Source organism: Bradyrhizobium tropiciagri, assembly GCF_018130545.1.
Lineage (GTDB): Bacteria > Pseudomonadota > Alphaproteobacteria > Rhizobiales > Xanthobacteraceae > Bradyrhizobium > Bradyrhizobium tropiciagri_A.
Genome location: NZ_JAFCKF010000001.1, coordinates 839425 through 897095 on the forward strand (window position 1 = coordinate 839425; position 57671 = coordinate 897095).

The following is a 57671-nucleotide window of genomic DNA, read 5'->3' on the forward strand; positions in this document are numbered from 1 at the left end:
ACCGAGCGACACATCGCCAACGCGCCGAAGCTGCCGCGCGAGCCGCATCTCGGCAACCGCGATGGCCGCAAACTTGCCGTTGGCATCGACCCGTGGGGCCGCGTGCATTTCGGCAAGGACAATGTCGGCGGCGATCACGCCGTCGCGGTGCTCGGCGAGCAGGTCCCGGATAGCCATCTCGCCGAGCTGCGCGAGGACGGCGCGTCCTACATCTTCGCCGGCTCCAAGGGCGACGACCTGCCAAGCGCGGTGGCGCAGCTGGCCGCACTGTTCGGCGCCAAGACGCTGCTGCTCGAAGGCGGCGGCGGCATCAATGGCGCCTTCCTGAAGCACGGGCTGATCGACGAATTCAGCACACTGATCCATCCCGCAGTCGACGGCGTCGCGGGATCGCAGTGCATCGTCGACTATCACGGCCCTGAGGGTGACCGGCCCGGCGCCGGGCAGTCGTTGCGGCTGACGCATTGCGAGACGCTGGAAGGCGGCATGGTCTGGTTGCGTCACGCCGTGGAGCGCGCGCCGGGCTGAATGCGCCCCGGTGAGCGACGCAAAGCGCGACCAACCAGACTCGCCATGCGCGGCTTGATGCCGGGCATGACGGGACGGCGCGTTGCTCCAGTGTCAGAACTTGCCGGTGTCAGAACTTATAGCTCAACGCGGCGCGGGCAACGCTGAACGTGTTCTCGCGGCTGGCGTTGTAGCGGATCTGGCTCTGCACTGGATCGGTGCCCTGGAAGGTAGCAGTGGCGCCGCTTGTGCCGAGATCGACGTAGAGATATTCGCCGCGCAGCGTCCAGTTGTTGGTGAAGGCATATTCGACGCCGCCGCCGGCGGTCCAACCGACGCGGACGTCGGAATTGTCGCCAAGCCACAGCCGCGACAGGCCGGTGGAAAACGCGGACGAATCGGCGATGTTGGTCTTCACCTCGCCATAGGCCAGACCGCCGGTCGCATAGATCAGCAGGCGCTCGGTCGGCACAAAGCCGATGCGGCCTCGCACGGTGCCGAACCAGTCGACCTTGCTGGTGTTCTGAAGATTGAAGCTTCCCGTCACGCCGCCCGGGAAAGCAGCGGTGGTGCTGCCATTCCTGGAAGACCTCAGGTCGACATAGTTGAAATCGGCTTCGACGCCGAGGACGACCCTGTCGACCTGGTAATTGTATCCGACCAATCCGCCCGCGGTGACACCGGCCTGGTTGCTGTTCGAAACGGGCACACGGACGATATTGGCCGGCGGGATGATCGACGCGACATTGCTGCTCGTCGTGATATTCCCGCCGTCATACCAGGCGCCGCCGGCATTGACGCCGGCGTAGAAGCCGGACCAGTTGAACGCAGGGGCCATCAATGGCGGAGCCTTGGTCCAGCTGCGCTCCGACAGGTCAGCGGCTGATACCGCGCTTGCAAATCCCACAAATGAAATCAGGCCAGCCCCAACGATTGCAAATCTACGCATTCCCATTTCCATTCCATTGCACCCGGCGAAACCGCCTAACTTAAGGTTGTGTCACGAACGGAAGGCATGCGACAGCATGCCTCATTCGAATTTGATTCTTTTCTGAGTTCTGTGGCCAAGTTGCAACGGCCCGTGCGCGCAACTCATCGCGCGAACTTACTGGAGCAACCGGATCAATCGGTGCCGAAGCGGTATCCGGCTCTGCACCCGGCGACGAAGAACGCGACGCCGCGTGCCACATGCGCGTCGATCTCAGGATCGAGCGCCGTCAGGTCGACTTCGTACAGAGCCCGCATCAGCATCGGCACCGCGATGATGTCGAGGAACAGGCGCGCCGTGATCGGCAGTTGCTCCGGCGCGAAGGCCGGCAATTTGCCGAGCTCGTCGGATTGCGTCAGGTCGCGCAGCAGGTGAATGCCGAGCTCGGTGGCGAGTGCGCGCGCCCTGCGGTTGACGGTGGCGGCGAGATCCGGAAAGCGGTGCGCCTCCGCGATAGCAAGCCGCATCAGGCCGATCCGGTCGGCGTCGAGGCCCCAATGCAGCAGGGTCGAGGCAACGCTGGTGAGGCGCTCCTCCACCGTTGCACCGAGCGGCGCGTCCGCCTTGAACTCCGCGATCCGCGCCAGGATGTCCCGCGTCACCACCTCGGTGAACAGCGCCCGCTTGTCCTGGAAGCGCGCATATATCGTGCGCTTGCCGGAGCGCGCGACGTCCGCGATCTCGTCGATGCTGGCGCCCTCGAACCCACGCTGCAGAAAGACCTTGCGCGCCGCATCGAGGATGCGGGCGTCGACCTCGCCGGCGAGCTCCTTCGGCGGCCGGCCGGCACGGACCTCGATCGGCCTGGTCACCGTCCTGGTCTTGGCCGCGCGCGGCGTCTTCAGGGTGCTGGTGGTCATCGTCTTGACCCGGGTTCCATGGGCCGGTCGGGCCGGTAACACCAAGCAATATAGGCCTATCACATCTAGTTGTAAATAGAACGGTACAGTTCCGTTCCTATTGACGCTGCACTGCAACGAGACTAAGTGTCGCACAGAACGGAACGGTATCGTTCCCTTCTGCGAAGGCCGTGCAGACCTCGCTCAACTGCGGGAGCAGCCAATGTTCGAAGACACTGTTTTGGAGCGCGACCAACCAGGGCACGAGCGTATCGAGGGCTCGCCCTCGCACGAGCTCGACAGCCCGGAGTTCACCGCGAAGGCTCCTGCGCAGGAGCGCCCGGTGGCCAAGGAGCCCGCCCCGCCAGCAACGATCCCGCCGGAGGCCACGCCGAAGAAGCGCGGCTTCCTGCGCCGCCGTCCGATCGTCTCCGCTGTTGGCGCCGTGCTGCTCGCCGCCACGCTCGGCGGCGGCTATCTCTACATGGACTACACCGAGCATTTCGAATCCACCGACGACGCCTTCATCGCGGCGCGGCAGTCCGCGCTGGCGCCGAAGGTGTCCGGCTACATCACGGCCGTGCCGGTCACCGACAACCAGCATGTCGCGGCCGGCGACGTGATCGCCCGGCTCGACGACCGCGACTATCGCGTCGCGCTGGCGCAGGCCGAGGCGCAGGTCGCCGCTGCACAGGCCAGCATCGAGAATGTCGACGCGCAGCTCGACGTGCAGCAGGCGCAGATCGCGGCCAACCAGGCCCAGGTCGACCAGGCCCAGGCGGCGCTGACCTTCGCCCAGCAGCAGGCGACGCGCTACCAGCATCTGGAGCAGACCGGCTACGGCACGGTGCAGAATTCCGAGCAGTACACCTCGCAACTGCATCAGCAGCAGGCGTCGCTCTTGAGCGCGCAGGCAACGCTGAACCTCGCGCAGCGCCAGGTGGAATCGCTGAAGGCGCAGCGCAAGAGCGCGGTCGCCAACCTCGCCCAGGCCGAGGCGCAGCGCGACCAAGCCAAGCTCAATCTGTCCTACACCACGGTCACCGCCGCGCAGCCGGGCCGCGTCGTCAATCTGTCGGCGGCCGTCGGCCAGTTCGCGCAGGCCGGCACCAACCTCACGATGTTCGTGCCCGACCAGACCTGGGTCACCGCGAACTTCAAGGAGATCCAGCTCGACAAGATGCGCCCGGGCGAGAAGGTGACGCTGAAGATCGATGCCTATCCGGGCCGCACCATACAGGGCCATGTCGAGAGCGTGCAGCCCGGCTCCGGCACCGCGTTCTCGCTGCTGCCGGCGCAGAACGCCACCGGCAACTACGTCAAGATCGTGCAGCGCGTGCCGGTGAAGGTCGTGATGGACAATCCGCCGACCGATGTCGCGCTCGGACCGGGCATGTCCGTGGTGCCGACGGTGCGGATCAATCCTGCGCCGTCACTGCTCGAGCGGCTTGGAAAGCTCTGATTCCGGGAGGCTGTCATGAGTGCAGCAGCAATCGATGCCAAAAGCCTCCCTGTTCCGAACGTTGCCGTCAATCCCTGGCTGATCGCCATCGTGGTCGCGCTCGCGAGCTTCATGGAGGTGCTCGACACCACCATCGCCAACGTCGCGCTGCCCTATATCGCCGGCGGCATGGGCGTCAGCGAGGACGAAGCCTCCTGGGTGGTCACCTCCTATCTGGTGTCCAACGCCATCATCCTGACCGCCTCGAGCTTTCTCGCCAAGATGCTGGGACGGAAGACGTTCTTCCTGATCTGCCTCGGCATCTTCACCGTCAGCTCGATCCTGTGCGGCTTCGCGCCCAATCTGAACGCGCTGCTGCTGTTTCGTATCTTGCAGGGTCTCGGTGGCGGCGGCATGGTGCCGGTGGCACAGTCGATCCTGGCGGATGCGTTCCCGCCGGCCAAGCGCGGGCAGGCGTTTGCGGTGTTCGGCATCGCCGTGGTGGTGGCGCCGGTGGTCGGCCCGACGCTCGGCGGCTGGCTCTCCGACAATCTGTCCTGGCACTGGTGCTTCCTGATCAACGCGCCGGTCGGCCTGTTCGCGACTGTCGCGATCGCCACCGTGCTGCGCGAGCCGGCGAAGGCCGAAGACCAGAACAGGGACCAGAAGCAGAACAACTCGTTCGACGTCATCGGCTTCGCGCTGGTGGCGACCTTCCTCGGCGCGCTCGAGGTGACGCTTGACCGCGGCCTCGAGGACGACTGGTTCGGATCGTCCTTCATCATCATCTCAGCGGCGATCTGCGCGATCGCATTCGTGCTGATGATCCCGTGGGAGATGACCCGTCGCAATCCGATGATCGATTTGCGGATGGTTGCGACCCGGCAGTTCGGTGCGAGTTTCCTCGTGATGCTGGCGACCGGCGCCATCCTGCTCGCGACCACCCAGTTCCTGCCGCAGCTGGTGCAGCAGGATTTCGGCTATACCGCGACCTGGGCTGGCCTCGTGCTGTCACCCGGCGGCGTGGTCACCATGCTGATGATGTTCGTGGTCGGCCGGCTCGCCGCCAAGGTGCAGCCGAAATATCTGATCATCGTCGGCGCGCTGGTGATCGCGGCCTCGATGTTCAGCATGACCAACGTGTACGGCGATCTCGGCTTCTGGTACATGGCGCGCTCGCGCATGCTGATCGGCGTCGGCCTGCCGCTGATCTTCATTCCGATCATGACGGCGTCCTATGATGGTATTCCCGCAGGAAAGACCGACCAGGCCTCGGCACTGATCAACGCCGCGCGCAACACCGGCGGCTCAATCGGCGTCTCGCTGGTCTCCAACGTGCTGACGCACCGTGAGCAGTTCCATCAGAGCCGGCTGGTCGAGCAGGTGACGCCGTCGAGCCCGCAATACCAGGACACGCTGCACCAGGTCACCGACTACTTCGTCGCCCAGGGCAATGCGCTGGCGCAGGCGCACCAACAGGCGATCCAGTGGATCGGTCAGCAGGTGCAGATCCAGGCCTCGTTCCTGTCCTACATGGATGCGTTCTGGGTACTGATGCTGATCGCGCTCTCGGCGATCCCGCTGGCACTGACCCTGCGCAAGGTCAAGCTCGGCGGCCCCGCTCCTGTCGGGCATTGACGACTTATAGAGATCAACTGCACTACGCCCACGCCGGAGATCGAGCGTGGGCGTATCGCTTTGGATCGTCTCGATAGAGTTCAAATGCCGCTGGTCGCGGCAATGATCGTCTCGCGCAGCCAGCGGTGCGCCGGCAGATCGTCGAAGCGGCGGTGCCAGCTCATCACGCATTGCAGCTTCGATGCGTCGAACGGCAGGTCCCGCATCTCGATCGGATAGGCACGGCGGAATTCGAGCGCGAGCTTGCGCCCGAGGATCGCAACCATGTTCGATTGCACCAGGACGGCGCCGGCGGACAGATACGGCACGTCGGAGGCGATGGTGCGCTCGGCCTTGCGCGCCCGCAGCCAGGCGTCGATGAAATCCAGATCCTCGCCGCTGGAGGTGATCGCAAGATGCGGCAACTCGACCAGCGTCTCGCCGGTCAGCTTTTTGCGCAGGGCCGGATGACCGGCGCGGAGCACCGCGACGAAGCGGTCCTCGATCAACCGACGGGATGCGAAGCGCTCGCCGTCCAGTGCGCGCGCCGAGATCGCAAGATCGAGCTCGCTGCGGTCGAGCCGGTCGGCGAGATTGAGCGTCCCGCTCGGCACCAGCGTCAGCCGCACCTTGGGCGCCTGCGCGCGCACCGCCGCGATGATCGAGCCGGCCACCACCACCGCGGCGTAATTGTTGACCGCAATGCTGAAGCGCCGTTCTGCCTGCGCCGGATCGAACCGATCACCCTCGACCGCGAGTTGCAGCTCGCTGAGCGCCTTGCGGACCGGCAGCGCCAGCGCTTCCGCCCGCGGCGTCGGCAGCATGCCGGACGGCGTGCGGACGAACAGCTGGTCTTTCAGCGCGTGACGCAGCCGGTTCAGCGCGTGGCTCACGGCCGGCTGGCTGATCGCGAGCGTGCCGGCCGCGCGCACCACGCTGCGCTCTCGCATGACGGCGTCGAACACCAGCAGCAGATTGAGGTCGAGATTGCGCATCCGCATGCTCGCACCATGCACGATATGAATTGACGGATAAAGACAATTCATTTGAATAATATCGGGCCTGGGCCCAGCTTCCGGGCATGCCTGAGAGCCCGCACAGCGCCATCGCAACGCCGCCCCTCCGCGCCGCCACAGGCGTGTTGGTCGGCGTCCTCGTCGCCCCCGATGCCGCCGACATCGCCATGCCGGAAGCCTTTGCACGCTGGCGGCGGCTCACGCCGCTCGCGACGTGGCAGCCGATCGCGCTTCACGAAACTAGCTACGCTGACATCCTGAACGGCGTTGCGAGGGCGCTCGATCGCACCGGCATGGCCCCGCGGCAGCTCGTCCTGCTCGGCGAAGGACCGGTCGCGCGGCGCATGCTCGAGCTGGCGCTGCGCGGCGAATTGCCCTGCGGCGGCATTGTCGCAATCGACGTCGGCTCCGACGCACTGCCGTTTCCCGTGGTGCCGACCGTGACCGCCATCCGGCTCATCGTTCATCGCAACGACAATGCGCCGCAAGGCAGCCTGATCGGCGCGTTGCGCGCCGCCGATCTCGACGCGCGCATCATCAATCTCGACCTGACAGCGGGCCGCGGAGCTGAAGCGGCCGCGGCGAGCGCAACTGAAACCTTTGTCCTGGAGCTGGTTGCAACGATCGGTCGCCGGACAACAGATGGAGCTGGTGAGCCATGACATCGAAGCCTTTCAAGATCGCATGCGCGGGCCTGGTGGCCGCCGCCGCAATCGGCGCCGGCGCCTATGCCGTGTATCGGCCGGACGGCGCGACGCATGCGGCTCCGCAGGTGGCCGAGGCGAAGACCACCCCGTCCGCCGTGCCGGTGACGGCGGCGAAGGTCCTGCAACATGATGTGCCGATCGTGCTCGAAGGCCTCGGCACAGTGACGCCGATCAATACAGCCACCATCCGCACCCAGGTGCAGGGCACGCTCGACAGCGTCGATTTCGTCGAGGGCAAGCAGGTGAAGCGCGGCGATGTGCTCGCCAGGATTGATCCGCGGGTCTACGAGGCCCAGGTCGATCAGGCCGAGGCCGCGCTGGCGCGCGACGAAGCGAGCCTGAAGAACGCCAGGACCAATCTGGCGCGAACCCAGCCGCTGGCCAATCGCGGTTTCGCCACCCAGCAATTGCTCGATACCCAGGATTCGCAGGTCGCGCAGAGCGAGGGCACCGTCGCGCTCGACAAGGCGGCATTGGAAGCGGCACAGACCCAGCTGAGCTACGCCACGGTCACGGCGCCATTCGACGGCGTCACCGGCATCCGCCGCGTCGATCCCGGCAACATCGTGCACCCGGCCGACATCAACGGACTCGTGGTCCTTACCCAGCTGCAACCGATCGCGGTGATCTTCACGCTGCCGTCCGGCGAGATCCCCGGCGTGCGGCAGGCGCTGGCATCCGGCGACGCATCGGTCGACGTCTACGACGCCCAGAACAAGCGCAAGCTCGACCACGGCAGCCTGATGCTGATCAACAACCAGGTCGATAGCTCGACGGGCACCGTGCAGTTGAAGGCGTCGTTTCCCAATGCCGGCGACACGCTGTGGCCCGGCACCTTCGTCAACGTCCATCTGACGATCGCGGTTCGCCACAACGCGCTCACGGTGCCGCTGACTGCGGTGCGCCAGGGTCCTGACGGGGCGTTCGCCTATACGATCGGCCCCAACAATGTCGTCAGCATCCGCAATGTCACCACCGGGCAATCGCGCAACGGGCAGGTCCTGATCGAGCAAGGCCTCGCGGCCAACGAGACCGTCGTCACCGCGGGGCAGTACCGGCTCAATCCGGGGACCACGGTCGAGATCGTGCCCGACGACAAGAAAGACCAGGTCCAGGACGCAACCACCGCAAGCGCAGGTATGCTGCCATGAACGTCTCCGCAGGTTTCATCCGCAAGCCCGTCGCTACCGCATTCCTGGCCGTCGCCATCGTGCTGGTCGGCATGATCGCCTTCGTGCGGCTGCCGGTCTCGGCGCTGCCGACGGTGGATACCCCGACCATCCAGGTCACCGCGCAATTGCCCGGCGCCGACCCACAGACCATGGCATCATCGGTCGCGACCCCGCTGGAGCGGCAATTCGGGCAGCTCGCGGGCCTGACCGGCATGAGCTCGAGCAGCGGACTGGGCAACACCCAGATCACGCTGCAATTTGCGCTGAACCGCAGCGTCGATGCGGCGGCGCAGGACGTGCAGACCGCGATCGATGCGGCATCGGGGCAATTGCCCAAGACCATGCCGTCGCCGCCGACCTTCCACAAGGTCAATCCGGCCGACGTGCCGGTGCTGCTGATCGCGCTGATGTCGGACACCGAGCCGCTGACCAAGGTCGACGACTATGCCGACAGCATCCTGGCGCAGAAATTGTCTCAGGTGCCGGGCGTCTCGCTCGTCACCATCGGCGGCATGCAGAAGCCGTCGATCCGGGTGCAGGTCAATCCGGTCAAGCTCGCCGCCGCAGGGATCGATCTCGAGCAATTGCGCACCACGCTCGGCAACATCACGGTGAACCAGCCCAAGGGCGTGCTGTACGGCAGCCAGCAGGCCTATACGCTCGCCACCAACGACCAGGTGCTGACCGCGAGCAAGTATGACGATCTGATCATCGCTTATCGCAACGGCGCGCCGGTGCGCCTGCGCGACATCGGGCATGCCATCGTCGCGGCCGAGGACGTCACGCTGCATGGCTGGTACAACGACAAACCCGCCGTCATCCTCGCGATCCAGCGCCAGCCCGGCGCCAACGTGATCAGCACGGTCGACGGCATCAAGAAGCTGCTGCCGCAGCTGGTGTCGAGCCTGCCGTCCGACATCAAGGTTCAGATCGCCTCCGACCGCACGCAGACCATCCGCGCCAGCGTCGCCGACGTTCAGCTCACTTTGGTGCTGACCATCGCGCTGGTGGTCGGGGTGATCTTCTTGTTCCTTCGGAATCTGTGGGCGACCATCATCCCCGCGGTGTCGGTCCCGATCTCACTGATCGGCACCTTCGGCGTGATGTACCTGCTCAACTACAGCCTCGACAATCTGTCGCTGATGGGCCTGTCGATCGCGGTCGGCTTCGTCGTCGACGATGCCATCGTGATGATCGAGAACATCTCTCGGCATATCGAGGAAGGCCTCTCTCCGATGCAGGCCGCGCTGAAGGGCGCGGGCGAGATCGGTTTCACGATCATTTCGATCTCGGTCTCGCTGATCGCGGTGTTCATTCCGCTGCTGCTGATGGGCGGAGTGATCGGCCGCATGTTCCAGGAATTCGCCGTCACGGTGTGCGTTTCCATCGTGGTGTCGGTGATCGTCTCGGTGACGTTGACGCCGATGATGTGCGCCTATCTGCTGTCGCCACACCAGGGCGCTGAGGCCGGGATCATCTCGCGCACGCTCGAGCGCGGCTTCGTCGCGATTCAGACCGCCTACGAGGCCGTACTCGCCGTAGCGTTACGCTACAAGGCGATGACCCTGTCGATCATGCTGGCAAGCGTCGCGGTGACCGGCCTGCTGTTCGTGGGCATTCCCAAGGGCTTCTTCCCGCAGCAGGACACCGGCATGATCACCGGCATCACGGAAGCCTCGGCCGACATCTCACCGGCGCAGATGGCGACCCTGCAACGCAGCGTCATCGATATCATCGCCAAGAACCCAGCCGTCGCCAATGCGACCGGCTATATCGGACCGGGCGGCCCGACCGTGACCGAGAACAACGGCCGCCTGTTCGTGCTGTTGAAGCCGCGCAACGAGCGCAACGCGTCGGCCGATCAGGTGATCCGCCAGCTCGACACCGCGCTGCAGAAGATCAAGGGCATGTCGGTGTTCATGCAGGCGACGCAAGACATCAATCTCGCCAGCCGCCTGTCCAAGACGCAGTACCAGTTCACCCTCACCGACGTGAACCAGGACGAACTCAATCTGTGGGCCGGCAAGCTGTATCAGAAGCTGAAGACATTGCCGGAACTGGCCGACGTCGCGACCGACCAGGCCAATGCCGCGCGTCAGCTCAAGCTGCAGATCGACCGCGACGCGGCCTCCCGCCTCGGCATCGATCCGGCCGCGGTTGACAACACGCTCTATGACTCATTCGGCCAGCGTCATGTCGCTCAGCTGTTCACGACGCTCAACACCTATTACGTGATCCTGGAGGTCGACCCGTCGTTCCAGCTCGGCCCCTACGCGCTCAACCGCATCTATGTCCGCTCGTCCGCGGGAACGATGGTGCCCTTGAGCCAGATCGCGAGCATCGACTACGGCACGGCGCCGCTCTCCGTGAACCACCAGAGCCAGTTTCCGTCAGTGACGCTGAGCTTCAACCTGGCGCCGGGCACGGCGGTCGGGACCGCGGTCGCGGCGGTCCAGAAGGCGACCGCCGATCTGTACGTGCCTTCGACCGTGGTCACCAGCTTCCAGGGCAACGCTCAAGCGTTCCAGGCCGCGCTCGCGTCGACGCCGATCCTGATCCTGGCCGCGGTGGTAGCCGTCTATCTGATCCTCGGCATGCTCTATGAGAGCACGGTCCATCCGGTCACGATCCTCTCGACCCTGCCGTCCGCCGGGCTCGGCGCACTGCTCGCGCTGTGGGCGTTCGGCTTCGGGCTCGACGTGATCGGGCTGATCGGCATCATCCTGCTGATCGGCATCGTGCAGAAGAACGGCATCATGCTGATCGATTTCGCGCTGCAGGCCGAGCGCCACCAGCATCTCTCCGCAGAGCAGTCGATCTATCAGGCCTGTCGCGCCCGCTTCCGCCCGATCCTGATGACGACGATGTGCGCGATGCTCGGCGGCGTTCCGCTGATGATCGGCACCGGCACCGGCTCGGAATTGCGCCAGCCGCTCGGCTTCGCGATTGTCGGCGGACTGATCGTCTCGCAGCTGATGACGCTGTTCACGACGCCGGTCGTCTACATCTATCTCGACAGGATCAGCCGGTCGTTGGCTAATTTGCGCAGAGGTGCGCGGAAGGGCACGCCACACGAAGCCGAGGCGGCCTCGTGACCCACTCCTGTGCCGCAAACTCGTCTCAACCCGCCCAGCGCCGCTGGCCGCGCCACCACAGACCAAACGCGATCGTGACCGCGGCAGCCAGCGAGAACCAGGTGATGGCGTATTGCATGTGGTCGTCCTTGAGCCGCACCTTGAGCGGGCCAGGTTTGGGCGTGCCGCTGTCCGGCACCGGCGCCTCGAGGTCGATATAGAACGGCGCGACCTCGCCCCAGCCGAGCGCCTGCGCCATCGCGCGATGATCGCGCACGAACCACAACCGCTTCGCCGAATCTTCCTTCGGCGTCAGCCGGCCTGGCGGCTCGGGGAAGCGGATATAGCCGGTCAGCTCAACCGGCGCGCCGGTGACGAGACGCCCAGTGACGCGATCCTCGAAGGCGCGGTCCTGCATCGTGTTCTGCACGAAGCCGGTGTTGACCACGACGGTCTCGCCGCTGGCAAGCTTCGCCGGCAGGAACGCCCAGGTGCCGGGGCCACTGACGTCGTCGCGCACCGCGGAGCCGGAGCTGAACACCATCGCGTCGGGCAGCTTCGCATAGGTCGCGGTCAGGCTGACGCGGCGGAATTCGTCCCTCGCCGAGGTCAGCGTCGGCCATGCCGAGGGCGACGGCAGTGCCTCGGTCGGCGCGGCGAGCCGGGTGTCGAGTGCGGCGATCAGCGCATGTTTCTCGACCCGGCGCTGCAATTGCCAGACGCCGAGCGCGATGAACACCGCGATCAGGATCAGCGTGAAAAGGCCGAAGCCGGCCGCGCTCGGCCGATTAGAAGCCTTTGACGCGTTTTCTTGGCGCGAACCGGTGCCAACTTCGCTGGAAAACGCTTTGTTCGTCGTGTCGTTCATTTCGGGTCGCGCTCGATCAATTGGCCTTCTGCGGCCTTGTGGTGGAATTGCAGCGCGATCAGCAGCGCCTTCATCGAACGCAGCGGCAGGATCGTGGTCACCAGGATCAACGGCAGCCACAGCGCGGCGTGGACCCAGAACGGCGGCTGGTACTTCACCTCGACGATCAGCGCCGCCGCGACCACGATGGCGCCGGCCAGCATGATGATGAAGATCGCCGGGCCGTCGCCGGCATCGATGAAGGCGAAGTCGAGGCCGCAGGCCTGGCAGCGCGGCGCCAGGGTCAGGAAGCCGGAATAGAGCTTGCCCTTGCCGCAGCGCGGACACCGACAGGCGATGCCGCGGAGCGCGCTCTCGGTCACGGTGGGCGGGGTATCGGTCATCGGCTCTCAATCAAAAGCAAAGGGGCGGCCATCAGGCCGCCCCTTCTTAGCACGTCAGCGAAGTTAGTGTGCGCCGTGCGCCATCGACTCGGCGCCGTGGCCCCAGACGTAGATGCAGATGAACAGGAACAGCCAGACCACGTCGACGAAGTGCCAGTACCAAGCGGCGAATTCGAAGCCGAGATGCTGCTTCGGCGTGAAGTGGCCGGCATAGGCGCGGATCAGGCAGACCAGCAGGAAGATGGTGCCGACCAGCACGTGGAATCCGTGGAACCCGGTCGCCATGAAGAAGGTCGCGCCATAGACGTTGCCGCCGAACGAGAACGTCGCATGGGCGTACTCATAGGCCTGCACGCAGGTGAAGCAGGCGCCGAGGATCACGGTGAGGATCAGGCCCTGCTTGAGGCCCTGGCGATCATTCTCCAGCAGCGCGTGGTGAGCCCAGGTAACGGTGGTGCCCGAGGTCAGGAGCAGCAGCGTGTTGAGCAGCGGCAGATGCCAGGGATCGAAGGTCTCGATGCCGTGCGGCGGCCAGGTGCCGGGGACGGAGCAGGCGCCCATCGCGGTGCCGGCACCGCAGCCGAACACCGCATCGCGCGTGGCGTGCACCGCATCGGCCGGGAACAGCGCGGAGTTGAAGAAGGCCCAGAACCAGGCGACGAAGAACATCACCTCGGAGGCGATGAACAGGATCATGCCGTAGCGGTGGCTGATCTGCACCACGCGGGTGTGGTCGCCCTTGTACTGGGCTTCCTTGATCACGTCGCCCCACCAGCTGGCCATGGTGTAGAGCACGCCGATGGTGCCGATGCCGAACACGATCGGCGCGGCGGAGTACATGTGGTGCATCCAGCCGATCGCGCCGAACGCCATGATGAAGGCCGAGATCGAGCCGACCACCGGCCACGGGCTCGGGTCGACGAGATGATAGTCGTGATGCTTGACTTGCGCCTCAGCCATTGCCGTCTCTCCATTCGCGTGCCGCAAGGCACGTCTTAATCTTTAATTCCAATCTCATCGCATGATCTTCTCGGAAAACCGGTCTCGACTTTTCCGGATCATGCGCTAGCCGCCCTTGCGCTGCTCCGCCTCGCCGGCCGCCACGGGCTTCGGCGTCGCGTCGCGCACTGGGAAGAAGGTGTAGGACAAAGTGATCGTCTTCAGCGTGTCGTTCTCGCTGTCCTTGGCCAGCGCCGGATCGACATAGAACACCACGGCCATCTCGCGCTTTTCGCCCGGGGCCATGGTCTGCTCGGTGAAGCAGAAGCAGTTGATCTTCTGGAAATAGGAGCCGACCGTCAGCGGCGCGACGTTATAGGCGGCCTGACCGGTGGTGGTGCGCGCCGACTGGTTGGTCACGGTGTAATAGACCGTGACGACCTGGCCGATCTTGACGTCGATCGTGGTCTGCTCGGCCTCGAACTTCCAGGGCAGCCCCGGCGCGACGTTGGAATCGAAGCTGACCGCGATGGTGCGCTCGAGTGGCGCATCCGAAGGCAGCGAAGTCGCGACTTGGGTGGTGCCGTTGAAGCCGGTGGTGCGGCAGAACCAGTTGTAGAACGGCACGGCGGCGTAGGACGCGCCGAGCATCAGCACCACGACGAAGCCGCAGATCGAGGCGACCATGGCGTCGCGGGTCAGCGTGCGGCGCGCGACCTTGGCGCCCTCACTTTGCTGCGGTCCCTGGTTCGCCATCTCGCTCACAGCGGCCGCACCAGCACGGCTGGCCCCTTGACGAGGGTGACGGCGAAGAACAGCACGACCATGACGCCGAGCGCGAGCGCAATGGCGATCGAGCGCTGGCGGCGGCTCTTGAGCTGCGCCTCAGTGAGGACGATGCCTTCTGGTTCGTTCTTGTCGTCCATTGGTATCCCGTGCGCCCCCATCTCGCCCCCCGGCGTCCCTACCCGATGAAGACGGGCAGGATCGCGCGGACCACGACCTCCGCGAGGAGGACGGCGAACAGCGCGAACAGATAAAGGATCGAGAAGGCGAACAGCCGGCGCGTGGCGCGGTTGGCCGCAACGCCTTCACGGCGGCGATAGACTTCAATGGCGAGCCACAGCATGCCGGCGCCGAGCACCAGCGAGGTGACGCCGTAGATCGCATCGAAATACCCCAGCGGCCACGGCGCCAGCGCAATTGCGACCAGCACGATGGTGTAGAGCAGGATCTGCAGCCGGGTCGCGTCGGGACCGGCGACCACCGGCAGCATCGGAATGCCGGCGCGCGCATAGTCGTCGCTGCGGAACAGCGCCAGCGCCCAGAAATGCGGCGGGGTCCAGAAGAAGATGATGAGGAACAGCAGGATCGGCTCGACCGAGAGCGAGCCGGTCGCAGCGGCCCACGCCACCACCGGCGGCAGCGCGCCGGCGGCGCCGCCGATCACGATGTTCTGCGCGGTCCAGCGCTTCAGCAGCATCGTGTAGATCACGGCGTAGAAGAAGATGGTGAAGGCGAGCAGCGCGCCCGCCACCCAGTTGACCAGGATACCGAGCGTCATCACCGAGAAGAAGGCGAGCGTCAGGCCGAAGGCAGCCGCCTCGGCCTGGGTGATGCGGCCGCGCGGGATCGGGCGGTTCGCGGTCCGCGACATCAACGCATCGACATCGCTCTCATAGGCCATGTTGAGCGCGCCGGAGGCGCCGGCGCCGACCGCGATGCACAGGATCGAGGTGAAGGCCAGCACCGGATGCACATGCACCGGCGCGATCATCAGCCCGACCAGCGCGGTGAAGATCACCAGCGACATCACGCGCGGCTTCAACAGCGCGATGTAGTCGCCCACTTCGGCCTCGGAGATCCGGGGCAGCTCAATGGCGTTGTGATCGACAACCGACAAGATCAGGTCTCACTTCTCTTAAAAGGCGCGGCGCACCCAGGGTGCGCCGCGTTATCTTGGACTTACTGCACGCGGGGCAGCACTTCGAACTGGTGGAACGGCGGCGGCGAGGTCAGCGTCCACTCCAGCGTGGTCGCACCGGCACCCCACGGATTGTTCGCGGCCTGCTCCTTGCGGACGAAGGCATCGATCACGCCGTAGATGAAGATCAGCACGCCGAAGCCGGAGATGTAGGAACCGTACGAAGAAATCAGGTTCCAGCCGGCGAACGCATCCGGATAGTCGACGTAGCGGCGCGGCATACCCGACAGGCCGAGGAAATGCTGCGGGAAGAACACCAGGTTGACGCCGACGAAGGTGAACCAGAAGTGCGCCTTGGCGATCTTCTCCGAGTACATGTAGCCGAACATCTTCGGGAACCAGTAGTACCAGCCGGCGAAGATGCCGAACACGGCGCCAAGCGACAGCACGTAGTGGAAGTGCGCCACCACGTAGTAGGTATCCTGCAGCACGCGGTCGACGCCGGCATTGGCCAGCACGACGCCGGTGACGCCGCCGACGGTGAACAGGAAGATGAAGCCGACGGCCCAGATCATCGGCGCCTTGAACTCGATCGAGCCGCCCCACATCGTGGCGATCCACGAGAAGATCTTCACGCCGGTCGGCACCGCGATCACCATCGTGGCGGCGACGAAATAGGCCTGCGTCGCCGACGACATGCCGACGGTGTACATGTGGTGCGCCCACACCACGAAGCCGATGCCGCCGATCGCGACCATGGCGTAGGCCATGCCGAGATAGCCGAACACCGGCTTGCGCGAGAAGGTGGAGACGATCTGGCTGACCATGCCGAACGCGGGCAGGATCAGGATGTACACTTCGGGGTGACCGAAGAACCAGAACAGATGCTGGAACAGCACCGGGTCGCCACCGCCGTCAGCCGCAAAGAAGGTGGTACCGAAATTGCGGTCGGTCAGCAGCATGGTGATCGCACCGGCGAGCACCGGCAGCGACAGCAGCAGCAGGAACACCGTCACCAGGATCGACCACACGAACAGCGGCATCTTGTGCAGGGTCATGCCCGGCGCGCGCATGTTGAAGATCGTGGTGATGAAGTTGATGGCACCGAGGATCGACGACGCACCGGCGAGATGCAGCGACAGGATCGCGAAATCGACCGCGGGGCCCGGATGGCCCGAGGTCGACAGCGGCGCGTACATCGTCCAGCCCGCACCGACGCCGTTGGCGCCCGGCTCACCCTCGACGAAGGTGGAGAGCAGCAGCAGCGCAAACGAGGCCGGCAGCAGCCAGAACGAGATGTTGTTCATGCGCGGGAACGCCATGTCGGGCGCACCGATCATCAACGGCACCATCCAGTTGCCGAACCCGCCGATCATCGCCGGCATGACCATGAAGAAGATCATGATCAGACCGTGCGAGGTCACGAACACGTTATAAGTGTGCGTCTCGTGGAATATCTGGACGCCCGGGTACATCAACTCGGCACGGATCGCGATCGACATCGCCGCGCCGATGATGCCCGCGATCACCGCAAAGATAAGGTACATCGTACCGATATCCTTGTGGTTCGTGGAGTAGAGATAGCGCCGCCATCCGGTCGGATGGTGGGCGTGATCATCATGGGCGTGATCGTCGTGTGTCGCTGCGCCTGTCGCCATGTTCAAAATCCTGCCTTGCAGTCCCTCTCGGACCTTGCGGTCCCATCGCCCTTATCCATCCGCGCCGTAAGCGGCGAGGCTTATTGCGCCGCCTGACCAGCCGAGGCGTAGGAATTCGCCGGGTTGGTCGCAAACTTCTTCTTCGCCCCTTCAACCCAGGTCGCGAATTCCTGGTCGCTGACGACCCGGACCGCGATCGGCATGAAGGCGTGGTCCTTGCCGCACAGTTCCGAGCACTGGCCATAGAATACGCCGGTCTTGGTAGCCTTGAACCAGCTCTCGTTGAGGCGGCCGGGGATCGAGTCGATCTTGACGCCGAAGGCCGGCACCGCGAACGAGTGGATCACGTCGGCGCCGGTGGTCTGGATCCGGACCACCTTGTTGACCGGGACCACCATCTCGTTGTCGACGCCGAGCAGACGGGGCTGCTTGTCCTTGTCGAGCAGCGAATCGAACTCGAACTTGCCGTTATCCGGGTAGGCGTAGGACCAGTACCACTGCTTGCCGGTGACCTTCACGGTGAGGTCCGGCTTCGGCACGTCGAGCTCCAGGAACAACAGACGGAACGAGGGCACCGCGATGCCGACCAGGATCAGGACCGGGATCAGCGTCCAGGCCACCTCGATCAGGGTGTTGTGGGTGGTCTTGGAGGGGACCGGGTTGGCCTTGGCGTTGAACTTCACCACCACGATGATGAGCAGCGCCAGCACGAACAAGGTGATGACGGTGATCAGCACCAGCAGGAAATTGTGGAACCAGATGATGTTTTCCATCACCGGGGTCGCGCCTTCCTGCAGCGTGTGCTCCCAGGGGGCCGGCTGCCCCATTTCGGCGAAGGCCGATCCCGCGGCGACCGACGCCACACCCGCTACCGCCAACCCCAGCAATTGCCTGCCCAACCGGCCAATCGACATCTTCATGCCGCTCGCGCTCCCTTGCATTATTCCCCAAAGCACCTCCGGCATGTGGCCGGAAATGCAGCACGATCCGCCCTGACAAACGGCCTTCCGGACATACCCGTCTCTGAGTCAAGGTGGGTACGGGAGCCAGATCGCTAGAACGCGTCGAAATCCAGCCTCTCAAACCATAATTCTCAGGCGCTCGCAATGCAGTAGTAGGGCCGAAAGCCATGCGCCTGCGATGAACCTGCCGATTGCGATTTTTCCCGCAAAATCAAGCGAAAGCCCTTGGACCAATTGTCCACCCTGCTTGACAGGGAGATTGCCGGATGTACCCACAGGCGGGTGCTCCACAGGAACCTGATTCGCTGCGGGCTGCCGCAATCCGGCGCGGGAATGGCTTCAAGATCGCCTTCAAGGCGCCGTCATTGCGGTATCAGTCGGCTCACGAGCATGATCCGGAACAGGGACCGCCGGCTTTGCGAAAAGATCATGCTCAAACAAAGAGATGAGATCACGATGCGATATTTGCAGGCGCATCCTGATCGGGCGTGCTAGCGGCGGCCGGGCGGACGGCCGGACCGACCGAACATCAAAGGATCGACCCGGATGGGCGCTTCGAACATTCAGGCCAGACATTTGCGGGCAAGAGATTTGCGTTTGACGGTGGCCGGCTGGCTCGGCGGCCTCATGATTCTGGCCTGTTCTCTCGGCCTGACCCAGACCGCGCACGCCCAGGGCGCGGTGCGCTCGGTCCATGGCGACTGGCAGATCCGCTGCGACACCCCGCCGGGCGCTCAGGCCGAGCAATGCGCCCTGATCCAGAGCGTGGTCGCCGAAGACCGCTCCAATGCCGGCCTGACCGTGATCGTGCTGAAGACCGCCGACCAGAAGAGCCGCCTGATGCGCGTGGTCGCCCCGCTCGGCGTGCTCTTGCCCTCCGGCCTCGGCCTGAAACTCGACAATCAGGACGTCGGCCGCGCCGGTTTTGTCAGATGCCTGCCCAATGGCTGCGTCGCCGAGGTCGTGATGGACGACAAGCTGCTCGGCCAGTTGAAGAACGCCAAGACCGCGACGTTCATCATCTTCGAGACGCCGGAAGAAGGTATCGGCTTTCCGCTCAGCCTGAATGGCTTGGCGGAGGGCTATGACAAATTGCCCTAGGCAAACTAGAGCAGTACGCCCATCACCAAGAGGTCGCCATAGACGCCATCGACGCAAACATCGTCGCGCAGGCGGCCTTCGAACTCAAAGCCGACCTTCCGGTACAGCGCGACCGCATTGGCGTTCTCGACCCGCACCGTCAATTCCACGCGGTGAAATCCGAACTGCCTAGACGCGGCGAGGGCCTGCTGGATCAACCTTAGCCCAAGCCCCTGCCCCCGGAAGGCCAACAGCAGGCCCATCCCGAGAATGCCGACATGGGCATGGATCGGCCTGGCCTTGGGCCTGACGTCGCACCAGCCGACCACCTCGTTGTCCCTGAGCGCAACGAACTGCGGAAAGCCATGGTCGATGTTGTCGCGAATGAACGCCCGCGTCGCTTCGGCCGGCGGCGCCTCAAGAAACGACAGATAGCGCCGTTCCCGCGCAACGGTGTCGAGGGCGCGGTGAAAACCCTCGGCATGCTCTTCGCGGATCGGAACGATTTCGACCGTGTTCATGGTCTTGCCAGCGTATTGGACCGTATGACGCGGAGCAAATCCGGCTCACCGCCCACCCCCTGCATAATAGTCAAACAGCCCGCTCGCCTCCGCGGACAGCCAGTCCGCCTCACCTGTCATGTAGCCCTCGACCTGACCGGTGATACCGATCAGGAATGAGATCGGCATGCCGTAGAGCGCGAATGGCGTGTCGACTTCGGCGGCGTCGACGCGGGAGACGAGTCCGCCGGGATCGTAGCCGATCGTGAGGCGACGGAGCTTGAGCGCTTTGACGTAAGGCGGCACCAGCGCGCGGTTGCGATCGGTGCTAATCGAGACGACGGCGAGGTCGCTGCGGCCGCTGGAGGCGAGGCGGTCGAGCATCGGCAGCTCGGTGCGGCACGCCGCGCACCAGGTGGCCCAGAAGTTCACCAGCACCAGTTTGCCCTTGAACGCGGTGAGATCGAGCGCGCCGCCGGCGAGCGCGGGGATCGCAACCGGCGGCACCGGGCGAGCGCCTTCGACTTGCGTGAACTGGTGGCGGATGGTGCCGAATTGCGGCGGTCCCGATGCGGCGCGCACCGGTGTTGCCGGCATCGCGAGCGAGGCGCCGGCGCCGAGCATGCCGGCAACAACGGCGCGGCGCGTGGGCGCGCGAACAGAAGTCATGTCGGGTTCTCCCCTTGTACGATCCGCATCGCTCACGACCGGATGTAGGACCAGCCAGCTTCCTGCAATTCGATGATGTGTCCGGGCCCGTTCGGCACCAGATCGACATTATCGAGCAGCACCAGCGGATGTCCCTCGACGCGTTCCATGCCGAGCTTGGTGGCTTCGCAGACCACGAAGCGGATGTCGGGCGTCAGCCCGCGCACCACCCGCAACATGTCCTTCACCGGCGAGGTATCGACGCGCAGCATGTGAACGCCTGCATTGTAGGCGACGACCTCGATCTCGAACGGCTCGTTGCGCTCCCGATAATATTTCGGGAGGTTGAGCGCGGTCGAGATCAGCGCCCGCATCACGGTCGGATCGTCCGAGTTGATCGGCAGCACCACATGATGCACCCGCGGCTCGGGCTTCTTCGGTTCGGGCTTGGAGACCGCCGCGACCGAACCGGTGAGCAGCAAGGTCACGGCGAACGGGACCGCGAAGGCCAGCACCAGCCCCGCGGTCAGCGTCAGGATGCGGCGAGAGATGCGCATCGCGGCCACCTCACGGCGCGCTCGCAAGCAGGGCGAACTGGCTGCGCTTGGCGTAGGCGACGATCGCGCTCAAGGCCAGCAGCACCAGCGCCGGCACCGGCGAGCCGCCGATCACGAACAGATGGCTCATGGTGGCGCCGACCATGATGCAGCTCAGCAGCACGCCGCCGAAGGCTGCGACCGGGGGCAGCAGGATCAGGATCGCGCCGATGATCTCCAGCGATCCGGTGAAATAGCGGAACCACTGGCCGAGCCCGATATGCTCGAATTCCTCGACCAGCGTCGGCACGCCGTAGAACTTGGCGGCGCCCGCGGCGGCAAAGGCCAGAGCGAGCAATCCCCTGACGACCCAGAGGCTGACGGATTTCCAGCGCGCCGGCGCAGCGGCAACAGCAACTGACATTGATGACTCCCCAATTGTTCGCATCGGCCGCGCGGCCACCCGCCCCTTCGGCGGCTGGCCCGCGGCTTCCGGTGCACTAAATTCGGGAGTAAGATGAAAAGAACAAGTAGGATGCTTTTTGTGAGGTAGTATGAAAAAACTGACTATTGAGCCTGCCGAGCCTCCGGCGGCGTCCGAGCCGTGCAATGGCGACCTGTCGGCGCAATTTCACCGCGCGCTGTCGGTGCTGGCCGGGAAATGGAAGGGCGACATCCTGTGGCAACTGGTCGACCGCAAGCGCCGGTTCGGCGAGCTGCGGCAGTCGATCCCCGGCGTGACCCAGCACATGCTGACCACGCAATTGCGCGATCTCGAGGCCAACGGCCTGGTCAAACGCACGGTCTATCCCGAGGTGCCGCCGCGGGTGGAATACGAGATGACGCCGTCGGCCAAGGCGCTCAAACCGGTGTTCGACGAGCTCTACCGGTGGGCGCAGGAGCACGGCTTCCCGACCTCGACGGGCAGCACCGCGCAGCCGGCGCCATCGAGCGATGCGGCCGAGCCGGAAGATCCGCCGCGCAAAGCGGGGCGGCAGGCCAGGTGATGACGACAAGGTGAGGATGGCGCGGGGCTGCCGTGACCGCCGTCATGGCCGCAGGCCCTCCCGATTTGCCACCCCAAGCACTATGTTGAGCCATAGCCCTCCGGGCCTGAAAGAGGACCGGCGCAGGTTTCCGGGTTGTAAGATGAGTTTTCCGCTCGTCTCTGCTTCAATCGGCCGGAAATCCCTGCGTCCGGGTTCCCCACTGGCAATCAGTTGCGCTTCAGGCAAGGATGACACGGAACGCCCAAGGAATCGCATTGCGTCGGAGTGACCATGACCAATCCCGCCACGACCTCCCTGCTCGACCGCGCCAATCTGGACCGCGATGCCGTCCGCCGCGAGGTGACGCGCGGCCTTGAGGGCGCCGACGACGGCGAGCTGTTCCTGGAGTACGGGCAGACCGAGGCGCTGGTGTTCGACAATGGAAGGCTGAAGCAGGCGACCTATGACACCTCGCAGGGCTTTGGCTTGCGCGCCGTCAAGGACGACGCGGTCGGCTATGCGCATTCCTCCGACGTCTCGATCCCGGCGCTGATCCGCGCCGCGGATGCGGTTGCCGCCGTGCGCGGCGGCTACGCGGGGACTTTCTCCGCGGCGCCGGCCCACACCAATGTCAGACTTTATGGGGACGAGAATCCGCTCGACGGCCCGGCGTTCGAGGCAAAAGTAAAACTGCTCGGCGAGATCGACGCCTATGTCCGGGACAAGGACCCGCGGGTGCGGCAGGTCTCGGCCAGCCTCACCGCGACCTGGCAGGTCGTGGAGATCCTGCGGCCCGACGGCGAGAGCTATCGGGACATCCGCCCGCTGGTGCGCGTCAACATCTCGGTCGTCGCCGGCCAGGGCGACCGCCAGGAAAGCGGCAGCAAGGGCTATGGCGGCCGCGAGGGCTATGCCCGCTTCATCGAGACCAAGGCCTGGCGCGATGCCGCCGACGGCGCGCTGCGCGAGGCGCTGGTCAATCTCGAATCGGTGCCGGCACCGGCCGGCGAGATGGACGTGGTGTTAGGGGCCGGCTGGCCCGGCGTGATGCTGCATGAGGCGGTCGGCCACGGGCTCGAGGGCGATTTCAACCGCAAGCAGACGTCGGCCTTTGCAGGCTTGATGGGCCAGCAGGTCGCGGCCAAGGGCGTCACCGTGGTCGATGACGGCACCATGGCCTCGCGCCGCGGCTCGCTGTCGATCGATGACGAGGGCACGCCGACCAACCGCACCGTGCTGATCGAGGACGGCATCCTGGTCGGCTACATGCAGGACCGCCAGAACGCCCGCCTGATGGGCATGAAGCCGACCGGCAACGGACGGCGCCAGAGCTACGCCCATGTGCCGATGCCGCGCATGACCAACACCTACATGCTGTCGGGCGACCGCGACCCGGCCGAGATCATCGCCTCGGTGAAGAACGGCATGTATGCCGCCAATTTCGGCGGCGGCCAGGTCGACATCACCTCGGGCAAATACGTGTTCCAGTGCACCGAGGCCTACAAGATCGAGAACGGCAAGCTCGGCGCGCCGCTGAAGGGCGCCATGCTGATCGGCAACGGGCCGACCGATCTCCACAGGATCACCATGATCGGCAACGATCTTGCGCTGGATACGGGAATCGGCACCTGCGGCAAGAACGGCCAGGGCGTGCCGGTCGGCGTCGGCCAGCCGACGCTCAGGATGGAACGGATTACGGTCGGAGGAACGGGCTAGTGAGCAGCGGAAACGAAGTCGTGGCGGCCAAGCAAACCAGCTGGCGCGGGCAGGCCGTGCAACTGGCCGCGATCGTGGCCGTCGTGTTCCTCGCCAAGGGCGCGATCGCCGAGCCGTTCTACGTGCCGTCGGGCTCGATGGAGCCGACGCTCTTGATCGGCGACGCGCTGGTCGCCTCGAAATTCCCCTATGGCTACGGCGCAGCGTCGCTGCCGATCCAGATCACGCTGCCGGAGACCGGTCGGCTGTTCGGCGAGACGCCGAAGCGCGGCGATGTCGTCGTGTTCCGCTGGCCGGGCGACCGCTCGCAGGCCTGGGTCAAGCGCGTGGTCGGCCTGCCCGGTGACCGCATCCAGATGCGGCAGGGCCAGCTCTTCATCAACGATCATCCGGCGGCGCTGAAGCCCGACGGCACCGGCTTTGCCGAGGACGATCGCGGCGGCGGCGAGGACGCCTACCGCTACATCGAGACGCTGCCGAACGGCGTCAGCCACGCGATCTTCAAGATCCGCGACAATGGCCGGCTCGACAACACCGCCGAAGTGACGGTGCCGCCGGGCCAGTTGTTCGTGCTCGGCGACAACAGGGACAATTCCGCCGACAGCCGCGTGCCGGTGCGCGACGGCGGCGTCGGCCTGCTGCCGATCGACAATCTGATCGGCCGCGCCGATGCGGTGGTCGGCTCCTGGGACATGGGCATCCGCAGCCAGCCGGTCTGGACCTGGCTCTCCGGCTTCCGCCTCGCCCGGTTCTTCACCTCGGTGCAGTGAGCAAGCCAACGTGACCTTCGACGACGTCAGGACCCTGGTGCTGGCGTGGCCGGAGGTTGAGGACGGCTCGTCCTACGGCACGCCGGCACTGAAGGTGCGCAAGAAGATGCTGGTGCGGCTCAAGGAAGACGGCGACAGCCTGGTGATCCTGGGCGTGCCGCCCGACGAGCGCGACATGCTGGTCGAGAGCCAGCCCAAGGTGTTCTACTTCACCGATCACTACCGCGATTATCCGATCGTGCTGATCCGCCTGTCGAAGGCAAAGCGCTCGACCGTCGAGCCGCTGCTGCGCCGGCACTGGCGCACGCTGGCATCGAAGAAGGCGGTCAGGGATTTCGACGCGACCGCTTCGTCGTGACTGAGGACGAATTCCTCGCCGCGGCGCTGCGCAACCCGGTCAATCCAGCGATCATCGACGAGCTGCATCGTCTCGCTTTGCCTGATGCCTGGCTGGTGGCCGGGTGCCTGGTGCAGAGCGTGTGGAATGTGCTGACGAAGCGGCCGCTCGATCACGGCATCAACGACTACGACGTGTTCTATTTCGATCCGGATACGTCGTGGGAGGCCGAGGACGCGGTCATCCGCGAGCTCACGGCGCGGCTCGGCCATCTCGGCGCCGCGATCGAGGTCCGCAACCAGGCCCGCGTCCATCTCTGGTATCCCGGCAAGCACGGCGTGCCCTACCCTGCGCTGTCGCGTTCGACCGACGGCATCGATCGCTTCCTCAGCGCGAACGTGCAGATCGGTATCCGCCGCAGCGCTGATGGCTACGACGTCTATGCGCCGAAAGGCTTCGGCGATATCGCCGGCATGATCGTGCGGCCGAACCGGACCGCGAATTTTTCGGCAGCGAATTATGCGGCAAAGGTCGCGCGGTGGAAGACGCTGTGGCCGGAGATCACGGTGATCGAGGCGGACTAGCCGTCGTCCCTGCGAAAGCAGGGACCCATACTCCGCGGCAGATGTGGTGAATGGGACTCGTCGTGCCAGCGGTGTGAAAACAACCAACATCTGTGGTTATGGGTCCCTGCTTTCGCAGGGACGACAGATGTATGTGCGGCGCCTATCGCACCACGCCCGACGTGAACCCTGCCTTGCGGCGCGGCGGCTTGATCTCTTTCTTCAGGAAGCAATGCGCGTCGCGGCCGGCATAGCCGGGCCGGGCGTAGGTCCAGGCGCGGCACTTGTTGTCGGCGGTGCAGGCGGCCTGGCAGGCTGCATCACCGTCGCTGCTCTTCAGCTCGAAATTCTTGTAGTCGCCGCCGAGCCGGTCGATCGAGGTCTCGATGGCGCCGTTGCGGGGTTCGACCACGCCGGCACCGCGCACCCCGGAGACGCAGCAGACGTCCGACACCCGCGGCGGCACGGTGTTCTTCAGCCAGCACACCGCGCCATTGTTGGTGTCGGTCGGATAGTTGAAGCTCCAGGCCCGGCAGCGACGGTCGCGCTCGCAGGTCAGCGCGCAATCGGCCGGATCGCCGGTCGAGACCGGCGCGTTCGAATAGTCGCCGCCGGGACGGTCGAAATTGGTCTGCGCCAATGCCGGGCGCGCGACCACCGCGGCCGCAAAAACCGCGAACATCACCACACACGCCCTAAAGAGGCGGCCTATCCCCATGAGATTGCTTTCAAATTCGCGCAGCCCCGCGCATTCCACGGGGCGTCATTTGAACGCCATGAACCTGTACGGCTGATGAACGGCGGGTGCGACACCCCCGCCGTCCACCCGCGTTTCGGGGCCGCGATCCGGCCTGATGGGGATTAGAAGGCGTACTCCTGATAGACCGGTTCCACCGAGCCCTTCCAGGGGCCGTTGAACTTCTCCAGCATCTCCTCTGCCGGCGAGCGGCCGGCCTCGATGATGCGCTCGAGCGGTTCGAGGAAGCGGCTCTCGTCGCGTCCGAGATGGTCGATCCGGCCGCGCCGCCGCAATCCGGCGTGCGACAGGATCAGGCACTCCTTGGCGATCTCGAACAGATAGCGGTCCTTGATCCGCGCCTTGAAACCGAAGCGCGGCACGTCGTCACGCAGCGCCTGCCGCTCCGGCGCGGTCCAGTGCCGGACGATGTCCCAGGCGGCATCGAGGCTGTCATTGTCGTAGAGCAGACCAACCCAGAACGCCGGCAGCGCCGGCAGCCGGCCCCACGGCACGCCGTCGGCGCCGCGCATCTCGAGGTAACGCTTCAGCCGCACCTCGGGGAAGATGGTCGAGAGATGATTGGCCCAGTCCGACAGGGTCGGGCGCTCGCCGGGGAAGGCGGCATTCTTGCCGGCGAAGAAATCGCGGAACGAGGAGCCCGCGACGTCGATATATTCGTCGCCGCGCTTGACGAAATACATCGGCACGTCGAGCGCGTAGTCGACATAGCGCTCATAGCCCATGCCGTCCTCGAAGGCGAACGGGATCATGCCCGAGCGCGCATTGTCGGTATCGCGCCAGATCTCGGAGCGGAACGACAGGAAGCCGTTCGGCTTGCCTTCCGTGAACGGCGAATTGGCGAACAGCGCGGTCGCGATCGGCTGCAACGCCAGCGACACCCGCAGCTTCTTCACCATGTCGGCTTCGGACGAGAAGTCGAGATTGGTCTGCACCGTGCAGGTCCGGAACATCATGTCGAGGCCGTATTTGCCGACCTTCGGCATGTAGTTTCGCATGATCTTGTAGCGCCCCTTGGGCATCACGGGGATCTGCTCCCGCGACCATGAGGGCGTCATGCCCAGGCCGAGGAAGCCGATCCCGAGCGGGGTCGCGATCTCGCGCACCTGCGCCAGATGCGCCATCAATTCCGACTGGGTCTGATGCACGCTCTCGACCGGCGCGCCCGACAATTCGAACTGCCCGCCCGGCTCGAGCGAAATCGCCCCGCCGCCGGTGACGTCATAGAGCCCGATGATATTGCCGCGCTCCATGATCGGCTCCCAGCCGAGCAAGAGCTTCATGCCCTCAAGCAGCGCGCCGATGCCCTTGGCGCCTTCATAGGGCACGGGCTGGTGGCCCTCGAGGGTGAACGGGGTCTTCTCGTGCTCGGTGCCGATCCGGAATTCGGACTCAGGCTTCACGCCGGCTTCAATCCACGCCACGAGTTCGTCGCGCGATTGCAGCGGCGTCATGTCGATCTGGTCACGCGCCATAGAAAATCCAACTCAAGGGCGCTTCGATCGAAGACGCGTGGTGGCAGGGACATCCGTGGGCCACAACGGCCGCGGATGATGGGATCAGGACTATCATCGGGCAGGCACGCCGTCTCGTGCGGACGCTGCCTTGGTATCGTTCTTGACGTCGTCTTTGGCGTCGCCGCAGGAGCAGCCGAGACGGTCGAGCAGACCGCACAGCCGCGCCGCATCGGCATCGGACAATTTCGAGCCGACATGCTTGTCGATCGCGGCGGAGTAGGCGCTCCACATCTTCTTCTGCAACTCGCGGCCGGCCTCGGTGATCTCGACGAACTGGCCGCGCTTGTCGATCTTGCATTCGCGCCGGGCGGCAAGCCCCTCGTCGACCAGCTTGTCGATCAGCCGCGAGGTCGAATATTGCGGGATCAGCATCTGCCGCTCGAGCTCGACCGGGCGCAGCTCGCCGGACGGCGCGCGCGACAGCTCGAGCAGGGCATCATACCAGGCGAGCGGCGGAAAGCCGGCCTTCTTCAGATCCTGCTCGACGCAGTCGAGCACCCGGCTCGGCACCCGCATCAGGCGGATCCAGGCGGCCGTCGCCTCGCTCGATAGCTTGCGTTTCATCGTCTAGTCCATAAGGTCCCGGCACCGACTGTACCGCACTGAATGCATCTGCATCAATCTTGACTATTCCATGCAGGTGCATGTAGGCAATCCCTCTCCGGACGCCAAGAACAAGGGAAGGAATACCTCCATGAAGCTTTATTACGCCCCCGGTGCCTGCTCCCTCTCCCCCCACATCGCCCTGCTCGAGGCCGGCCTGCCCTACGACCTGGTCAAGGTCGATCTGCGCGCCAAGAAGCTCGAAAACGGCGACGATTTCCTGCAAGTGAACCCCAAGGGCCAGGTGCCCGCGCTGGCGCTGGATACCGGCGAGATGGTCACCGAAGGGCCGATCATCATCCAGATGATCGCCGACCGGGTTGCTGACAGGAAGCTGGCACCGGCGCGCGACTCCAACGAGCGCTACAAGCTGCTCGAATGGCTGAACTACATCACGACCGAGCTGCACAAGAACCTCGGCCCGATGTTCTCGCCCGTGCTGTCAGACGACGCCAAGGCGTTCTTCAAGGACCGCGCCATGGGCAAGTTCAAATATGTCGAGAGCCAGCTCGCCGCACGCGAATATCTGATGGGCAACCAGTTCACGGTCGCCGACGGCTACCTCTTCACCATGATCATGTGGGCGCAGGACCGGCTCGGCTTCGACTTCTCCGGCCTGCCGAATGTGACGGCCTACAAGGCCCGCGTCGCGGCGCGCCCGAAGGTGCAGGAAGCGCTGAAGAAGGAAGGCCTGCTGAAGGCAGCCTGAGCTCTCGAGCCAGCTTCATCAGACGTGAAAGGGCCGGATCGCATCCGGCCCTTTTTTGCGTGTCCGATCGAGCTAGCCCCAAATCTGCAATTTTCAGCAGTTTGTCCGCTTCCGCGTAAGCGTGCCTTCGCCATGCCGCCAACGCCGCACCCAGGTTTCGGCAACCATTCCCGCGATCGGGCGTAGCCGGATTGCTGCCTCACCCAGCGGGAGATGCGCATGAGTAGCTCTCTATCCAGCAACGCCGCCGACCGGATGGTCGAGGTCCTGGCGGGCTCGACCGCGCTGCTGGCAAATTCCAGTGGCGGACTTTCCGACCTTCCGCTCTCGGTCACATCGGTGCTGCCTGACGACAGCACGGCCGATACGGCCGCCGTCCAGCCGGCGCACGGCCTGATCGATCCGTTGCCGGCGACGAACGCCCTGGACAGCGCGACGTCCTTGCTCGGCGACGGCGCCTCCGACCTGCCCCTGGTCGGGAGCTTGTTCAACACGAGCGACCTGCCGGCGATCGGCAATGTGTTGAACGCCGCATTGCCGGTCGAACCGGATTCGACCGCGATCACCGCATCGGGCGGAACGCTGCAACCGGTGCTCGACACCGCCGACACCGCAGTCCAGAGCGCGGTCCATTCCGCAGCCGACCTCCTGTCCCAGGCGACCGCCCTGCCCGACGCGCTGCATGGCGTCACAAATCTCGGACAGGCGATTGATCTCGGCGGCATCAGCACCATCGGGACCAGCAGTGGCGGCCACGCCAATCTGGTCGCGGACATTCTCGAAGTCCCGGGCCAGATCCTCGCCGGCAATCTCGGTGAGACGATCGCGCATCTCGGCGCTGGTATCACCGACGTGGTCCATGTCGTCTCGGGGCTAGTTGATACAGTTGTCTCCGACGTCAGTGGTCTGCTGAGCCCGGTCTCCGGGCTGGTCGGCCAACTCACGCATGGGCTGCTCGATGGCGGCCTGCTCAATCTCGGCGGCGACACCGCAGGCGGCGGTGGATTGCTCGGCGACTTGCTTGGCGGTCTCACTGGTAGCAGCAGCGGCCATTTGGCCGGCGTCACCATTGGCCCGCAGCAGCCAGGCGGACCGACGCTCGACGTCCTCGCGACGCCAACATCAAGCGATCACCACACCGCCGACGTCAGCGCGATCGACACCGGCCAGACCGGGCCGCATCTGCTCGACCTCAGCGCCCTCACCGGCGCGCATAGCCTCAACATCCCGAACCTTGGCGGCATCGGCGCCGACGGACTGGCCGGCAATCTGCTCGGCAGCCTGAACCTCAGCCTGCTCGGCGACAACGGCGCCGCCGGACACGCCGCAAGCGCGCCGGCATCAGCACCGCTGGATCTCGGCGCGGTCGGGCATGATCTGCTCTCGCCGCTCATACATGATCACGGCATCCTCGATGCGCACGGCACGCACATCCTCTGAGGCACTCACAAACCGGCGGAGGCGCGGGATCGCCGCGCCTCCGCAACTCCCTCTCCATGTCCATTGGGCATCACAGGCTTGAACATCCGCGGGGCGCGATGATCGGTCAGGGCAAACGTTTCTCCTCACTGCCGGTTGAAATCCGGGACGCGGTCACGGCCGTGCGTGGTGCGCTGGTCGCGGTCGCGATGGCGAGCGGCCTGGTCAACCTGTTGATGCTGGTCGGTCCGGTGTTCATGCTGCAGACCTATGATCGCGTGCTGCCGAGCCGCAGCATCGCAACGCTGGTGGGCCTGCTGGCGATCGCGCTGGTGCTGCTCGTGGTGCAGGCCGGCGTCGACGTGCTGCGCAGCCGGCTGCTCGCGCGCATTGCCGAGATCTTCGACGAGAGCATTCGCGGCGCCGTGTTCGACAGCGTGCAGCATGCCTCGCTGAGCCGGCCGAATGGCGACGGCCTGCAGATCATGCGCGACCTCGACACCATCAGGGGTTTTGTCGCCGGCAGCGGCCTGGTCGCGATCTTCGACCTGCCATGGACCCCGCTCTACATCATCGTCTGCACGCTGTTTCATCCGCTGATGGGGCTGGCGGTGGCCGGCGGCGCCGTGGCGCTGGCGCTGATCACGGTCGGCGCCGAGCTGTTCACGCGCGCGCCGACGCGCTCGCTGGTCGCGCTCGCCTCGTCGCGGCGGCAGATGTCGGAGACCGCGTTCCACCACGCGCCCGTCGTGCACGCGCTCGGCATGCAGCGACGGATGGGCGAATTGTGGTCGGAGCGGACGCAGGCTTACCTGAACGCGCAGCGCGTCACCTCCGATCTCACCGGCACCTTCGGCAGCGCCTCGCGCTTCCTGCGCATGATGCTGCAATCCGGCGTGCTGGCGCTCGGCGCTTATCTCGTGATCAACCAGCAGGCAACCGCCGGCGTCATGCTGGCCGCGACCATTCTCTCGATCCGCGCGCTGGCACCGATCGAGCTTGCGATCGCGAATTGGCGCAGCTTCATCGCGGTCCGCGCCAGCGTCGGCCGGCTCGCCGAAGCATTGGCGGCAGTGCCGTCGCGGCTGGCATTCACCCCGTTGCCCGCGCCGAAGAGCGAAGTCCGCGTCACCTCGATCAGCCTGACCGCGCCGGCCAGCGATGCCGTGGTGCTGCATGAGGTGAGTTTTGCGTTGCGCGCCGGCAACGCGGTCGCGGTTGTCGGCCCGAGCGGCTCGGGCAAATCGACTTTGGCGCGCGCAATGGTCGGCATCGGCGCGCCGGTGCGCGGCGTGATCCGGATCGACGGCGCCACGCTGGCGCAATGGGATCCGCTCGCGCTGGGTCCGTCGATCGGCTATTTGCCGCAGGACGTCGCACTGTTCCGCGGTACGGTCGCCGAGAACATCTCCCGCTTCGCAGCCAGCCCCGACGCCAGCAAACTGCTCGCCGCCGCGCGCGAGGCCGGCGTCCATGAATTAATCCTGCGGCTGCCTGATGGCTACGAGACTGAAGTCGGCGACGGCGGCCTGATGTTGTCGGGCGGCCAGCGCCAGCGCATTGCGCTGGCCCGCGCGCTCTATGGCGATCCGTTCCTGGTCGTGCTCGACGAGCCGAACTCGAACCTCGATTCCGAGGGCGAGCGCGCGCTGATCCACGCCATCGCGCGGGTCCGCGCCCGCGGCGGCATCGTGGTGGTGATCGCGCATCGGCCGGCGGTTCTGCAGGCGGTCGATCACATGCTGGTGCTGAACGAAGGCCGCATGCAGGCATTCGGTACGACCGCGGCGGTCTTGCCGCTGCTGGTGCCGAAGGCGCCGCAACCGACGCCGCCCACGGCCGCAGAACCGGCACCAGCCGCAGCGCGCCGCAAGCGCAAGAAGGACGTGGAGCCCCGGCAAAATGCCTAGCGCCCGGCAATCAGTCCGTCATCACATCCTGGCGGTCGCAATCGCTGCGGCATTCCTCGTTGCCAGCATCGGCATCATGGGCGCGGCAACCAAGATGTCGGGCGCGATCATCTCGCAGGGTTCGCTGGTGGTCGAATCCAGCGTCAAGAAGGTGCAGCATCCTTCCGGCGGTGTCGCCAAGACGCTTTTGGTCGAGGACGGCAGCCGCGTCGCCAAGGATGATCTGTTGATCCTGATGGACGAGACGGTGGCGCAGGCCAATCTCACCGCCGTGACCAAGAGCCTGTGGGAGCTCGAGGCACGCCGCGCGCGGCTGCAGGCCGAGCGCGACGGCAACGCCGAGATCGCATTTCCGGACAGCGTGGCATCGCTCAGTGATCCCGCAGCGCAGGCGGTCGTCTCCGGCGAGCGGCGGTTCTTCCAGCTGCGCAAGGACGCCAATGACGGGCAGAAGCAGCAGCTGAAGGAGCAGATCGCGCAGCTCAAGGAGCAGATCGGCGGCATGCAGGACCAGTTGAGCGCCAAGAAGCAGGAAGCCGATTTGATCGCCAACGAATTGACCGGCGTGCAGCAACTCTGGGAGCAACGCCTGGTCTCGCTGTCGCGTCTTTCGGCGTTGCAGCGCGATTCGGCGCGGCTGCTCGGCGAACGCGGCCAGCTCACCGCGTCGATCGCCCAGGCCAAGGGCAAGATCTCGGAGACCGAGCTGAAGATCCTGCAAGTCGATCAGGATTTCCGCTCTGGCGTCGCCAAGGAGCTCGCTGACATCCGCGCCAAATATGCCGATGCGATCGAGAAGCAGGTTACCGCGAAGGACCAGACCGAGAAGCTCGAGATCCGCGCGCCGCAGGCCGGCGTCGTGCACGATCTCACCATTCACACCCAGGGCGGCGTGATCGCGGCGGGCGAGACCATCATGACCATCGTGCCCGACCAGGACAATCTGATCGTAGAGACTCATGTTGCGCCGCAGGATATCGATCAGGTCAAGCTCGGCTCATCGGCGGTGCTGCGCTTCACCAATTTCAACCAGCGCACCACACCGGAAATCGAGGGCGAGGTCAGCCGGATCGGCGCGGACGTGTCGCGCGACGACAAGACGGCTCCGACCTATTTCCTTGTCCGCGTTGCGATTCCGCCGCCGGAGCTTGCAAAGCTCGCGACCGTGCATTTGCTGCCGGGCATGCCGGTCGAGGTGTTCATCCCGACCAGCGAGCGGACGGTGCTGTCCTATCTGATGAAGCCGCTGGCGGACCAGGTGCACCGCGCCTTCAGGGAGAAATGAGCGGTGCAAACTTTCGGCACGCGCTGGAACAAATCAAATTTAATCCGCATTCTACGGATTAAGACTAAGTCGGTGTACTTCCGGCTGAGGGCGTAGCTGTCCTTGTTCGTGCGATCCAACTGACCGACTATGACCTGCGGCGCGCCCTCCGCTCCAACTGGTCTGAAAATGTGACGATCGCCTTGACGCTTTTATTGACCAGCACGCTCGTCGGGCTGGCCACCAGTTTTTACTTTCGGGTTTGGACATTGATGCTGGTGTCGCCGCTGATCGCGGTGCTCGCGGCCATCGTGCTCCAGTCCGACGGTTATGCTTTTGCAACCGGCGCCCCGATCGTCGTCGCCTGCCTCGCCTTCAACCAGATCGCCTATCTCGCCGGCGCCTTGCTGTCGCCCGAGAATGACGGCTCAATTGCGCAAGAAATCGACGGCATTCCAGACCGCCGCCGCGAGCACAAGGTCCACAGCCAGAACGAATAGGATCAGGCCGATCCACGACGGGCCCTTGCGCCGCAACCGCAGCGGAATAAGCCGTGACGGCGACGGGAGCGAGAAGGAACGCTTGCCCGCGGCCTCAGCGGCACTGTCCTTGAGCACAACACGCATTGCACAACACCCTGCGCCTGACCGTCTTGCCGACCGTCTTGTCGATCAACCAGCAAGAGTGATGCCAGCAGCATGGTGCCAGTGGGGAGCAAGCGTGGCGGGACTTTGACCGGCGTGACCGGCGCGCAACAGGATCAAGTCGGATCGATGACCGGCTTGATCCTGTCCGATATGTCCCGGAGCGAGACGGCGCTTACGCCGCCTGCTTCTTCGGCGGGAAACGGCCGTAGAAGGTCTCGCCCTTGGCGGCCATCTCCTCGAGCAGCTTCGGCGGCGTGAAGCGCGAGCCGTACTTCTTCTCGAAGGCATGGCAGAGCGCGACGAAGTTCTTGGTGCCCATGAAGTCGATGTAGGACAGCGCACCGCCGGTGAACGGCGCGAAACCGAAGCCGAGGATCGAGCCGACATCCGCCTCGCGCACGTCGGTGATGACGTGATCCTCGACGGTGCGCGCGGCTTCCACCGCCTGCACCACCAGGAAGCGCTGCTTCAACTCCTCGACGCTGAGCGTATCGGGATCGAGCTGCTTCGGTTGCAGATTGGCCAGGCCCGGCCACAGGCTCTTCTGACCCTTGCCCTTCTCGGGATAGTCGTAGAAGCCCTTGCCGTTCTTGCGGCCGAAGCGGCCCTGCTTCTCGACCATCTCGACCATCAGCTTCTTCTGCGCCTGGTCGATCGCGTTGGGGCCGAGATCGGCCTCGGTCGCCTTGGTGATCTTCAGCCCGAGATCGAGCGCGACCTCGTCCTGCAGCGACAGCGGACCGACCGGCATGCCGGCCATCTTGGCGGTGTTCTCGATCATCGCCGGCGGCACGCCTTCGAGCAGCATCTCGTTTCCCTCGGAGATGTAGCGCATCACGCAGCGGTTGGCGAAGAAGCCCCGGCTGTCGTTCACCACAATGGGCGTCTTGCCGATCGCGCGGACATAGTCGAGCGCGGTCGCGAGCGCGACGTCGCCGGTGTTCTTGCCCAGGATGATCTCGACCAGCATCATCTTCTCGACCGGAGAGAAGAAGTGGATGCCGATGAACTTGCCCTGGTCCTTGAACTCCTCGGCCAGCGAGTTGATCGGCAGGGTCGAGGTGTTGGAAGCGAAGATCGCGCCCGACTTCAGCAGCGGCTGCGCCTTGGCATAGGTGTCGGCCTTGACTTTGCGATCCTCGAACACCGCCTCGATGACGAGATCGCAGTCCGAGATCACATTGTAGTCCGATGTTGCCGAGATGCGCGCGAGGATGGCGTCGGCCGCCTCCTGCTTCATCCGTCCCTTGGCGATCAGCCCGTCGACCACGGTCTTGGCGTGGCCCTTGCCCTTGTCGGCGCTGTCCTGGTCGCGATCGACCAGCACGACGTCGATGCCGGCCTGCGCCGAGACATAGCCGACGCTGGCGCCCATGAAGCCGGCGCCGATCACGGCGAGCTTCTTCACCTTGGTCGGCGGCACATTTGCCGGACGGCGCGCGCCCTTGTTCAGTTCCTGCATCGACAGGAACAGCGAGCGGATCATCGCTGCCGCTTCCTTCGAGCGCAGCACCTTGGTGAAGTAGCGCGACTCCACCCGCAGCGCGGCGTCGATCGGCAACTGCAGGCCTTCATAGACGCAGCTCATGATGGCGCGTGCGGCCGGATAATTGTCGTAGGTCTCGCGGCGATAGATCGCGTTGCCGGCCGGGAACATCTGCATGCCCATCTTGGAGAAGACGGGGCCGCCGGGCAGCTTGAAGCCCTTCTCGTCCCACGGCGCGACCGCCTTGCCGCCGCCCTTGATCCAGTCCTTGGCGGCCTTGATCAGGTCGGCTGCGGGCACCACGGCGTGAATCAGGTTGAGCGCCTTGGCGCGGGTCAGGTTGACCGCCTCGCCCTTGAGCAGCAATTGCATCGCATCCGCCGGCTGCACGAGACGCGGCACGCGCTGGGTGCCGCCGGCGCCGGGGAACAGGCCGACCTTGATCTCGGGCAGGCCGAGCCGGGTCTTCGGGTTCTCTGCCGCGACGCGGTAGTGACAGGCCAGCGTGATCTCGAAGCCGCCGCCGAGCGCGAGCCCGTTGATCGCGGCGACCCACGGCTTGCCCGAGGTCTCGATCGCGCGGAACGACTGCGACATCTGGCGGCTCTGCTCGAACAACATCTGGTTCGCGGCTTCTTCACCCTTCTCCTTGAAGAGCTGCGCGTAGCTGCGGTTCATGCCCTCGAGCATCGAGAGGTCGGCGCCGGCGCAGAACGCCTCCTTGGCCGAGGTGATCACGACGCCCTTGATCGCGGCATCGCTGGTGGTCTGCTTGATGATCTCGCCGATCTCCTGCGTGGAGACCTCGTCGAACACGTTCATCGAACGGCCAGGAATATCCCAGGTGACGAGCGCAATACCGTCGGCGTCGACGTCGAACTTGAAATTCTTGTAAGCCATGTTGCTCGCTCCCCTCGCCTCAGACGCGCTCGATGATGGTGGCCGTGCCCATGCCGCCGCCGATGCACAGCGTCACCAGCGCCGTTTCCTTGTTGGTGCGCTCGAGCTCGTCGAGCACGGTGCCGAGAATCATCGCGCCGGTCGCGCCGAGCGGATGGCCGAGCGCGATCGCGCCGCCATTGACGTTGATCTTGGCATTGTCGATGTCGAACGCCTGGATGTAGCGCAGCACCACCGAGGCGAAGGCTTCGTTGAGCTCGAACAAATCGATGTCCGACTTCTTCATGCCGGAACGCTCGAACAGCTTCTCGGTGACGTCGACCGGGCCGGTCAGCATCATCGCGGGCTCCGAGCCGATATTGGCGAAGGCGCGGATCTTGGCACGCGGCTTCAGCCCGTGCTTGGCACCCGCCTCCTTGCTGCCGAGCAGCACGGCGCCGGCGCCGTCGACGATGCCGGAGGAATTGCCGGCGTGATGCACGTAGTTGACCTTCTCGACCTCGGGATGCGACTGGATCGCCACCGCGTCGAAGCCGGCCATCGCGGCCATCGCTGCGAATGACGGCTGCAGTTGCGCCAGCGACTGCATCGTCGTGGTCGGGCGCATGTGCTCGTCCTTGGCGAGGATGGTCAGGCCGTTGACGTCCTTGACCGGCACCACCGACTTGCTGAAGCGGCCCTCATCCCAGGACTTCGCCGCGCGCTGCTGGCTCTGCACGGCGTAGGCGTCGACATCATCGCGCGAGAAACCGTATTTGGTCGCGATCAGGTCAGCCGAGATGCCCTGCGGCATGAAATAGGCCGGCACCGCCATCGAGGGATCCATCGGCCAGGCGCCGCCGGAGGCGCCGATGCCGACGCGGCTCATCGATTCGGCGCCGCCGCCGATCACGAGCTGATGCTGGCCGGCCATGATCTGGGCCGCGGCGAAGTTCACGGCATCGAGGCCGGAGGCGCAGAAGCGGCTGATCTGCACGCCCGGCACCTTCTGGCCGAGACCGGCATTCAGCGCGGCGAAGCGCGCGATGTCCGAACCGGCCTCGCCGACCGGATCGACCACGCCGAGCACGACGTCGTCGACGGAGTCCTCGGGCAGATTGTTGCGCTCCTTGAGCGACTTCAGCGGCACCGTGGCGAGCGCCAGCGCAGTGACCTCGTGCAGCGCGCCATCGGCCTTGCCGCGGCCGCGCGGGGTACGAACGTGATCGTAGATGTATGCCTCAGGCATGACGCCCTCCTTGATATGAGGATCATAATATATACGAAAGGAAGCACCGCCGAAGTAGCGCGGCGGCGCTTTTTCAGAACGCTTCCGCGGCCAGTTCCATCGTGGTGGCGCTGCCGCTCTGGATCCGCGTCAGATGCACGGCGGTTTCCGGCAGCAGCCTCTCCATGAAGAAGCGGCCGGTCACGAGCTTGGTGGTGAGATAGGGCGTGGCGCCGGCGGCGGCCTTGTCCTGCGCCACCTTGGCCATCTTCGCCCACATGTAGCCGAGCGCGACCAGGCCGAACAATTTCATGTAGTCGGTCGCGGCGGCGCCGGCATTGTCGGGCTTGGTCAGCGCGTTCTGCATCAGCCAGCCGGTGGCCTGCTGCAAATGACCGAGCGCGGTGGAGAGCGGAGTGATGAATGGCTTCATCGCCTCGTCGGCGCCATGCTCCTTGGCGAAGGCTGTCACTTCGCCGAAGAACGCCATTGTCGCGCGGCCGCCATCGCGCGGCAGCTTGCGACCGACAAGGTCGAGCGCCTGGATGCCGTTGGCGCCCTCATAGATCATCGCGATGCGGGCATCGCGCACGAACTGCTCCATGCCATGCTCGGCGATATAGCCGTGGCCACCGAACATTTGCTGCGCCGACACCGTGTTGGCAAAACCGGTATCGGTCAGCACGCCCTTCAACACCGGCGTCATCAGGCCCATGTGATCGTCAGCGGCCTGGCGATCTTTCGGGTCGTTGGAGCGGTGCGCGACGTCGCTCTTCAGCGCGGTCCACACCACCATGGCGCGCGCCGCCTCGTTGAAGGCGCGGATGGTGAGCAGCGTGCGGCGCACGTCGGGATGCACGATGATCGGATCGGCCGGCTTCTCGGGCTCCTTCACGCCGGTCAGCGAACGGCCCTGCAAGCGCTCGCGCGCATAGGCAACCGCGTTCTGATAGGCAACCTCGGACTGCGCGAGGCCCTGCACGGCGACGCCGAGACGGGCCTCGTTCATCATCACGAACATGCCCTGCATGCCCTTGTTCTCTTCGCCGATCAGCCAGCCGGTGGCGTTGTCGTAGTTCATCACACAGGTGGAATTGCCGTGGATGCCCATCTTGTGCTCGATCGAGCCGCAGCTGACGCCGTTGCGCGTACCAAGCGAGCCGTCGGCGTTGACCAGCACCTTCGGCACCACGAATAGCGAGACGCCCTTGATGCCCGCCGGTGCGCCTTCGATGCGCGCCAGCACCAGATGGATGATGTTATCGGCGAGATCGTGCTCACCCGCCGAGATGAAGATCTTGGTGCCCGAGATCTTGAAGCTGCCATCGGCCTGACGCACCGCCTTGGTACGCAGCAGGCCGAGATCGGTGCCGCAATGCGGCTCGGTCAGGTTCATGGTGCCGGTCCACTCGCCGGCGACCATCTTCGGCACATAGGTCTTCTTCTGCTCGGGGGTGCCGTGCACCAGGAGCGCCGCGGTCGCGCCCATGGTCAGGCCGCCATACATCGCGAACGCCATGTTGGCGGAGATCTGGAATTCGTTGACCGCCTGCGAGAGCGTCACCGGCAGGCCCTGGCCGCCGAATTCCGCCGGCGCCGACAGGCCGAGCCAGCCGCCTTCGGCGACCTGCTTGTAGGCGTCCTTGAAGCCCTTCGGGGTGGTGACGCTGCCGTCGTCATTGCGCTTGCAGCCCTCGAGATCACCGACACGATTGAGCGGTTGCAAGACCTCTTCGCTGAGCTTGGCGGCTTCGCCGAGGATCGCCTCGCGCACATCGGCCGACGCATCGGTGAAGCCGGGAAGATTGCCGTAGCGATCGATCTGGAAAACGTCGTTCAACAGGAAGCTGACGTCTTCAACGGGGGCTTTGTAGGTTGGCATGCTGATCTCCCGGCTGGCTCGCGGCCGCATATGCGACCGATGCTGCGCAGCTTGTCCTTGGGTTTGTTGCAGCGGACCTTATCCGGTTCGGGAGGTCCACGGCAGGTCCTAGCGCGACTGTGATTGCGACGTTGCGCCGCTCTGCTTCGTCAACTCCTCGCCCATCATCCGATGCAGCAGGTTGATCGCCTTGAGCGGACGCACCATCACCTTGAAATGCGTGATCCGGCCGTCACCATCAAATGTGATGATGTCGACGCCGTTGAGCTTGATGCCGTCGATCTCGTTCTCGAATTCGAGCACCGCGCCGGTGTCGTTGCGCCACTCGCCGAGATATTTGAAGGTCGGGCCGCCGAGCACCTTGGCGGCGCTGGTCAGATATTTGAAGGTGATGTCGCGGCCGCGCTGCGGGGTGTGCACCACCGGACTTTCGAACACCGCGTCGGGATGCAGCAGATCCCACAACGCGGATGTGTCGTGGGACTTCATGTAGGCGTACCACTTGTCGAGGCCCGGCTTGCTCATTCGGACGTCTCCTGCGGCGGGGTTGTAAGAAGCCTGAACATCGGCGCACGACAAAGCGGTACGCCGATCATCATATGCATATTGACGCATATGCACAGTAACGCATAAAGTCAAGCGAACTTGGGAATGGCCGATTTGGGAACTGAGATGGAGGTGGGCGTTGGCACTCGGTGACGCAATCCTCGCCTGCCTCACGGAACGTCCGATGACGGGCTATGAGCTCGCCAAGACGTTCGACGCCTCGATCGGCTTCTTCTGGAAGGCCGACCATCAGCAGATCTACCGCGAGCTCTCGCGGCTGCGCGACAAGGGCCACGTCCAGGGCCGTGAGGTGGTGCAATCCGGCAAGCCCAACAAGCTGGTCTACACCCTGACGACCGAGGGCCGCGCGGCGCTGAAGCACTGGGCGGCCCGGCCGAGCGTTCCGCCCTCGATCAAGGACGATTTGCTGGTCCGGCTCTATGCGCTCGACTGCGTCGACATCGAGCCGCTGCGCACCGACCTGATGGCGCGGCTGGAACATCACCGCGACCGCTATGAGCGCTACGAGCGCCTGCTCAACAAGCGCTTTCCCGACGGCACCGCGCCGCCGGCCGATGTCGGCAAGATGCTCGGCTTGCGCATCGGCATGCGCCACGAGCGCGTCGTGGTCGAATGGTGCGAGGAGGCGCTCGACGCGATCTCGGCGATCTCCGGTCGCGGCAATGTACTGCCGCTCGACGACGGCAGGCGCGAAGGCAACGGCTAGAAACAATCGCAAGCCCAGCTTTTGCGCGCCGTGACGCGGCGCGGAATCCGCTTTGCCCGACAACGATAGGCCTGTCCTGATCCGGCGCAACAGGTTCCGCAATTCCCTAACTTTAAAGCCCGCCAGCCGCATTCCTTAACCCGTTATTTACCGTGACGGGAAAAAGTCAGCAGCTGAAGCAGACGACCAGCGCAGAATTCGATTGTCTCTTAACGGGAATGCGCGGGGAGGCTGCGGGCGCAGAGTATGGCGCCGGAGTCGGGACCGGACGGAATCATGAATTCGCGCGTATCGTGGAGTGTTGACGGCATCGATCCCTCCGTCCGCGACAGGGCCGAGGCGGCTGCGCGCCGCGCCGGCATGTCGCTCAACGACTGGCTCAATTCCACCGTCGGCGAACCCAGCCCACCGGATTACCGGATGGAGCAGCGGCAGCCGATGCCGAGCCGGGAAAGCCGCGAGGTCGCCGACATCCACCAGCGGCTCGACGCGATCACCCGCCAGATCGAGCAGATTGCAAAACCATTGACGCGCGCCGAAGCCGTGCGCGCCGAAGTGCCGCGCGGCCAGCCTGCCGTCGCACGGCAGCTGAACGACGCGATTTCGCGCCTCGATGCGCGGCTGTCGCAAATCTCGCGACCGCAGCCGGCGCGCGAACCGCAGCCCCAACCGCAGCCGATGCGTGAACCGCAGACGCAGCGCGAGCCGCAGATCACCGACCGGCAACTGGAGGAGAGGCTGCGCCAGGCGGAAGCGGTCGAGCGCGCCGCAGCCCAGGTCTACCGCCCCTCGCCGCCGCTGAGCCCGGCGTCGTTCGATTCCGCGATCGCGGAAATCGCCGCGCGCCAGAATGAACTCGACGGACCCGCTGCACGCCAGATGCCGCCGCGCAGCGCACCGCCGATGCAGCAGCCGGCGCCGCCGATGGCCGCCTATGCGCCGCCGCCGGCTCCCGCCGGTCCGGACTTCTCCTCGCTCGAGCGTCATCTGCTCAAGATCACGAGCCAGATCGAGGCGCTGCAGCGGCCCGACCATATCGAGCAATCGATCGCGTCGTTCCGCAGCGAGCTTGCTGAAATCCGCCAGGCCATCACCGAGGCGATGCCGCGCCGGGCGATCGAATCAATCGAGAACGAGATCCGCTCGCTGCATCACCGGATCGACGAGCTCCGTCAGGACGGCAGCAACAGCCAGGGTCAGGCGATTACCGGCATCGAACGCGCGCTGTCGGAAATCCGCGAGGCGCTGCGCACGCTGACGCCCGCCGAGCAGCTCACCGGCTACGACGAGGCGATCCGCAATCTCGGCGCCAAGCTCGACATGATCCTGCGCGCCAACGACGATCCGTCGACGGTGCATCAGCTCGAGAGCGCGATCGCGGCACTGCGCGCCATCGTCTCCAACGTCGCCTCCAACGATGCGCTGCTGCAGCTCTCCGGGGACGTGCATGCGCTGTCGACCAAGGTCGACCAGCTGTCCCAGATGTCGCGCGCCGAGCCGCGCGACGATGCTTTCGCCGTGATCGAGCAGCGCATTGCCGCGCTGGCCTCCTCGCTTGAAGGCCGCGAGCGGCCGGCCGGCACCGACAATACCGACGCCATCGAAAGCGCGGTGCGCACCCTGTCGGAGCGGATCGACCGCCTGCAGGTCGGCAACGACAGCTCGTCGGCATTCACCCATCTCGAGCAGCGCGTCTCGTATCTGCTCGAGCGCCTGGAATCTACGGATCAGCGCTCCAGCAATCTCGGCCGGGTCGAGGAAGGGCTGCATGACATCATGCGGCACCTCGAGGCGCAGCACGCCCACATCGCTTCGCTCGCCGACGCCGCCCGCAGCAACGTCAGCTCCTCCTCGCCGCAGCCGATGATGGACAGCGGCATCGTCGATCTGGTGAAGCGCGAACTGTCCGACATCCGCTTCAGCCAGTCGGAGACCGATCGCCGCACCCAGGATTCGCTGGAGACCGTTCACAACACGCTCGGCCATGTGGTCGATCGGCTGGCGATGATCGAGACCGATCTGCGCACGGTGCGCACCGCACCGCCGCCGGCGCCGCCCGCCCCTCCATATGCCGAACCGCGGATCGAAGCGCCGCGGATGGAGATGCCGCGTGCGGCGATGCCTCAGCCCGTCGCGCAGCCGAGAGCTGAATCGTACCAGCCTGAACCGTACCGGCCCGAACTGCCCAATCCTGCGCTGGCGCAGGAGCATTTCATATCCGCGCCGCGCGAATTCCACGCCGCGCAGCCGGTCGAGACCGCACCACCGCCGCTGCCGCCGCGCGCGATCAGCGAGATCCTCGAACCGCATGCGGCGTCCGCACGCGCCGCGATCGCGCCGGAACTGCCGCCGGATCATCCGCTCGAGCCGGGCACGCGCCCCTCGGGCCGCGGGTCGTCGCCGTCGGAGCGGATTGCGGATTCCGAGCGTGCGATCTCTGATCTTCCCGCCGGCAAGAAAGAGCCGGTCTCGACGTCGAGCTTCATCGCCGCGGCGCGCCGTGCCGCGCAGGCCGCCGCCGAGCAACCGGTCAACGAGAAGGCGGCGCGCGCAGCGAACAAGGCCGCCGCCAAGGCCAAGGAGAAAGCCGACAAGGCCGCGAAGGCCGCTGCCGCCAAGGCCGGCGCAGCCGCGACCGGCGCTTCGGCGACTGGCGCGCCGGAAGCACAGCCTTCGACCATCACCTCCAAGATCCGCTCGCTGCTGGTCGGCGCGAGCGTGGTGGTGATCCTGCTGTCGACCGCCAAGATGGCGATGAACCTGCTCGACACCAGCTCCGCACCGCAGGCGCCGGCAATCGAGCACAGCGAGCCGGCCGCGCCTTCCGCGCAGCCGCCCGCCGAGAACTCCATCGCGCCCGCCCCCGCGCCGGCTATGCCGTCCGGCACGCCCGGGCCGTCGATGACCTCGCCGACCCCGCTCGGCCGCCAGTCCAACAACACCGCGGCGCCGAACACGCTCGACAGCGCGCAGGTGACGATCCCTCAGGCGCCCGCCCCCGCCATGGCGCCGGAGCCGGCCGCAGCGCCACCGGTCGCCGCCAGTAGCGACATCACCGGCACGATTCCAACCGCGCCGCCGCTCGGCGGCAAGCTCGGTTTGGTCCAGATTCCGGCCGGCGAGAAACTGCCCGACGCGATCGGCGGCCCGGCGCTGCGCACCGCCGCAATCAAGGGCGATGCGGCCGCGGCCTACGAGGTCGGCGTCCGCTTCGCCGAGGGCAAGGGCGTTGCCGCCAACGTCGACGAAGCCGCCAAATGGTATGGCCGCGCGGCGCAGGCCGGCGTGGTGCCCGCGATGTTCCGGCTCGGCACCTTCTACGAGAAGGGCCTCAGCGTGAAACGCGATTTCGACGTGGCGCGGCGCTACTACGTGCAGGCGGCCGAGCGCGGCAACGCCAAGGCGATGCATAATCTTGCCGTGCTCGACGCCGATGGCGGCGGCAAGGGCGCCGACTACAAGAGCGCCGCGCAGTGGTTCCGCAAGGCGGCCGATCGCGGCGTCGCCGACAGCCAGGTCAACCTCGGCATCCTCTATGCGCGCGGCATCGGCGTCGAACAGAACCTCGCCGAGTCCTTCAAATGGTTCAGCCTCGCGGCCGCGCAGGGCGACGCCGACGCCGGCCACAAGCGCGACGACATCGCCAAGCGGCTCGACCCGCAGTCGCTGGCCGCCGCGAAGCTTGCGATCCAGACCTTCACTCCCGAGCCGCAGCCGAGCGATGCGGTCAACGTGCCGACCCCGGCCGGCGGCTGGGACGGCGCCCCCGTGCAGCCTGCGGCGGCGAAGCCCGTCAAGCAACCGTCGAAGCGAACCGCGGCGCTCGCCGCACACTAACGTCACTTATTTGAGACCAGCTGCGGCGCCTTGACGGCGCCGCTGTCTTGTCCCTCCACCCCTCCGCCGTGTAGACAGGCGCGCAGTCCCGCGCCAATTGCGCACGCGTTCCGGAGGGTCAGGCTTGTCTGTCGACGATCGTCAGGAGGATAGAGCGGGCCACCGTTCGTCGCCGACCGGTCCCCGCGTCGCGCCGCCGCGGCAGCAACCTTCCCCGTTTGGCGCACCTCGCCAGGCTCCGCAGCCAGTCGCACCCAGCGCCACCAATTCGGGTGGCGTCTTCAGACCCTCGATCTGGTCGGTGACCATCTTCGTCCTGCTGTTATCAGGCGTCGCGATCCGCGCCTACCGCGAGCTTTCGGAGCCGGGCGCCTGGGATTTCTGGCGCGAGAGCTATGTCGCCGCGACCATGACATCGTCGGTCATTCCCGGTGTCGTCATCGACGGATCGAAACGGCGTGCGCTTGCAATCAGTGGCAGGATCGGCTCGGCCAGCGCAACCTGGTTCCGCGACCGGCTCGACGAAGCACGATTGTCACCGGATGATGTCGTGCTGCTGTCGTCGCCGGGCGGCGCGATGGATCAGGCTGCCATCATGGGTGAAGTCATTCGTGCCCGCCGGCTCGTCACCGCGGTGGCGACATCAGATGCATCGGGAAAATTGCGCGCCGCCGGCTGCGCCAGCGCCTGCGTTCTGGTCTATGCCGGCGGCGAAACCCGTTATGGCATCGCAGGCTCCAGGCTGGGCGTGCATCGCTTTACCATGAGCAAGCCAGGCGACGATCCCGTGGCCGAAGCTCAGCGCTCGCAGGGTATCGTGCTCAGTTACATGAGAAAGATGGGTATCTCGTCCCGAATCGTCGAGGCGATGTCGCAGACCTCGGACATCCGCTGGCTGGGCACGAAAGAGGCGCTTGCGATGAACCTCATCACCACGCCGGTCGACCAGCCCTGATCAGCCGTCGCCGCTGTCATTAATCTGAATTATCAACCACGTGCGCAGCAGAGCGGCACCCTGCGGCGAAAAATGCCACCCGGAGCGGATTCTTTAGTCCCTCCCCTCACCGATTTCGGTTATGCAAGAACGCGGCAATCGACCCGCGTTCGCCTGCATCTTGCGCGCCGACCGGATTCGTTCAGCCGGAGAATGCCCGACCCGAACGACATCACGCCGTGATGCGGCCTTGCGCCCCAGCATGCGGCGAACCGACAAGAAGCGACGCGCGTGCAGCTCTACCTCCCGATCGCCGACATTCCGGTCAATGTCTTCCTCATCCTGGCGATGGGCGCGGCGGTTGGATTCGTCTCCGGCATGTTCGGGATCGGTGGCGGCTTCCTGATGACGCCGCTGCTGATCTTCGTCGGCATCGCGCCCGCGGTCGCGGTGGCCTCCGTTGCCAGCCACATCGCGGCCTCTTCGTTCTCCGGCGCGATCTCCTATTGGCGCCGGCGCGCGATCGACCCGCTGCTGGCGGCGGTGCTGCTGGTCGGCGGCACGCTCGGCACTGCGCTCGGGGTCTGGACCTTCACCTTGCTGCGCTCGCTCGGCCAGCTCGACCTGATGATCGCGCTGTCCTACGTCATCCTGCTGACGACGGTCGGCGGGCTGATGTTCTGGGAAGGCCTGCGCGCGATGCTGCGCGCCCGCGGCGGACGCCCGGTCACGCTGCGCAAGCCCGGCAGCCACGGCTGGATCCACGGGCTGCCGCTGAAGCTGCGCTTCAAGCGCTCCAAGATCTACCTCTCGGTCATCCCGGTGGTCGTGGTCGGGCTCGTGATCGGCTTCATCGGCGCTGTGATGGGCATCGGCGGCGGCTTCATCCTGGTGCCGCTGATGATCTATGTGCTGCGGGTGCCGACCTCGACCGTGATCGGCACCTCGATGGTGCTCACCCTCGTCACCATGGTGTTCGCCACCATGCTGCACGCCGTAACCAATCATCTGGTCGACGCCGTGCTGGCGCTGATCCTGATGATCGGCGGCGTCACCGGCGCACAGTTCGGCGCCCGTGCCGGCCAGAGGATCCGCGGCGAGCATCTGCGCCTCTTGCTCGGCCTGCTCGTGCTCGCGGTCGGCATCCGCTTTGCCGTCGAGCTGGTGATCCGACCGCAGGACCTCTACAGCATCCGCGAAACCGGCGGAGCCCCGCCATGAGGCTCTGCGCGCCGCTTGCGATCATCGGCCTCATCATCGTCACCTTGGCGGCGGCGCCGGCCTCTGCCGAACGGTTGATCGTGTCGGTCTCCAACCATCGCGTCACCGTGACGCCGAACTATTCCGGCGGCGAGCTCGTGCTGTTCGGCTCGGTGGAGAAGGACGACAAGACGCCGTCCAATCGCACGAACTACGATCTCGTCGTCACGGTATCGGGCCCGCGCGCCGACATGGTGACGCGGCGCAAGGAGCGCAGATTCGGGATCTGGATCAACACCGATTCACGCCAATTCCTGCAAGTCCCCGGCTATCTCGCATTGTTCTCCAATCGCCCGTTCGACCAGATCGCCTCGCCGGACGTGCAGCGGCGCCAACAGCTCGGGCTCAACAACGTGCTGCTGATGCAGCGGGTCGGTCCCGACTTCGCCGACGTGGTGCCGAACGATCCGTTCCGCAGCGCCTTCGTCCGGCTGCGCTCCGAACACGGCCTGTACCGCGAGGCGACCTCGGCGGTGACGTTCCTGACGCCGACCTTGTTCCGCACCGGCATTCCGCTGCCGGCCGAGGTGCCGATCGGCACCTACAATGTCGAGATCAAGCTGTTTTCCGAGGGCGCGCTGGTCACCAAGACCGAGAGCGCGTTCGAGATCGTCAAGATCGGCTTCGAGCAGTTCGTCGCCACCACCGCGCGGCAGAACGGCCTGGTCTACGGCCTCGTCACCGCCTTCATGGCGCTGATGACCGGCTGGATGGCCTCAATCGTGTTCCGCAAGGATTGATCTAGCGCTTTATTTTGACGCGTTTTCTTCACGCGAACCGGTGTCCACTTCGCTCGAAAACGCTCTAGCCCTTCTGCAATGCGCTTTCGAACGCGTCGCCGAGGATCGAGAGGCCAAGATCGATCTCGCCATCGCTGATCGTCAGCGGCGGGGCGATGCGGAACACGCTGCCCATGCCGGGCAATTGCACGATGTTGGTGCTCAGTCCGAGCTCCATACAGCGCTGCGACACACGCGTCCCGAGCGCCTCGTCAGGCTCCTTGCTGAAGCGGTCGCGCACGATCTCGATCCCCTGCATCAATCCCCTGCCGCGGACGTCGCCGATGCATTCGAACCGGTTCTGCAGCGCCAGCAGCCCATCCCTCAGCCGTGCCCCCGCGATCCCGGCACGCGCGACCAATCGGTCGCGCAGGATGATCTCGATCACCTTGAGCCCGACCGCGGCCGGCATCGGGTCCGACACATGCGTGGTGTAGAACAGGAAGCCGCGTTCGTGACAGCGCTCCTCGATCTCGGCTGACGTGATGACCGCGGCCAAAGGCAGGCCGGCGCCGAGCGTCTTCGACAGGGTCAGGATATCTGGCACGACGCCATCGCGCTCGAAGGCAAATATGGCGCCGGTTCGGCCGAGCCCCGTCTGCGCCTCGTCGACGATCAGCAGCATGCCGCGCGCGCGGCACAGCTCTTTCAATTCGGCAAGGTAACCCTCCGGCAGATCGATCAGCCCGCCGGAACTCAGGATCGGTTCGGCGATCATGCAGGCCAGCGAGCCGGTCGATTGGCGATCAATCAGATCGAAGGCGTAGGCCAGCTCGGCCCGCCAGTCGGCGGCATTGCCGAAGCGCGGGCGATAGGGATTCGGCACCGGGATCGCGAGCGAGCCAACCGGCGCCGGACCATAACCCTTGCGGCCGGCCGAATAGGTCGCGCCCGCCGCGCCCGAGGTCATGCCGTGCCAGGACTGCGCGAAGGCGACGGTCTCGAAGCCGCCGGTGAAGAGCTTGGCCATCTTGATGGCCGCCTCGTTCGACTCAGCCCCCGTGCTCAACAGCATGACGCGATCAAGCCCCGGCGGCAGCAGCTCCGCGAGCTGTTCGGCCAGCGCGACCACCGGGCGCGTCAGCATGCCGCTGAACAGATGGTCGAGCCGCTCGGCATGTTCGCTGACGGTCCGGACGATCTCCGGGTGACCGTGGCCGAGCACGGCGCTCATCTGTCCGGAGGTGAAGTCCAGGATCGCACGGCCGTCGGCGTCATAGACGAAGGATCCGGAAGCACGCTCGATGATGACGGGCGCGAACGTCCCGCCATAGCGAATGAGGTGTCGCCGCGCACGATCCCAAAAGGATTTGTCGTGATTCCCGCTCATGCCTGTTCCTTGCCTTGCCGCCGTGGCCAGAGACCCTCGCGGGGCATCTTATGCGCCTGCTTCAGCAATGACATTGCGATTTGAGATGCATTTCGCCCCCTCTTCTGCAATCAATTGCGCAAAAGGCAGAAAGCGCGAAAGAAATGGGAACCACGATCGTGATCGATGAGCTGGACCGGAAAATCCTCGACGTGCTGCAGGTCGAGGGGCGCATCACCAATCTCGAGCTGGCCGACCGGATCGGCCTGTCGTCCGCCCCCTGCATGAGGCGGGTCCGGACGCTGGAGGAGGCCGGCGTCATCAACTCCTATGTGGCGCTGGTGGACCCTGCGCGGGTCGGTCTCGGGTTCGACGTGATCGTCGAAGTCCGCCTCAAGCAACAGAACAGGGAATCCTTCGATCGCTTCGAGAAGAAGGTGACCGGCCTTCCCGAGGTCGTTGAGTGCTGCATGATTGCGGGCGATTGGGACTATTCGCTCCGGGTCGTGTCGTCCGACCTGGCGCGCTATCAATCCTTCATCCTCGACCGCCTGATGCACCCGGACAGCGACATCGCGAGCTATCGCACGACCATCATCCTGCGAAAGGTCAAATCGACCACCAAGATCGACAGCTCGCTGTTCTGATCGCGAGGATCAAAGGAGCACCCCGATCCCCATCGCGATCACGCTGAGCGCCATCGCGCCGGTCGAGAGCCAGCCGAGCCCGTAGAGCCACCCGCCGATCACGAAGCGTCCCATCACCTCCTTGTGGTGGGCCATGACCATCAGCAGCACCATCACCGGCACGGCGAGCACACCGTTGACGACCGCGCTCCAGTACAGCGCCGAGATCGGATCGATCGGTGTGAAGTTGAGTACGATGCCGATGCCGCCCGACAGCGCCAGTACCGAATAGAACGCGATCGCTTCCTTCGGCTTGCGCGTTAGCCCGACCGGCCACCGACGTCCCTCGCTGACAGCGTAGGCCGTCGCTCCCGCAAGCACCGGGATCGCCAGCAGGCCGGTGCCGACGATGCCGAGCGCGAAGATCATTTCGGCAAACGGTCCGGCGATCGGCCGCAACGCCTCGGCGGCCTGTGCCGAGGTCTGGATATCGGTCTTGCCGGCGGCGTGCAGCGACGCGGCGGCGGTGACGATGATCGACAGCGCGATCAGGTTGGAAAACGCCATGCCGGTGATGGTGTCGGCGCGGATGCGCGAGAATTCGCGCTGCGCGCCGTAGTGCCGCTTGATCAGCGGATGCTTGCGGGGATCGATCCGCTGCTCCTCGGCCTCCTGCGACGCCTGCCAGAAAAACAAATAGGGCGAGATCGTGGTGCCGAAGATCGCGACGATGGTCGTGAAATAATTCGCACTCCAGGTGAGGTGCGGCAGCAGCACGCCGGCCAGCGCCTCTGTCCACGACACCCTGGCAAAGGCGAGCGCCGCGACATAGGCGAACAGGCTGAGCGTCAGCCATTTCAGGACGGCGACGTAGCGCCGGTAATTCATGAAGATCTGCGCGGCCACCGAGGTCACGCCGAACAGCACGACATAGACGATCGCCGGACCGCCGATCAGCAGCTTGGTCGCGTCCGCCATGGCCGACAGGTCGGCGGCAATGTTGACGGTGTTGGCGATGAACAGCAGCGTCACCACCACAGCGAGGAGCCAACTCGGATAATGCTTGCAGACATTGCCCGCGATGCCGTGGCCGGTGACGCGGCCGACCCGCGCGGAAATCTCCTGGATCGCGGTCATCAGCGGAAAGGTCAGCAGCATGGTCCAGCCGATGCCGTAGCCGAGCTGCGCGCCGGCCTGGCTGTAGGTGCCGATCCCCGAGGGATCGTCGTCGGAGGCCCCGGTGATCAGGCCGGGGCCGAGCGTCTTCAGGACATTGCGGGCGCTGAACGGCTGGTGCTTCGCCGCCGCATTGGCGGCTCGGCCATTCTGCCTTCGCGCGGTCGTCCTGTGCTGCGTCATGCCCGGTTCCGGCTGTCACGACAACGAACCGGAGACCGTCACGGTTCCTATGATGAAACCCGGGGGCCTACTGGCCGTCGCATGCACCGGTCACGCCAACTTGGGCGCTGCGGTAGTCGCGGGGCGGGTCACCAGGTAGATGCCGAGCGCGACCGGAACGATCCCGAGCAGGTCGCGGAATTCGACGTGCTCACCGAGCACGAGATAGGCGAACAGCATGCCGAGCGGCGGCATCAGGAAATGATAGGCGCTGGCGGCGGTCGCACCACACACTTTCAGAAGATGAAACCAGAGCAGATAGGCGAGGATCGAACCACCGAGCACGAGGAAGGCGAAGGCGCCGGCGAGCCGCATGCTGGGCACGATGTCGCTGACGCTCGAGAGCGTGAATGCGAACGGCATCACCGCGAGGCCACCGGCAATGTTCTGAATGCCATTGCCGATCCACAGGCTGCCCTTCGGTGCCAGCAGCTTGAACAGCATGGTGCCGGCGACGATCGAGGCGAGCGAGGCCAGCGTGAAAAGGATGCCGTGCGGGCTGTCGCTGCCGACCTTGATCCGATGCCAGACGATGAAGGCGACGCCGACGATGCCGAGCACAAGGCCAATCACCTTGCGCAAGGTCATGCTCTCGCCGAGGAACATTGCCGCCAGCATGGCGGTGAAAACTGGATTGGCCGAAACGATCAGCGCGCCGAGCCCGGCGGAGACCGTCTTCAGACCGGTATATCCAAGGCCGAGATAGAGCGCATTGTTGGCGACGCCGATCACGGCAAACACGACCGCGTCACGCCAGGTGAGGTCCCATTTGTCGCTGCGCAGCCAGGAGATGCCGAGGATCAGCACGCCGGCGAGCGAGAACCGCGCGGCGAGCAGGATCAGCGGCGGACAATCGGTGACGCCGATCTTGCCGGCGACGAAAGCATAGCTCCAGAGCAGGCAGAACAGCGCGATCAGCAGCGGCAGGGTGTTGAAGCGGGCGCGGGGGGCGGCGATTGAGGATGCGGCGGACATGGCAGTTTCTCCTTCGCCGATGATCTAGGCCACCGCCTTGATATTTGGAAATTAAATGATAGACTGACATCCAGTGGATTTATGAATGGAGGCTGCGATGCTCGACCTGGAGCTGTTGCGCAGTTTCGTCTCGGTGGTCGATGCCGGCGGCTTTACCCGCGCCGGAGAGCGTGTCCACCGCACGCAATCGACGGTCAGTCAGCAGATCAAGCGCCTGGAGGAGGATGTCGGCCAGCCGCTGTTGATCCGCAGCGGCAAGGATGTCACCCCGACGGAGGCTGGCGATCAGCTCTTGACCTATGCGCGGCGGCTGCTGGCGCTCGCCGAGGAGGCGCGTGATGTAGTGTCGCGCCCCGGCAGCGAAGGTGCGATCCGGATCGGCATCACCGAGGATTTTGCCGCCTACCGGTTGACGCGATTGCTCGCCACCTTCTCGCGCAGCCATCCGAATTTGCGGCTCGACGTGCGCTCCGGCCAGAGCCTGTATTTGTACCGCGATCTCGAGCGCGGCGATCTCGATCTCGCGCTGATCAAGCGCGCCGCCAGCGAGAGAGGCGGCATCGCGGTCTGGCCGGAACGCGTGCATTGGGTGACGAGCAAGAGCCACCCACGCGACACGACCATTGGCTCGGTGCCGCTGATCGGCTTCGGCTCGGGCTGCCTCTATCGCGCCCACGCCATCCATGCGCTGGAGAGCGCGGGTCGCAACTGGCACATGGCCTACACCTCCTCCAGCCTCGCCGGCATCCAGGCCGCGGTCGCCGCGGGCCTGGGGCTCAGCATTCTGTCGGAAATGTCGATCCAGGCCGAGCACCGCGTCCTGACGGCGAAGGACGGCTTCGCCCCGATCGAGCGAACCGAGGTCGCCCTCGTCGCCGCCCCCGAAGCCCGCCCCGCGACCTTGCGGCTGGCGGATCGGCTGGCGGAGTATTGCGAGAGCGTGCAGGCGAAGGCGGCGTAGGTCGTAGTCGCGCCGCTACTCCACTGTCGTCCCTGCGAAAGCAGGGACCCATAACCACCGCATTCAGTTGTGATACCGCTCTGGGGCCACAGCTTTGCGCAATCTCAAACAGTGGTGGTTATGGGTCCCGGGTCGCGCTTCGCTTGCCCGGGACGACATCGAGTGTGTGGCACGGCATGCGAATAACAACGAGCTGGCGTGCGCAGGTCACGACCGTCAATAACACCGCGACGCCACGAACGCGTGGACGCGGTTGTCGCCGAGCACGTGGGCCATGAAACCGGACGATCCGAATATCCGCGCGAACGCCGCGTCGCGAACACTGAGGCCGCCGGTGTAGGCGCCGAACGCCGGCATCACGGCGCGCTCGCCGTCGCTCGCAAAGCAACGCCGCTCGATCGAGCGGCCGCGGGTCGGCACCCGCGCCTTGGGGTGCAGGTGCCCGGCGATCTCGCCGCTCGCACCGGTCGGCTCATGGCGGAACACGATCGGGCCGATCGCAACTTCAGTGGCGACCACGCCGCCGAGGCTGGACGGCAGCGCCGGATCGTGGTTGCCGGCGATCCAGATCCAGTTGCGCCGCAGTTGCAGCGCCGCGAGCGCCTCGCGATCCGGATCCGACAGGCGTGCGTGCGCATCGCGATCGTGGAAGCTGTCGCCGAGCGCGATCACCTGCCGCGGATCGTGCCGCGCGATGACGGCGGCAAGCCGGCTCAGCGTCGCCACCGTATCGTAGGGCGGCAGCAGCACGCCGCGGGCGGCGAAGCTAGAACCTTTTTCCAGATGCAGGTCGGACACCACAAGCAGGCGCTGCTCTTCCCAGAACAGCGCGCCGGAGCAGTCCGCCACGAAGCCGACATCCGCCACCGTGACCCTCGCAACGCGCATGTCGTCACCGTCTCGCAAAGCTAGCGCGCTTGCCGTCACGTCCTGTTCCCCAACATACCAGCGTTACGTCGTCGCCTCCCGCACGAGTTCCTCGGCCGCCTCGGCCAGAAGCTCGTCGGATGCTTCGCCATAAACTGACTCGCGGCCGATTTCCAGCAGCGCGGGGACGGCAAGCGGGGAAACGTGGTCGAGATCCTTGTGGGTGATTCGGCCGTGGATGCGCGACAGCATGTCGCCGAGACGGCGGAGATCGAGCAATCCCGTGGCGGCATCGCCGCGCGCGGCGCGCAGCAGCACGTGGTCGGCCTGATGTTTTCGTAAGACGTCGTAGATCAAATCGGTCGAGAACAGCACCTGGCGGCGCGACTTCTCCTCGTCGGTGAAGCGGCGCGCGATCAGGCCCGAAATGATGGCGCAGTTGCGGAAGGTGCGCTTCATCAACGCGGACTCCGCAAGCCATGCCTCGAGATCGTCGCCGAGCATGTCGGGATCGAACAGCGCGTTGAGATCGAGCTTGCCGTGCCGGATCATGAAGGAGAGATCGCCGACGCCCCAGACCGCGAGCGCGTATTCATTGGCGACGAAGCCGAGCGGACGGGCGCGGGCGCGCTCCAGCCGGCGCGTCAGCAGCATGCCAAGCGTCTGGTGCGCGAGCCGCCCCTCGAAGGGATAGCAGACCAGATAATGGCTGCCGCCGCGCGGGAAGGTTTCCACCAGCAGCTCGCGCACCGCAGGCACCCGCGAGAATTTTCGCTGCAACGACAGCCAATCGTGCACTTGGTCCGGCAATGCGTTCCAGGCCCGGCTGTTGTCGAGCAATTTGCGGACACGCTCGGCGAGATAGGTCGAGAGCGGGAACTTGCCGCCCATATAGGACGGCACTTTTGCATCTTTATCATTGGCGCGGGAGACATACACATGGTCCTCGACCAAGGCCTCGTAGCGCACCACCTCGCCGCCAAAGACAAAAGTGTCGGCGGGCACGAGGCCCTCGATGAAGACCTCCTCGATCTCGCCGAGCATCCGGCCGCCGCGCGCGATCGCGCCGGGCGAGCCGCTGCCGCCGGCACGCGAGCGCACCAGCCGCACCTTCAGCATCGTCTCCTCGACGATGGTGCCGACGTTGAGGCGGTAGCTTTGCCGCACCTTCGGATTGGTGATGCGCCAGCGGCCCTGCTTGTCCTGCTTGATGCGCGCGAAGCGCTCATAGGTCTTTAGCGCGTAGCCGCCGGTGGCGACGAAATCGACGACATCGTCGAAATCCCTGCGCGATAGCGACGCATAGGGCGCCGCGGTCCTGACCTCATCATAGAGTTCATCGGACAAAAACGGTTTGCCGCAGGCGCAGCCGAGCACATGCTGGGCCAGCACGTCGAGCGCGCCGGTGCGCAACGGCGGCGTGTCCTGCGCATTCTCCGCGATCGCATCGATCGCCACGGCGCATTCCAGCACCTCGAAGCGATTGGCCGGCACCAGCACCGCGCGCGAGGCCTCGTCGAAACGGTGGTTGGCGCGGCCGATCCGCTGCATCAGCCGCGACGAGCCCTTCGGGGCACCGATATTGATGACGAGGTCGACATCGCCCCAGTCGACGCCGAGATCGAGCGAGGAGGTGCAGACCACGCCGCGCAGCCGGCCGGCGGCCATCGCATCCTCGACCTTGCGGCGCTGCGCGACGTCGAGCGAGCCGTGATGCAGCGCGATCGCAAGCCCATCGTCGTTCATCCGCCAGAGATCCTGGAACAGCATCTCGGCCTGGCTGCGGGTGTTGACGAACACCAGCGTGGTCTTGTTGCGCTTGATCAGCTCATAGACCTCGGGCAGCGCGTGGCGCGCGCTGTGGCCCGACCATGGCAACCGCTCCCGCGTGTCGAGCATCTCGACCACCGGCGGCGCGGCGCCGCCCGCCGTGACGACGTCGGCGGACGCGTTCTCGCCGCCCGGCTGCGGCACCAGGAAGCGCGCGAGCTGTTCGGGTTCGGCGACCGTTGCCGAGAGGCCGATGGCGCGGGCCTGCGGCGCGATGGTCCAGAGCCGCGCCAGACCGAGCGACAGCAGATCGCCACGCTTGGAGGTGACCAGCGCATGCAACTCGTCCAGCACGATGCGCTTCAGCGAGGAGAACAGGAACGGTGCGTCGTCTGATGCCAGCAGCAGCGCCAGCTGCTCGGGCGTGGTGAGCAGGATATCCGGCGGATAACGCCGCTGCCGCTGCCGCCGCGACACCGGCGTGTCGCCGGTGCGGGTCTCGATTTTGATCGGCAGCCCCATCTCGGCAACCGGCGTCTCCAGGTTGCGCGCGATGTCGACCGCGAGCGCCTTCAGCGGCGAGATGTAGAGCGTGTGCAGGCCGCTGGAGCGGCGAACGCCGCGGCCGGTGGAAACGACTTTTGGCTTTGGATCGGCTTCGACGGCGCCTTCGCTCGCCTGCCGCAGCGGCTTGATCCCACCCGGCTCGCCTGCCAACTCGACCAGCGTCGGCAAGAACCCCGCCAGCGTCTTGCCTGCACCCGTGGGCGCGATCAGCAGCGCCGAGCGCTCCTCGCGCGCCTTCGCCAGCAGCGCGAGCTGGTGCTCGCGCGGCGACCAGCCGCGTGAAGCGAACCAGTCGCGAAACCGGCGCGGCAGCAGGTCGGCCGTTTCCGACGGCGGCACGGAAAAGAGATCGAGCGTCGACACGCCCAAGAGGTAGGTGGTTCAGGCGGGTTCGTCGAGGGCAGCGCGGAAATGGCGGCAGGTGGCACGGCCACCGACCTCTCCCCGCTTGCGGGGAGAGGTCGGAATTCAAGCGGAAGCTTGAATTCCGGGTGAGGGGGTACAGGTGTCCACGCATCCACCGCCTGGTGGATGGAGCCCCTCACCCCTGCCCTCTCCCCGCAAGAGCGGGGCGAGGGGGAAGAGAGAGCTGGAACGTAAGCCCTACTCCGTCATCGGCTCGCCGGAGAGGTCCCAATCCTTGCCGTTGAAGATCGAGACATAGAGCGTCTTCATCGGCGTGTAGTCGTCGGGCGTGTAGCTGTAATTGATGCCGTCGAGGAAATAGGGCGAGTGGAAACCGGCCAGCGTGGTGGCGTGCTTCAACACGTTGGCGCGGGTCAGGTCGTCGCCGCAGCGGCGCAGGATCTCGCCCATCGTCGCCGCCTGGCCGTAGCCGGCGAAGGCGATGGTGTTGTCGGGATCGATGTTGGGCAAATACTTCTTGCGCAGCTCCTCGAACGCGACCACGTCCGGGTCCTTCTCGTAACGGGGAACGCCGACTTCCTTGTTGTAGCGGATCGCAACGATGTCCTTGGCGTTCTCGAGCCCCGCGGCGCTCAGGATCGAGCGGCCGGTCGAGCCGGCCGACAACAGCTGCAACGGCTTCCAGCCGAGCTCGGCGACCTTGCGGATCGACTGCGACGTCGCCTTGCCTGTTGTGATGTTGTAGAACACATCGGCGCCCGACTTCGACAGATTGATCAGCTGGGAATCGACCGTCGGATCGGTGAGATCGTAGGTCTGTTCCATGATCACCTGCGCCTTGCCGCCGGCATCGGCCAGCACCTTCTTGAATGGCCCGAGGAAGTCGCGACCGAAATCATCGTTCTGGTAGAGGATGCCGATCTTGGCGTTCGGCTTCACGCTGACGACGTGCTTGGCAAGGATGCGCGCTTCGGTCGGATAGAGCGGCAGGCCCGCCATGGTCCATTTGAAATTCTTCGGGTCGTTCCACTTCGAGGCGCCGGTGTTCAGCAGCAGTTGCGGCACGCCCTTGGAATTGAGGTATTTGTGCACGGCAGTCTGCGGCGCGGTGCCGAGCGAGCCATAGAGCGCCAGCACCTCCTCCTGCTCGACCAGGCGACGCGTCGCCTCGACGCATTTCGGCGCACTGTAGGCGTCGTCCATGGTGAGGAATT

At 65.5% G+C, this 57671-nt stretch carries 52 protein-coding genes (2 of these 52 only partly in view); 24 read left to right on the forward strand and 28 right to left on the reverse strand.

Going from position 1 to position 57671, the window contains the following annotated elements:
* Positions 1–528, forward strand: partial view of a dihydrofolate reductase family protein gene (locus JQ616_RS04110; RefSeq protein WP_212012410.1) — the 3' portion only. Its footprint begins 189 nt before the window's first position; 528 of the gene's 717 nt are visible here — the last part of the coding sequence; its start codon lies off the left edge, out of view; its stop codon occupies positions 526–528.
* Between the two features lie 109 nt (positions 529–637).
* On the opposite strand, the gene JQ616_RS04115 is transcribed toward JQ616_RS04110, so the two are convergent.
* Together JQ616_RS04115 and JQ616_RS04120 are read right to left on the reverse strand one after the other, a co-directional pair.
* A complete protein-coding gene (locus tag JQ616_RS04115) occupies positions 638–1456 on the reverse strand; it encodes an outer membrane protein (protein ID WP_212012411.1) in 819 nt (272 codons plus the stop codon).
* 173 nt (positions 1457–1629) lie between these two features.
* Positions 1630–2355, reverse strand: coding sequence for a TetR/AcrR family transcriptional regulator (locus tag JQ616_RS04120; RefSeq protein WP_212012412.1), 726 nt, complete (start codon positions 2353–2355; stop codon positions 1630–1632).
* 202 nt (positions 2356–2557) lie between these two features.
* On the opposite strand from JQ616_RS04120, the gene JQ616_RS04125 reads away from it, so the two are divergent.
* Both JQ616_RS04125 and JQ616_RS04130 read left to right on the forward strand, forming a co-directional pair.
* The gene (locus tag JQ616_RS04125) at positions 2558–3796 is read left to right on the forward strand and encodes an HlyD family secretion protein (RefSeq protein ID WP_433995944.1); all 1239 of its coding nucleotides are present in this window, start codon (positions 2558–2560) and stop codon (positions 3794–3796) included.
* A gap of 15 nt (positions 3797–3811) precedes the next feature.
* Positions 3812–5413 carry a DHA2 family efflux MFS transporter permease subunit gene (locus JQ616_RS04130; protein ID WP_212012413.1) on the forward strand — a complete coding sequence of 534 codons (1602 nt, stop codon included), beginning with the start codon at positions 3812–3814 and terminating at the stop codon, positions 5411–5413.
* An 80-nt stretch (positions 5414–5493) separates the two neighbouring features.
* Here the strand turns inward: JQ616_RS04130 and JQ616_RS04135 are convergent, their stop codons facing one another.
* On the reverse strand, positions 5494–6387 hold the full coding sequence (locus tag JQ616_RS04135; protein WP_249136375.1) for a LysR family transcriptional regulator: 894 nt from the start codon (positions 6385–6387) through the stop codon (positions 5494–5496).
* A gap of 86 nt (positions 6388–6473) precedes the next feature.
* Here JQ616_RS04135 and JQ616_RS04140 point away from each other — a divergent pair, with 86 nt between their 5' ends.
* Genes JQ616_RS04140 through JQ616_RS04150 form a run of 3 tightly spaced genes read left to right on the forward strand, consistent with a single transcriptional unit; the run spans position 6474 to position 11382 of the window.
* Positions 6474–7070 carry a hypothetical protein gene (locus JQ616_RS04140; protein ID WP_249136376.1) on the forward strand — a complete coding sequence of 199 codons (597 nt, stop codon included), beginning with the start codon at positions 6474–6476 and terminating at the stop codon, positions 7068–7070.
* Positions 7067–8266, forward strand: coding sequence for an efflux RND transporter periplasmic adaptor subunit (locus JQ616_RS04145; protein WP_212012415.1), 1200 nt, complete (start codon positions 7067–7069; stop codon positions 8264–8266). Before JQ616_RS04140 ends, JQ616_RS04145 begins: the two co-directional genes overlap by 4 nt.
* Complete coding sequence (locus JQ616_RS04150; protein WP_212012416.1) at positions 8263–11382, forward strand: efflux RND transporter permease subunit; 3120 nt, start codon at positions 8263–8265, stop codon at positions 11380–11382. The genes JQ616_RS04145 and JQ616_RS04150 overlap by 4 nt, the downstream gene beginning before the upstream one ends.
* Positions 11383–11407: 25 nt before the next feature.
* Here the strand turns inward: JQ616_RS04150 and JQ616_RS04155 are convergent, their stop codons facing one another.
* From JQ616_RS04155 to coxB, 8 genes are all read right to left on the reverse strand, one after another.
* Entirely contained in the window at positions 11408–12229 is an 822-nt protein-coding gene (locus tag JQ616_RS04155; RefSeq protein WP_249136377.1) for an SURF1 family protein, read from the reverse strand.
* Positions 12226–12612 carry a DUF983 domain-containing protein gene (locus JQ616_RS04160; protein WP_212012417.1) on the reverse strand — a complete coding sequence of 129 codons (387 nt, stop codon included), beginning with the start codon at positions 12610–12612 and terminating at the stop codon, positions 12226–12228. The genes JQ616_RS04155 and JQ616_RS04160 overlap by 4 nt, the downstream gene beginning before the upstream one ends.
* Positions 12613–12675: 63 nt before the next feature.
* Complete coding sequence (locus JQ616_RS04165) at positions 12676–13572, reverse strand: cytochrome c oxidase subunit 3 (protein ID WP_074129809.1); 897 nt, start codon at positions 13570–13572, stop codon at positions 12676–12678.
* 105 nt (positions 13573–13677) lie between these two features.
* Entirely contained in the window at positions 13678–14307 is a 630-nt protein-coding gene (locus JQ616_RS04170) for a cytochrome c oxidase assembly protein (protein WP_212012419.1), read from the reverse strand.
* A 5-nt stretch (positions 14308–14312) separates the two neighbouring features.
* A complete protein-coding gene (locus tag JQ616_RS04175; protein ID WP_212012421.1) occupies positions 14313–14477 on the reverse strand; it encodes a CoxF protein in 165 nt (54 codons plus the stop codon).
* A 38-nt stretch (positions 14478–14515) separates the two neighbouring features.
* Positions 14516–15454, reverse strand: a complete 939-nt coding sequence (locus tag JQ616_RS04180) for a heme o synthase (protein ID WP_212012423.1) — start codon at positions 15452–15454, stop codon at positions 14516–14518.
* A 62-nt stretch (positions 15455–15516) separates the two neighbouring features.
* On the reverse strand, positions 15517–17133 hold the full coding sequence (gene ctaD / locus JQ616_RS04185; RefSeq protein WP_212012425.1) for a cytochrome c oxidase subunit I: 1617 nt from the start codon (positions 17131–17133) through the stop codon (positions 15517–15519).
* Positions 17134–17213: 80 nt separating this feature from the next.
* A complete protein-coding gene (gene coxB, locus JQ616_RS04190) occupies positions 17214–18053 on the reverse strand; it encodes a cytochrome c oxidase subunit II (RefSeq protein ID WP_212012427.1) in 840 nt (279 codons plus the stop codon).
* Between the two features lie 588 nt (positions 18054–18641).
* On the opposite strand from coxB, the gene JQ616_RS04195 reads away from it, so the two are divergent.
* On the forward strand, positions 18642–19196 hold the full coding sequence (locus tag JQ616_RS04195) for an invasion associated locus B family protein (RefSeq protein WP_212012429.1): 555 nt from the start codon (positions 18642–18644) through the stop codon (positions 19194–19196).
* Positions 19197–19201: 5 nt separating this feature from the next.
* Here the strand turns inward: JQ616_RS04195 and JQ616_RS04200 are convergent, their stop codons facing one another.
* Genes JQ616_RS04200 through JQ616_RS04215 form a run of 4 tightly spaced genes read right to left on the reverse strand, consistent with a single transcriptional unit; the run spans position 19202 to position 21283 of the window.
* The gene (locus JQ616_RS04200; RefSeq protein WP_212012431.1) at positions 19202–19696 is read right to left on the reverse strand and encodes a GNAT family N-acetyltransferase; all 495 of its coding nucleotides are present in this window, start codon (positions 19694–19696) and stop codon (positions 19202–19204) included.
* Positions 19697–19741: 45 nt separating this feature from the next.
* Entirely contained in the window at positions 19742–20344 is a 603-nt protein-coding gene (locus JQ616_RS04205; protein ID WP_212012433.1) for a TlpA family protein disulfide reductase, read from the reverse strand.
* A 32-nt stretch (positions 20345–20376) separates the two neighbouring features.
* Positions 20377–20880, reverse strand: a complete 504-nt coding sequence (locus tag JQ616_RS04210; protein ID WP_212012435.1) for a hypothetical protein — start codon at positions 20878–20880, stop codon at positions 20377–20379.
* A 10-nt stretch (positions 20881–20890) separates the two neighbouring features.
* The gene (locus tag JQ616_RS04215) at positions 20891–21283 is read right to left on the reverse strand and encodes a DoxX family protein (protein WP_212012437.1); all 393 of its coding nucleotides are present in this window, start codon (positions 21281–21283) and stop codon (positions 20891–20893) included.
* A gap of 130 nt (positions 21284–21413) precedes the next feature.
* Between JQ616_RS04215 and JQ616_RS04220 the strand changes: the two genes are divergently transcribed.
* The 5 genes from JQ616_RS04220 (at position 21414) to JQ616_RS04240 (ending at position 25255) form a co-directional block, all read left to right on the forward strand.
* A complete protein-coding gene (locus JQ616_RS04220) occupies positions 21414–21866 on the forward strand; it encodes a winged helix-turn-helix transcriptional regulator (RefSeq protein WP_212012439.1) in 453 nt (150 codons plus the stop codon).
* A gap of 273 nt (positions 21867–22139) precedes the next feature.
* Positions 22140–23564 carry a metalloprotease TldD gene (gene tldD / locus JQ616_RS04225; protein WP_212012441.1) on the forward strand — a complete coding sequence of 475 codons (1425 nt, stop codon included), beginning with the start codon at positions 22140–22142 and terminating at the stop codon, positions 23562–23564.
* Positions 23564–24334 (forward strand): signal peptidase I, encoded by a 771-nt coding sequence (gene lepB, locus JQ616_RS04230; RefSeq protein ID WP_212012443.1) that lies wholly within the window; start codon positions 23564–23566, stop codon positions 24332–24334. The genes tldD and lepB overlap by 1 nt, the downstream gene beginning before the upstream one ends.
* 10 nt (positions 24335–24344) lie before the next feature.
* Positions 24345–24692, forward strand: coding sequence for an MmcQ/YjbR family DNA-binding protein (locus JQ616_RS04235; RefSeq protein WP_212012444.1), 348 nt, complete (start codon positions 24345–24347; stop codon positions 24690–24692).
* Positions 24689–25255: a nucleotidyltransferase family protein gene (locus tag JQ616_RS04240; protein WP_212012445.1), complete on the forward strand. Its 567-nt coding sequence runs from the start codon at positions 24689–24691 to the stop codon at positions 25253–25255. The genes JQ616_RS04235 and JQ616_RS04240 overlap by 4 nt, the downstream gene beginning before the upstream one ends.
* A 142-nt stretch (positions 25256–25397) precedes the next feature.
* On the opposite strand, the gene JQ616_RS04245 is transcribed toward JQ616_RS04240, so the two are convergent.
* From JQ616_RS04245 to JQ616_RS04255, 3 genes are all read right to left on the reverse strand, one after another.
* Positions 25398–25952, reverse strand: coding sequence for a PAN domain-containing protein (locus tag JQ616_RS04245; protein WP_212012446.1), 555 nt, complete (start codon positions 25950–25952; stop codon positions 25398–25400).
* Positions 25953–26095: 143 nt separating this feature from the next.
* Positions 26096–27466 carry a glutamate--cysteine ligase gene (locus JQ616_RS04250; RefSeq protein ID WP_212012447.1) on the reverse strand — a complete coding sequence of 457 codons (1371 nt, stop codon included), beginning with the start codon at positions 27464–27466 and terminating at the stop codon, positions 26096–26098.
* A gap of 93 nt (positions 27467–27559) precedes the next feature.
* Positions 27560–28072, reverse strand: coding sequence for a MarR family winged helix-turn-helix transcriptional regulator (locus tag JQ616_RS04255; protein WP_212012448.1), 513 nt, complete (start codon positions 28070–28072; stop codon positions 27560–27562).
* A 130-nt stretch (positions 28073–28202) separates the two neighbouring features.
* Between JQ616_RS04255 and gstA the strand changes: the two genes are divergently transcribed.
* The 5 genes from gstA to JQ616_RS04280 all read left to right on the forward strand — a co-directional run bounded on the left by gstA (position 28203) and on the right by JQ616_RS04280 (position 33913).
* Complete coding sequence (gene gstA / locus JQ616_RS04260; protein ID WP_212012449.1) at positions 28203–28820, forward strand: glutathione transferase GstA; 618 nt, start codon at positions 28203–28205, stop codon at positions 28818–28820.
* 219 nt (positions 28821–29039) lie between these two features.
* Positions 29040–30260: a hypothetical protein gene (locus JQ616_RS04265; protein WP_212012450.1), complete on the forward strand. Its 1221-nt coding sequence runs from the start codon at positions 29040–29042 to the stop codon at positions 30258–30260.
* A gap of 98 nt (positions 30261–30358) precedes the next feature.
* Positions 30359–32149, forward strand: a complete 1791-nt coding sequence (locus tag JQ616_RS04270) for a type I secretion system permease/ATPase (protein WP_212012452.1) — start codon at positions 30359–30361, stop codon at positions 32147–32149.
* Entirely contained in the window at positions 32142–33434 is a 1293-nt protein-coding gene (locus JQ616_RS04275) for an HlyD family type I secretion periplasmic adaptor subunit (protein ID WP_212012454.1), read from the forward strand. Before JQ616_RS04270 ends, JQ616_RS04275 begins: the two co-directional genes overlap by 8 nt.
* Before the next feature lie 170 nt (positions 33435–33604).
* Entirely contained in the window at positions 33605–33913 is a 309-nt protein-coding gene (locus tag JQ616_RS04280) for a hypothetical protein (protein ID WP_249136380.1), read from the forward strand.
* A 319-nt stretch (positions 33914–34232) separates the two neighbouring features.
* On the opposite strand, the gene JQ616_RS04285 is transcribed toward JQ616_RS04280, so the two are convergent.
* From JQ616_RS04285 to JQ616_RS04300, 4 genes are all read right to left on the reverse strand, one after another.
* Entirely contained in the window at positions 34233–36446 is a 2214-nt protein-coding gene (locus tag JQ616_RS04285) for an FAD-dependent oxidoreductase (RefSeq protein ID WP_212012456.1), read from the reverse strand.
* A gap of 19 nt (positions 36447–36465) precedes the next feature.
* A complete protein-coding gene (locus JQ616_RS04290) occupies positions 36466–37674 on the reverse strand; it encodes an acetyl-CoA C-acetyltransferase (RefSeq protein ID WP_212012458.1) in 1209 nt (402 codons plus the stop codon).
* A 73-nt stretch (positions 37675–37747) separates the two neighbouring features.
* Entirely contained in the window at positions 37748–39535 is a 1788-nt protein-coding gene (locus JQ616_RS04295) for an acyl-CoA dehydrogenase C-terminal domain-containing protein (protein WP_212012460.1), read from the reverse strand.
* A 108-nt stretch (positions 39536–39643) separates the two neighbouring features.
* Complete coding sequence (locus JQ616_RS04300) at positions 39644–40060, reverse strand: nuclear transport factor 2 family protein (protein ID WP_212012462.1); 417 nt, start codon at positions 40058–40060, stop codon at positions 39644–39646.
* Between the two features lie 160 nt (positions 40061–40220).
* Here JQ616_RS04300 and JQ616_RS04305 point away from each other — a divergent pair, with 160 nt between their 5' ends.
* The 5 genes from JQ616_RS04305 (at position 40221) to JQ616_RS04325 (ending at position 47579) form a co-directional block, all read left to right on the forward strand.
* Entirely contained in the window at positions 40221–40808 is a 588-nt protein-coding gene (locus JQ616_RS04305; protein WP_212012464.1) for a PadR family transcriptional regulator, read from the forward strand.
* 276 nt (positions 40809–41084) lie between these two features.
* Positions 41085–44645 carry an SEL1-like repeat protein gene (locus tag JQ616_RS04310; RefSeq protein WP_212012466.1) on the forward strand — a complete coding sequence of 1187 codons (3561 nt, stop codon included), beginning with the start codon at positions 41085–41087 and terminating at the stop codon, positions 44643–44645.
* A 301-nt stretch (positions 44646–44946) separates the two neighbouring features.
* Positions 44947–45600 (forward strand): hypothetical protein, encoded by a 654-nt coding sequence (locus JQ616_RS04315; protein ID WP_349629947.1) that lies wholly within the window; start codon positions 44947–44949, stop codon positions 45598–45600.
* Between the two features lie 270 nt (positions 45601–45870).
* The gene (locus JQ616_RS04320) at positions 45871–46800 is read left to right on the forward strand and encodes a sulfite exporter TauE/SafE family protein (protein ID WP_212012470.1); all 930 of its coding nucleotides are present in this window, start codon (positions 45871–45873) and stop codon (positions 46798–46800) included.
* A complete protein-coding gene (locus JQ616_RS04325; protein ID WP_212012472.1) occupies positions 46797–47579 on the forward strand; it encodes a TIGR02186 family protein in 783 nt (260 codons plus the stop codon). The genes JQ616_RS04320 and JQ616_RS04325 overlap by 4 nt, the downstream gene beginning before the upstream one ends.
* A gap of 64 nt (positions 47580–47643) precedes the next feature.
* On the opposite strand, the gene JQ616_RS04330 is transcribed toward JQ616_RS04325, so the two are convergent.
* Positions 47644–48948, reverse strand: coding sequence for an aspartate aminotransferase family protein (locus JQ616_RS04330; RefSeq protein ID WP_212012473.1), 1305 nt, complete (start codon positions 48946–48948; stop codon positions 47644–47646).
* Between the two features lie 143 nt (positions 48949–49091).
* Between JQ616_RS04330 and JQ616_RS04335 the strand changes: the two genes are divergently transcribed.
* Entirely contained in the window at positions 49092–49574 is a 483-nt protein-coding gene (locus JQ616_RS04335; protein ID WP_212012474.1) for an Lrp/AsnC family transcriptional regulator, read from the forward strand.
* Between the two features lie 9 nt (positions 49575–49583).
* Here the strand turns inward: JQ616_RS04335 and JQ616_RS04340 are convergent, their stop codons facing one another.
* Both JQ616_RS04340 and JQ616_RS04345 read right to left on the reverse strand, forming a co-directional pair.
* Complete coding sequence (locus tag JQ616_RS04340; protein ID WP_212012475.1) at positions 49584–50912, reverse strand: NRAMP family divalent metal transporter; 1329 nt, start codon at positions 50910–50912, stop codon at positions 49584–49586.
* 90 nt (positions 50913–51002) lie between these two features.
* Complete coding sequence (locus JQ616_RS04345) at positions 51003–51926, reverse strand: DMT family transporter (RefSeq protein WP_212012476.1); 924 nt, start codon at positions 51924–51926, stop codon at positions 51003–51005.
* Between the two features lie 97 nt (positions 51927–52023).
* Here JQ616_RS04345 and JQ616_RS04350 point away from each other — a divergent pair, with 97 nt between their 5' ends.
* A complete protein-coding gene (locus JQ616_RS04350; protein ID WP_095731909.1) occupies positions 52024–52887 on the forward strand; it encodes a LysR family transcriptional regulator in 864 nt (287 codons plus the stop codon).
* 216 nt (positions 52888–53103) lie between these two features.
* On the opposite strand, the gene pdeM is transcribed toward JQ616_RS04350, so the two are convergent.
* From pdeM to JQ616_RS04365, 3 genes are all read right to left on the reverse strand, one after another.
* Positions 53104–53775 (reverse strand): ligase-associated DNA damage response endonuclease PdeM, encoded by a 672-nt coding sequence (pdeM, locus tag JQ616_RS04355; RefSeq protein ID WP_212012477.1) that lies wholly within the window; start codon positions 53773–53775, stop codon positions 53104–53106.
* 63 nt (positions 53776–53838) lie between these two features.
* Positions 53839–56430: a ligase-associated DNA damage response DEXH box helicase gene (locus JQ616_RS04360; RefSeq protein ID WP_212012478.1), complete on the reverse strand. Its 2592-nt coding sequence runs from the start codon at positions 56428–56430 to the stop codon at positions 53839–53841.
* Positions 56431–56694: 264 nt separating this feature from the next.
* Positions 56695–57671 carry the 3' portion of an ABC transporter substrate-binding protein gene (locus JQ616_RS04365; RefSeq protein ID WP_146988917.1) on the reverse strand. It continues 250 nt past the right edge of the window, so the window shows 977 of its 1227 coding nt (coding positions 251–1227); the start codon falls outside the window, past its right edge — the gene reads right to left on this strand; the stop codon is at positions 56695–56697.

Excerpts from the sequence above, each read along its gene's own strand:
- JQ616_RS04290 (WP_212012458.1), bottom strand. The coding sequence starts at position 37,674 with ATGCCTGAGGCATACATCTACGATCACGTTCGTACCCCGCGCGGCCGC.
- JQ616_RS04325 (WP_212012472.1), top strand. The coding sequence starts at position 46,797 with ATGAGGCTCTGCGCGCCGCTTGCGATCATCGGCCTCATCATCGTCACC.
- JQ616_RS04340 (WP_212012475.1), bottom strand. The coding sequence starts at position 50,912 with ATGACGCAGCACAGGACGACCGCGCGAAGGCAGAATGGCCGAGCCGCC.
- JQ616_RS04140 (WP_249136376.1), top strand. The coding sequence starts at position 6,474 with ATGCCTGAGAGCCCGCACAGCGCCATCGCAACGCCGCCCCTCCGCGCC.
- JQ616_RS04115 (WP_212012411.1), bottom strand. The coding sequence starts at position 1,456 with ATGCGTAGATTTGCAATCGTTGGGGCTGGCCTGATTTCATTTGTGGGA.
- gstA (WP_212012449.1), top strand. The coding sequence starts at position 28,203 with ATGAAGCTTTATTACGCCCCCGGTGCCTGCTCCCTCTCCCCCCACATC.
- JQ616_RS04220 (WP_212012439.1), top strand. The coding sequence starts at position 21,414 with ATGAAAAAACTGACTATTGAGCCTGCCGAGCCTCCGGCGGCGTCCGAG.
- JQ616_RS04195 (WP_212012429.1), top strand. The coding sequence starts at position 18,642 with ATGGGCGCTTCGAACATTCAGGCCAGACATTTGCGGGCAAGAGATTTG.
- JQ616_RS04210 (WP_212012435.1), bottom strand. The coding sequence starts at position 20,880 with ATGCGCATCTCTCGCCGCATCCTGACGCTGACCGCGGGGCTGGTGCTG.
- JQ616_RS04270 (WP_212012452.1), top strand. The coding sequence starts at position 30,359 with ATGATCGGTCAGGGCAAACGTTTCTCCTCACTGCCGGTTGAAATCCGG.
- JQ616_RS04120 (WP_212012412.1), bottom strand. The coding sequence starts at position 2,355 with ATGACCACCAGCACCCTGAAGACGCCGCGCGCGGCCAAGACCAGGACG.
- JQ616_RS04250 (WP_212012447.1), bottom strand. The coding sequence starts at position 27,466 with ATGGCGCGTGACCAGATCGACATGACGCCGCTGCAATCGCGCGACGAA.
- JQ616_RS04145 (WP_212012415.1), top strand. The coding sequence starts at position 7,067 with ATGACATCGAAGCCTTTCAAGATCGCATGCGCGGGCCTGGTGGCCGCC.
- JQ616_RS04130 (WP_212012413.1), top strand. The coding sequence starts at position 3,812 with ATGAGTGCAGCAGCAATCGATGCCAAAAGCCTCCCTGTTCCGAACGTT.
- JQ616_RS04345 (WP_212012476.1), bottom strand. The coding sequence starts at position 51,926 with ATGTCCGCCGCATCCTCAATCGCCGCCCCCCGCGCCCGCTTCAACACC.
- JQ616_RS04310 (WP_212012466.1), top strand. The coding sequence starts at position 41,085 with ATGAATTCGCGCGTATCGTGGAGTGTTGACGGCATCGATCCCTCCGTC.
- ctaD (WP_212012425.1), bottom strand. The coding sequence starts at position 17,133 with ATGGCGACAGGCGCAGCGACACACGACGATCACGCCCATGATGATCAC.
- JQ616_RS04205 (WP_212012433.1), bottom strand. The coding sequence starts at position 20,344 with ATGACTTCTGTTCGCGCGCCCACGCGCCGCGCCGTTGTTGCCGGCATG.
- JQ616_RS04215 (WP_212012437.1), bottom strand. The coding sequence starts at position 21,283 with ATGTCAGTTGCTGTTGCCGCTGCGCCGGCGCGCTGGAAATCCGTCAGC.
- JQ616_RS04295 (WP_212012460.1), bottom strand. The coding sequence starts at position 39,535 with ATGCCAACCTACAAAGCCCCCGTTGAAGACGTCAGCTTCCTGTTGAAC.
- JQ616_RS04125 (WP_433995944.1), top strand. The coding sequence starts at position 2,558 with ATGTTCGAAGACACTGTTTTGGAGCGCGACCAACCAGGGCACGAGCGT.
- JQ616_RS04245 (WP_212012446.1), bottom strand. The coding sequence starts at position 25,952 with ATGGGGATAGGCCGCCTCTTTAGGGCGTGTGTGGTGATGTTCGCGGTT.
- coxB (WP_212012427.1), bottom strand. The coding sequence starts at position 18,053 with ATGAAGATGTCGATTGGCCGGTTGGGCAGGCAATTGCTGGGGTTGGCG.
- JQ616_RS04135 (WP_249136375.1), bottom strand. The coding sequence starts at position 6,387 with ATGCGCAATCTCGACCTCAATCTGCTGCTGGTGTTCGACGCCGTCATG.
- JQ616_RS04265 (WP_212012450.1), top strand. The coding sequence starts at position 29,040 with ATGAGTAGCTCTCTATCCAGCAACGCCGCCGACCGGATGGTCGAGGTC.
- JQ616_RS04275 (WP_212012454.1), top strand. The coding sequence starts at position 32,142 with ATGCCTAGCGCCCGGCAATCAGTCCGTCATCACATCCTGGCGGTCGCA.
- JQ616_RS04330 (WP_212012473.1), bottom strand. The coding sequence starts at position 48,948 with ATGAGCGGGAATCACGACAAATCCTTTTGGGATCGTGCGCGGCGACAC.
- tldD (WP_212012441.1), top strand. The coding sequence starts at position 22,140 with ATGACCAATCCCGCCACGACCTCCCTGCTCGACCGCGCCAATCTGGAC.
- JQ616_RS04165 (WP_074129809.1), bottom strand. The coding sequence starts at position 13,572 with ATGGCTGAGGCGCAAGTCAAGCATCACGACTATCATCTCGTCGACCCG.
- JQ616_RS04175 (WP_212012421.1), bottom strand. The coding sequence starts at position 14,477 with ATGGACGACAAGAACGAACCAGAAGGCATCGTCCTCACTGAGGCGCAG.
- pdeM (WP_212012477.1), bottom strand. The coding sequence starts at position 53,775 with ATGCGCGTTGCGAGGGTCACGGTGGCGGATGTCGGCTTCGTGGCGGAC.
- JQ616_RS04300 (WP_212012462.1), bottom strand. The coding sequence starts at position 40,060 with ATGAGCAAGCCGGGCCTCGACAAGTGGTACGCCTACATGAAGTCCCAC.
- JQ616_RS04200 (WP_212012431.1), bottom strand. The coding sequence starts at position 19,696 with ATGAACACGGTCGAAATCGTTCCGATCCGCGAAGAGCATGCCGAGGGT.
- JQ616_RS04350 (WP_095731909.1), top strand. The coding sequence starts at position 52,024 with ATGCTCGACCTGGAGCTGTTGCGCAGTTTCGTCTCGGTGGTCGATGCC.
- JQ616_RS04160 (WP_212012417.1), bottom strand. The coding sequence starts at position 12,612 with ATGACCGATACCCCGCCCACCGTGACCGAGAGCGCGCTCCGCGGCATC.
- JQ616_RS04155 (WP_249136377.1), bottom strand. The coding sequence starts at position 12,229 with ATGAACGACACGACGAACAAAGCGTTTTCCAGCGAAGTTGGCACCGGT.
- JQ616_RS04335 (WP_212012474.1), top strand. The coding sequence starts at position 49,092 with ATGGGAACCACGATCGTGATCGATGAGCTGGACCGGAAAATCCTCGAC.
- JQ616_RS04170 (WP_212012419.1), bottom strand. The coding sequence starts at position 14,307 with ATGGCGAACCAGGGACCGCAGCAAAGTGAGGGCGCCAAGGTCGCGCGC.
- JQ616_RS04255 (WP_212012448.1), bottom strand. The coding sequence starts at position 28,072 with ATGAAACGCAAGCTATCGAGCGAGGCGACGGCCGCCTGGATCCGCCTG.
- JQ616_RS04150 (WP_212012416.1), top strand. The coding sequence starts at position 8,263 with ATGAACGTCTCCGCAGGTTTCATCCGCAAGCCCGTCGCTACCGCATTC.
- JQ616_RS04285 (WP_212012456.1), bottom strand. The coding sequence starts at position 36,446 with ATGGCTTACAAGAATTTCAAGTTCGACGTCGACGCCGACGGTATTGCG.